General features: G+C 62.4%; 52 protein-coding genes, 1 tRNA gene, 1 pseudogene and 1 riboswitch. Of the genes and pseudogenes, 21 read left to right on the plus strand and 33 right to left on the minus strand.

Features of this window, described 5'->3' with window-relative positions; translation table 11 throughout:
* From BT179_RS21240 to BT179_RS21255, 4 genes are all read right to left on the minus strand, one after another.
* Window positions 1-834: OprD family outer membrane porin (locus tag BT179_RS21240; RefSeq protein WP_072449279.1), on the minus strand; the 834-nt coding region annotated here is incomplete at its 3' end.
* A gap of 420 nt (window positions 835-1,254) precedes the next feature.
* The gene (locus BT179_RS21245; RefSeq protein ID WP_072399252.1) at window positions 1,255-2,712 is read right to left on the minus strand and encodes an AdeC/AdeK/OprM family multidrug efflux complex outer membrane factor; all 1,458 of its coding nucleotides are present in this window, start codon (window positions 2,710-2,712) and stop codon (window positions 1,255-1,257) included.
* Window positions 2,709-5,873, minus strand: coding sequence for an efflux RND transporter permease subunit EmhB (gene emhB / locus BT179_RS21250; RefSeq protein WP_072431897.1), 3,165 nt, complete (start codon window positions 5,871-5,873; stop codon window positions 2,709-2,711). The genes BT179_RS21245 and emhB overlap by 4 nt, the downstream gene beginning before the upstream one ends.
* Window positions 5,874-5,876: 3 nt before the next feature.
* Complete coding sequence (locus tag BT179_RS21255) at window positions 5,877-7,034, minus strand: efflux RND transporter periplasmic adaptor subunit (RefSeq protein WP_072399248.1); 1,158 nt, start codon at window positions 7,032-7,034, stop codon at window positions 5,877-5,879.
* A gap of 260 nt (window positions 7,035-7,294) precedes the next feature.
* Here BT179_RS21255 and BT179_RS21260 point away from each other — a divergent pair, with 260 nt between their 5' ends.
* Window positions 7,295-7,927, plus strand: coding sequence for a TetR family transcriptional regulator (locus BT179_RS21260; RefSeq protein ID WP_072399246.1), 633 nt, complete (start codon window positions 7,295-7,297; stop codon window positions 7,925-7,927).
* Window positions 7,928-8,132: 205 nt separating this feature from the next.
* Here the strand turns inward: BT179_RS21260 and BT179_RS21265 are convergent, their stop codons facing one another.
* The 4 genes from BT179_RS21265 to BT179_RS21280 form a co-directional block, all read right to left on the minus strand.
* Complete coding sequence (locus BT179_RS21265) at window positions 8,133-8,639, minus strand: hypothetical protein (protein WP_072431898.1); 507 nt, start codon at window positions 8,637-8,639, stop codon at window positions 8,133-8,135.
* 334 nt (window positions 8,640-8,973) lie between these two features.
* On the minus strand, window positions 8,974-10,023 hold the full coding sequence (locus BT179_RS21270) for an alkene reductase (protein ID WP_072431899.1): 1,050 nt from the start codon (window positions 10,021-10,023) through the stop codon (window positions 8,974-8,976).
* A gap of 37 nt (window positions 10,024-10,060) precedes the next feature.
* On the minus strand, window positions 10,061-11,227 hold the full coding sequence (locus BT179_RS21275) for an MFS transporter (RefSeq protein ID WP_072431900.1): 1,167 nt from the start codon (window positions 11,225-11,227) through the stop codon (window positions 10,061-10,063).
* Window positions 11,228-11,244: 17 nt separating this feature from the next.
* Entirely contained in the window at window positions 11,245-11,547 is a 303-nt protein-coding gene (locus BT179_RS21280; RefSeq protein ID WP_003198672.1) for an ArsR/SmtB family transcription factor, read from the minus strand.
* A 154-nt stretch (window positions 11,548-11,701) separates the two neighbouring features.
* Between BT179_RS21280 and BT179_RS21285 the strand changes: the two genes are divergently transcribed.
* Window positions 11,702-12,286 (plus strand): acyl carrier protein phosphodiesterase, encoded by a 585-nt coding sequence (locus BT179_RS21285; protein WP_072399238.1) that lies wholly within the window; start codon window positions 11,702-11,704, stop codon window positions 12,284-12,286.
* A gap of 116 nt (window positions 12,287-12,402) precedes the next feature.
* Here the strand turns inward: BT179_RS21285 and BT179_RS21290 are convergent, their stop codons facing one another.
* Together BT179_RS21290 and olsB are read right to left on the minus strand one after the other, a co-directional pair.
* The gene (locus BT179_RS21290) at window positions 12,403-13,197 is read right to left on the minus strand and encodes a lysophospholipid acyltransferase family protein (RefSeq protein WP_072399236.1); all 795 of its coding nucleotides are present in this window, start codon (window positions 13,195-13,197) and stop codon (window positions 12,403-12,405) included.
* Window positions 13,197-13,952, minus strand: coding sequence for an L-ornithine N(alpha)-acyltransferase (gene olsB / locus BT179_RS21295; RefSeq protein ID WP_072399234.1), 756 nt, complete (start codon window positions 13,950-13,952; stop codon window positions 13,197-13,199). The genes BT179_RS21290 and olsB overlap by 1 nt, the downstream gene beginning before the upstream one ends.
* Window positions 13,953-14,096: 144 nt before the next feature.
* Between olsB and BT179_RS21300 the strand changes: the two genes are divergently transcribed.
* From BT179_RS21300 to BT179_RS21320, 5 genes are all read left to right on the plus strand, one after another.
* Window positions 14,097-14,969, plus strand: a complete 873-nt coding sequence (locus tag BT179_RS21300) for an acyl-CoA dehydrogenase middle domain-containing protein (RefSeq protein WP_072431901.1) — start codon at window positions 14,097-14,099, stop codon at window positions 14,967-14,969.
* A gap of 120 nt (window positions 14,970-15,089) precedes the next feature.
* A complete protein-coding gene (locus tag BT179_RS21305; protein ID WP_072431902.1) occupies window positions 15,090-16,184 on the plus strand; it encodes a serine hydrolase domain-containing protein in 1,095 nt (364 codons plus the stop codon).
* Complete coding sequence (locus tag BT179_RS21310) at window positions 16,181-16,489, plus strand: amidase (RefSeq protein ID WP_072399228.1); 309 nt, start codon at window positions 16,181-16,183, stop codon at window positions 16,487-16,489. The genes BT179_RS21305 and BT179_RS21310 overlap by 4 nt, the downstream gene beginning before the upstream one ends.
* A gap of 114 nt (window positions 16,490-16,603) precedes the next feature.
* Entirely contained in the window at window positions 16,604-17,194 is a 591-nt protein-coding gene (locus BT179_RS21315) for a YceI family protein (protein WP_072399226.1), read from the plus strand.
* A gap of 1 nt (window position 17,195) precedes the next feature.
* A complete protein-coding gene (locus tag BT179_RS21320; RefSeq protein WP_072399224.1) occupies window positions 17,196-18,353 on the plus strand; it encodes a phospholipase D-like domain-containing protein in 1,158 nt (385 codons plus the stop codon).
* A 133-nt stretch (window positions 18,354-18,486) separates the two neighbouring features.
* Here the strand turns inward: BT179_RS21320 and bglX are convergent, their stop codons facing one another.
* Window positions 18,487-20,778, minus strand: a complete 2,292-nt coding sequence (bglX, locus tag BT179_RS21325; protein ID WP_072399223.1) for a beta-glucosidase BglX — start codon at window positions 20,776-20,778, stop codon at window positions 18,487-18,489.
* A 252-nt stretch (window positions 20,779-21,030) separates the two neighbouring features.
* Here bglX and BT179_RS21330 point away from each other — a divergent pair, with 252 nt between their 5' ends.
* The 6 genes from BT179_RS21330 (at window position 21,031) to BT179_RS21355 (ending at window position 25,673) form a co-directional block, all read left to right on the plus strand.
* Complete coding sequence (locus BT179_RS21330; protein ID WP_072431903.1) at window positions 21,031-21,639, plus strand: LemA family protein; 609 nt, start codon at window positions 21,031-21,033, stop codon at window positions 21,637-21,639.
* Entirely contained in the window at window positions 21,639-22,457 is an 819-nt protein-coding gene (locus BT179_RS21335; protein WP_083568912.1) for a TPM domain-containing protein, read from the plus strand. Before BT179_RS21330 ends, BT179_RS21335 begins: the two co-directional genes overlap by 1 nt.
* 28 nt (window positions 22,458-22,485) lie before the next feature.
* A complete protein-coding gene (locus tag BT179_RS21340) occupies window positions 22,486-23,103 on the plus strand; it encodes a TPM domain-containing protein (protein ID WP_072399219.1) in 618 nt (205 codons plus the stop codon).
* A gap of 190 nt (window positions 23,104-23,293) precedes the next feature.
* On the plus strand, window positions 23,294-24,511 hold the full coding sequence (locus BT179_RS21345) for a class I SAM-dependent methyltransferase (protein ID WP_072431904.1): 1,218 nt from the start codon (window positions 23,294-23,296) through the stop codon (window positions 24,509-24,511).
* A gap of 150 nt (window positions 24,512-24,661) precedes the next feature.
* Window positions 24,662-25,246, plus strand: coding sequence for a DJ-1/PfpI family protein (locus BT179_RS21350; protein ID WP_172834645.1), 585 nt, complete (start codon window positions 24,662-24,664; stop codon window positions 25,244-25,246).
* Window positions 25,247-25,328: 82 nt separating this feature from the next.
* A complete protein-coding gene (locus BT179_RS21355; RefSeq protein WP_072399214.1) occupies window positions 25,329-25,673 on the plus strand; it encodes a YegP family protein in 345 nt (114 codons plus the stop codon).
* A gap of 204 nt (window positions 25,674-25,877) precedes the next feature.
* Here the strand turns inward: BT179_RS21355 and BT179_RS21360 are convergent, their stop codons facing one another.
* Window positions 25,878-26,897 (minus strand): DUF4917 family protein, encoded by a 1,020-nt coding sequence (locus BT179_RS21360; RefSeq protein ID WP_072431905.1) that lies wholly within the window; start codon window positions 26,895-26,897, stop codon window positions 25,878-25,880.
* A gap of 138 nt (window positions 26,898-27,035) precedes the next feature.
* Here BT179_RS21360 and yiaY point away from each other — a divergent pair, with 138 nt between their 5' ends.
* On the plus strand, window positions 27,036-28,184 hold the full coding sequence (yiaY, locus tag BT179_RS21365; RefSeq protein ID WP_072431906.1) for an L-threonine dehydrogenase: 1,149 nt from the start codon (window positions 27,036-27,038) through the stop codon (window positions 28,182-28,184).
* Window positions 28,185-28,262: 78 nt separating this feature from the next.
* Here yiaY and BT179_RS21370 read toward each other — a convergent pair whose 3' ends face one another.
* Both BT179_RS21370 and BT179_RS21375 read right to left on the minus strand, forming a co-directional pair.
* Complete coding sequence (locus BT179_RS21370) at window positions 28,263-29,435, minus strand: MFS transporter (RefSeq protein WP_072431907.1); 1,173 nt, start codon at window positions 29,433-29,435, stop codon at window positions 28,263-28,265.
* A 60-nt stretch (window positions 29,436-29,495) separates the two neighbouring features.
* Window positions 29,496-30,731 (minus strand): aminotransferase class I/II-fold pyridoxal phosphate-dependent enzyme, encoded by a 1,236-nt coding sequence (locus BT179_RS21375; protein ID WP_072399207.1) that lies wholly within the window; start codon window positions 30,729-30,731, stop codon window positions 29,496-29,498.
* A 285-nt stretch (window positions 30,732-31,016) separates the two neighbouring features.
* Here BT179_RS21375 and fos point away from each other — a divergent pair, with 285 nt between their 5' ends.
* From fos to BT179_RS21400, 4 genes are all read left to right on the plus strand, one after another.
* Window positions 31,017-31,433, plus strand: coding sequence for a fosfomycin resistance glutathione transferase (gene fos, locus BT179_RS21380; RefSeq protein WP_072431908.1), 417 nt, complete (start codon window positions 31,017-31,019; stop codon window positions 31,431-31,433).
* A gap of 141 nt (window positions 31,434-31,574) precedes the next feature.
* A complete protein-coding gene (locus tag BT179_RS21385; protein WP_072431932.1) occupies window positions 31,575-32,924 on the plus strand; it encodes a sensor domain-containing protein in 1,350 nt (449 codons plus the stop codon).
* A gap of 346 nt (window positions 32,925-33,270) precedes the next feature.
* Window positions 33,271-33,774 carry a DUF4142 domain-containing protein gene (locus tag BT179_RS21395; RefSeq protein WP_072431909.1) on the plus strand — a complete coding sequence of 168 codons (504 nt, stop codon included), beginning with the start codon at window positions 33,271-33,273 and terminating at the stop codon, window positions 33,772-33,774.
* A gap of 75 nt (window positions 33,775-33,849) precedes the next feature.
* The gene (locus BT179_RS21400; protein WP_072399199.1) at window positions 33,850-34,758 is read left to right on the plus strand and encodes an SDR family oxidoreductase; all 909 of its coding nucleotides are present in this window, start codon (window positions 33,850-33,852) and stop codon (window positions 34,756-34,758) included.
* 52 nt (window positions 34,759-34,810) lie between these two features.
* Here the strand turns inward: BT179_RS21400 and BT179_RS21405 are convergent, their stop codons facing one another.
* A complete protein-coding gene (locus tag BT179_RS21405) occupies window positions 34,811-35,215 on the minus strand; it encodes a low affinity iron permease family protein (RefSeq protein ID WP_072399197.1) in 405 nt (134 codons plus the stop codon).
* A 174-nt stretch (window positions 35,216-35,389) separates the two neighbouring features.
* On the opposite strand from BT179_RS21405, the gene BT179_RS26810 reads away from it, so the two are divergent.
* On the plus strand, window positions 35,390-35,536 hold the full coding sequence (locus BT179_RS26810; RefSeq protein ID WP_165887740.1) for a hypothetical protein: 147 nt from the start codon (window positions 35,390-35,392) through the stop codon (window positions 35,534-35,536).
* Window positions 35,537-35,650: 114 nt separating this feature from the next.
* On the opposite strand, the gene BT179_RS21410 is transcribed toward BT179_RS26810, so the two are convergent.
* The 12 genes and pseudogenes from BT179_RS21410 to BT179_RS21465 all read right to left on the minus strand — a co-directional run bounded on the left by BT179_RS21410 (window position 35,651) and on the right by BT179_RS21465 (window position 48,598).
* A tRNA-Gly gene (locus BT179_RS21410) sits at window positions 35,651-35,724 on the minus strand.
* Window positions 35,725-35,875: 151 nt separating this feature from the next.
* Window positions 35,876-36,760, minus strand: coding sequence for an alpha/beta fold hydrolase (locus BT179_RS21415; protein WP_072431910.1), 885 nt, complete (start codon window positions 36,758-36,760; stop codon window positions 35,876-35,878).
* 312 nt (window positions 36,761-37,072) lie between these two features.
* A complete protein-coding gene (locus BT179_RS21420) occupies window positions 37,073-37,765 on the minus strand; it encodes a pseudouridine synthase (RefSeq protein WP_072431911.1) in 693 nt (230 codons plus the stop codon).
* Window positions 37,766-37,800: 35 nt separating this feature from the next.
* Window positions 37,801-38,019: a cysteine-rich CWC family protein gene (locus BT179_RS21425; protein WP_072398666.1), complete on the minus strand. Its 219-nt coding sequence runs from the start codon at window positions 38,017-38,019 to the stop codon at window positions 37,801-37,803.
* Window positions 38,012-38,629 (minus strand): annotated as a pseudogene (locus BT179_RS21430) (GGDEF domain-containing protein); the annotation flags it as partial. The gene BT179_RS21425 and the pseudogene BT179_RS21430, both read right to left, overlap by 8 nt.
* Before the next feature lie 237 nt (window positions 38,630-38,866).
* Window positions 38,867-40,645, minus strand: a complete 1,779-nt coding sequence (gene atzF / locus BT179_RS21435; RefSeq protein ID WP_072431912.1) for an allophanate hydrolase — start codon at window positions 40,643-40,645, stop codon at window positions 38,867-38,869.
* 22 nt (window positions 40,646-40,667) lie between these two features.
* Window positions 40,668-44,309 (minus strand): urea carboxylase, encoded by a 3,642-nt coding sequence (gene uca / locus BT179_RS21440; RefSeq protein WP_072431913.1) that lies wholly within the window; start codon window positions 44,307-44,309, stop codon window positions 40,668-40,670.
* Window positions 44,310-44,522: 213 nt separating this feature from the next.
* Complete coding sequence (locus BT179_RS21445) at window positions 44,523-45,164, minus strand: urea amidolyase associated protein UAAP2 (protein WP_072431914.1); 642 nt, start codon at window positions 45,162-45,164, stop codon at window positions 44,523-44,525.
* Between the two features lie 11 nt (window positions 45,165-45,175).
* Complete coding sequence (locus BT179_RS21450) at window positions 45,176-45,901, minus strand: urea amidolyase associated protein UAAP1 (protein ID WP_072398671.1); 726 nt, start codon at window positions 45,899-45,901, stop codon at window positions 45,176-45,178.
* A 14-nt stretch (window positions 45,902-45,915) separates the two neighbouring features.
* The gene (locus BT179_RS21455; protein ID WP_072398672.1) at window positions 45,916-46,704 is read right to left on the minus strand and encodes an ABC transporter ATP-binding protein; all 789 of its coding nucleotides are present in this window, start codon (window positions 46,702-46,704) and stop codon (window positions 45,916-45,918) included.
* Window positions 46,701-47,516 (minus strand): ABC transporter permease, encoded by an 816-nt coding sequence (locus tag BT179_RS21460; protein WP_072398673.1) that lies wholly within the window; start codon window positions 47,514-47,516, stop codon window positions 46,701-46,703. Before BT179_RS21460 ends, BT179_RS21455 begins: the two co-directional genes overlap by 4 nt.
* A 14-nt stretch (window positions 47,517-47,530) precedes the next feature.
* Complete coding sequence (locus tag BT179_RS21465; RefSeq protein ID WP_072431915.1) at window positions 47,531-48,598, minus strand: putative urea ABC transporter substrate-binding protein; 1,068 nt, start codon at window positions 48,596-48,598, stop codon at window positions 47,531-47,533.
* Between the two features lie 60 nt (window positions 48,599-48,658).
* Window positions 48,659-48,760: riboswitch (guanidine-I (ykkC/yxkD leader) on the minus strand.
* 305 nt (window positions 48,761-49,065) lie between these two features.
* Here BT179_RS21465 and BT179_RS21470 point away from each other — a divergent pair.
* The gene (locus tag BT179_RS21470) at window positions 49,066-49,458 is read left to right on the plus strand and encodes a hypothetical protein (RefSeq protein ID WP_072398675.1); all 393 of its coding nucleotides are present in this window, start codon (window positions 49,066-49,068) and stop codon (window positions 49,456-49,458) included.
* A gap of 62 nt (window positions 49,459-49,520) precedes the next feature.
* Here BT179_RS21470 and BT179_RS21475 read toward each other — a convergent pair whose 3' ends face one another.
* Entirely contained in the window at window positions 49,521-50,633 is a 1,113-nt protein-coding gene (locus BT179_RS21475; RefSeq protein WP_072431916.1) for an enoyl-CoA hydratase/isomerase family protein, read from the minus strand.
* A gap of 140 nt (window positions 50,634-50,773) precedes the next feature.
* On the opposite strand from BT179_RS21475, the gene ung reads away from it, so the two are divergent.
* Complete coding sequence (gene ung / locus BT179_RS21480; protein ID WP_165887909.1) at window positions 50,774-51,469, plus strand: uracil-DNA glycosylase; 696 nt, start codon at window positions 50,774-50,776, stop codon at window positions 51,467-51,469.
* 83 nt (window positions 51,470-51,552) lie between these two features.
* Here ung and BT179_RS21485 read toward each other — a convergent pair whose 3' ends face one another.
* From BT179_RS21485 to BT179_RS21505, 5 genes are all read right to left on the minus strand, one after another.
* Window positions 51,553-52,590, minus strand: coding sequence for an AbrB family transcriptional regulator (locus BT179_RS21485; RefSeq protein WP_072431918.1), 1,038 nt, complete (start codon window positions 52,588-52,590; stop codon window positions 51,553-51,555).
* The gene (locus BT179_RS21490) at window positions 52,583-54,097 is read right to left on the minus strand and encodes a tripartite tricarboxylate transporter permease (RefSeq protein WP_072398679.1); all 1,515 of its coding nucleotides are present in this window, start codon (window positions 54,095-54,097) and stop codon (window positions 52,583-52,585) included. Before BT179_RS21490 ends, BT179_RS21485 begins: the two co-directional genes overlap by 8 nt.
* A 1-nt stretch (window position 54,098) precedes the next feature.
* Window positions 54,099-54,560, minus strand: a complete 462-nt coding sequence (locus BT179_RS21495) for a tripartite tricarboxylate transporter TctB family protein (protein ID WP_072398680.1) — start codon at window positions 54,558-54,560, stop codon at window positions 54,099-54,101.
* 55 nt (window positions 54,561-54,615) lie between these two features.
* Complete coding sequence (locus BT179_RS21500; protein ID WP_072398681.1) at window positions 54,616-55,593, minus strand: Bug family tripartite tricarboxylate transporter substrate binding protein; 978 nt, start codon at window positions 55,591-55,593, stop codon at window positions 54,616-54,618.
* Between the two features lie 79 nt (window positions 55,594-55,672).
* Window positions 55,673-55,858, minus strand: a complete 186-nt coding sequence (locus tag BT179_RS21505) for a hypothetical protein (RefSeq protein ID WP_072431919.1) — start codon at window positions 55,856-55,858, stop codon at window positions 55,673-55,675.
* Window positions 55,859-55,959 lie beyond the last annotated feature (101 nt).

A 55,959-nucleotide genomic window follows, 5' to 3' on the forward strand; every position in this document is an offset into this window, starting at 1 on the left:
GAGCATGGCGAAGGCGGTCTTGTTGTCCAGGTCACCGGCCAGGGCGCTGCCGTTTTCCTTGCCGATGAAATAGCCGAGATTGGCGCCCAGGGTCCAGTCGCCCATGGGCTGGCTGTGGGTCAGGTTGAAATATTGCTGCTGGTAGATGTCGGACAGTTCCGCGTACCACACGCCCACCTGGGTGCGTTTTTCGTTGAAGGCGTATTCGCCGCCGCCGAAGTTGAAGCGGTCGGAAGTGGCGGCGGGGCGGCCGTTCATGAACATGTCTTCCATGCTCGCATCGTTGCGCGGGCTGTTGCCGCGGAACTGGCCCCCATAGAGGCTCAGGCCGGCGATCTCGGTGGAAGTGACCTGGCCGCCGCGGAAGGTCTGCGGAAGGGAGCGACCGTCGTCGGAACGCAGGATCGGCAGCACCGGCATCCATTCGCCGACCTTCAGCTCGGTCTTGGAGACCTTGGCCTTGAGCGCGACGCCCAGGCGGCCGAAGTCATCGGCGGGGCGACCGTCGTCGTGCACCGGCAGCAACTGCGTTCCTGCCGTGCCACGGCCACCATCGAGCTTGACCGAGTACAGGCCCAGCACGTCCACGCCGAACCCCACCGTGCCCTGGGTGAAACCGGACTTGGCGTCGAGGATGAAACTCTGGGTCCATTCCTCGGCCTTGCCCTGGGCATTGTTCGGGTTGGTGAAGTTGCGGTTGAAGTAAGCGTTGCGCAGGTTCAGCGCGGCCTTGGCATCCTCGACGAACCCCGACTCTGCGGCCAGGGCGGGCAGGGCGGCACCCGCGAGTGCGACGGCGATGGCGCTGGGAAACAGATGCTGTGTGGGCTTCATGGGCTTATCTCTGGTTTTTATGGACGAAGCGAGTCGATGCCGCAATCGTGCGATTGCAGACGGTACGGTGGAGCGGGTCGGTTGAACGGCTGAGGATCAGCCGGGAGAAGCAGGGCGTGTGGACATGGCGTCGAACCTGTTGTTATTGGTTTTGTGCGAGCGATGGTGAAGCGCGCGCCGGGATCGGTTCAATCGCCGATGACGGGTTTTGGGCGATTATCGAACAGCAAAAAATGCTTTGGCGGATGGGAGTCCTGTGGGTGGTGGCTCACAAAGGCTGCACATCCAGCACTGATGCAGGCTGATCCACCGCCATCGCGAGCAAGCTCGCTCCCACAGGTTGATGTGTTGAGTTCGGAATCGATGAACAAAAAAGCCCACCTTTCGGTGGGCTTCGTGTTTCAGTGGCCAGGCATCAAATCAGAACAGTTTCATCGGCGGCGCTTTCTCTGCCACCGGCTCGTTCTTGCCGGTCTCGGCGTTCCAGCCACCGCCCAGAGCCTTGTACAGGTTGACCTCGCTGGTCAACTGCGCGAGGCGGTCGGTGATCAGCGATTGCTGGGCGCTGAACAGCTGGCGTTGGGCGTCGAGGAAGGTCAGGTTGCTGTCGACCCCAATGCGGTAGCGCCGCTCGGCCAGGCGGTAGTAGTCCTGGTTGGAGGCAACATAGGCCGTCTGGGCCTGCAACTGTTCGTTGTAGGTACGACGCGCGGCCAGGCCGTCGGAGACTTCCTGGAACGCCGTCTGGATCGCCTTCTCGTAGTTGGCGACGTTGATGTCCTTCTGGATCTTGGCGTAATCCAGGCTCGCCCGCAGGCTGCCGGCGTTGAAGATCGGCAGGTTGATCTGTGGCGCGAACGTCCAGGTGCCCGAGCCGCCCTTGAACAACCCGGACAGGTCCGGGCTCAATGTGCCGGCGTTGGCCGTCAGGCTGATGCTGGGGAAGAACGCGGCCCGCGCGGCGCCGATGTTGGCGTTGGCGGCCAGCAGGTTGCGTTCGGCCTGGAGAATATCGGGACGACGTTGCAGCAGGTCCGACGGCAACCCGGCCGGCACTTCACTGAGCAGGTCATCGCTGAGCGGTTGCGTGTTCAGGTTGGCCGGCAGGCTGGTGCCCAGCAGCAGGGTCAGGTTGTTTTCATCCTGGGCTACCTGGCGGGTGTAGCGCGCCAGCTGGACCCGGGCGTTTTCCACTGCCGTGCGCGCCTGGCTCAGGTCGAGTGCCGAGGCTACGCCGACGTCGGCGCTACGGGTGGTCAGCTGGAGGCTTTGCTCGTAGGTCGCCAGGGTGTCCTGGGTCAGCTTGAGCAGTTCCTTGTCGGCTTGCCAGGTCAGGTAGGCGTTGGCCACGTTGGCCACCAGGCTGATCTGGGTGCTGCGGCGCGCTTCCTCGGTGGCGAAGTAGCTTTGCAGCGCTTGTTCGCTCAGGCTGCGGACCCGGCCGAACAGATCCAGCTCATAGGCACTGATGCCCAGGGTGGCCGAGTAGGAACTGCTGATGGCCGCTTCGCCGGTCTGCGAGGCCCGGGCCGGCAGGCGCTGGCGGCTGCCGGAACCGGTGGCCGAGACTGCCGGGAACAGATCCGCCCGCTGGATGCGGTATTGCGCGGCATAGGCGTCGATGTTCAGCGCGGCGACCCGCAGGTCGCGGTTGTTTTCCAGGGCCACCTGGATCAACTGCTGCAGCGCCGGGTCATGGAAGAACTGTTTCCAGCCCTGTTCCGCGGCAGCCTGGCTGGCTGCCTTGGCCGGTTCGTAGGCCGGACCTTGCGGGTATTGCGCCGCGACCGGTGCTTCGGGTCGCTGATAATCGGGAATCAGCGAGCAGCCGCTGAGCACGACGGCGGCGATGGTCAGAGAGAGTAGCGACTTGCTCATTGCCCAGCCTCTTTGGAAGTTTCAGGAGCGTCGTCCTGGTCGGCATTTTTGCGACGGCCTATCGACGACACGGTCACGAAGAACAACGGCACCCAGAAAATCGCCAGGACGGTGGCGGTCAGCATGCCGCCGATCACCACTGTGCCAATGGCGTGTTGGCTACCTGAGCCTGCGCCTGTGGAGATTGCCAGGGGTACAACACCGAGAATGAACGCCAGCGAGGTCATGATGATCGGCCGCAGGCGCATACGGCAAGCTTCAATGGCAGCTTCCTGCAAGCCCTTGCCTTGTTCATGCAGTTCCTTGGCGAATTCGACGATCAGAATCGCGTTTTTGGCTACCAGGCCTATGGTAGTCAACAGCCCTACCAAGAAGTACACGTCGTTGGACAGACCGCGCAAACTGGTCGCCATCAACGCACCGATGATCCCCAGCGGTACCACAAGTACGATCGCTATCGGAATCGACCAGCTTTCATACAACGCCGCCAGACACAGGAATACCATCAGGATCGACAGCGCGAACAGCGCTGGCGCCTGGGACCCCGCGAGTCGTTCTTCATACGACAGACCTGTCCAGGAAATACCAACACCGGCAGGCAGCTTCTTGGCGATGGCCTCGACTTCGGCCATGGCTTCGCCGGTGGAGTAGCCCGGTGCCGGGACGCCCAGGATTTCCATCGCTTCCACCCCGTTGTAGCGGGCCAGTTTCGGCGAACCGTAGATCCATTCGCCCTTGGCGAACGCGCTGAACGGTACCATGGTTCCAGAGCTGTTGCGTACGTACCATTTCTGCAGGTCTTCGGGGCTCATGCGAGCATTCGGTTGCCCCTGTACGTACACCTTCTTCACCCGGCCGCGGTCGATGAAGTCGTTGACGTAGCTACTGCCCAGGGCAATCGACAGGGTGCTGTTGATGTCCGAAATGGTCACGCCCAGGGCGCTGGCTTTTTCGTCATCGATTTCCAACTGGTATTGCGGCTCGTCATTCAGGCCGTTCGGGCGAACCTGGGCCAGGACCTTGCTCTGGGACGCCATGCCCAGGAACTGGTTGCGTGCTTCCATCAGCTTTTCGTGGCCGATGCCGGCACGGTCCTGCAGGAACACGTCGAAACCGGTGGCGTTACCCAGCTCCATCACCGCCGGCGGGGCGAAGGCGAACACCATCGCATCGCGGAAGGTAAAGAAGTGCTGCTGGGCGCGGGCCGAGATCTTGAACACTGTGTTGTCGGCGTTACGCTCTTCCCATGGCTTGAGCATGATGAACGCCATGCCCGAGCTCTGGCCACGACCGGCGAAGTTGAAGCCGGTCACGGTGAACACCGAGGCCACGCCATCGCCTTCGCCGCCGTCCTTGCCCGGGCGCAGCAGGAACTCACGCATCTTGTCCACCACCACCTGGGTGCGCTCGGCGCTGGAGCCGGCCGGTGTCTGCACCTGGGCAAACAGCACGCCCTGGTCTTCTTCCGGGAGGAACGAGGACGGGATACGCATGAACAACCAGATCATACCGACGAAGATAATCAGGTAGGCCAGCAGATACGGCGCTTTATGCCGCAGGATGTTGCCGACTCCCCGTTCGTAGCTTTGCACGCTGCGGTCGAAGTTTCTGTTGAACCACCCGAAGAAGCCGCGTTTGTGCGTGCCATGTTCCCCTTTCGGGATAGCCTTGAGCATGGTGGCGCACAGGGCGGGGGTGAAAATCAGCGCAACCAGCACCGACAGGGCCATGGCCGAGACGATGGTGATGGAGAACTGCTTGTAGATCACCCCGGTGGAGCCGCCGAAGAACGCCATCGGCAACAGCACCGCCGACAGTACCAGGGCGATACCCACCAGGGCCCCCTGGATCTGGCCCATGGATTTCCTGGTGGCTTCCTTGGGGGACAGGCCTTCTTCGCTCATCACCCGCTCGACGTTTTCCACCACGACGATGGCGTCGTCCACCAGCAAGCCGATGGCAAGCACCATGCCGAACATGGTCAGGGTGTTGATACTGAAACCGAACGCCGCGAGGACCCCGAAGGTGCCCAGCAATACCACCGGCACGGTCATCGTGGTGATGATGGTGGCGCGGAAGTTCTGCAGGAACAGGAACATCACCAGGAACACCAGCACGACCGCTTCGACCAGGGTTTCCACCACGCCCTTGATCGACTCGCTCACCACCGGCGTGGTGTCATAGGGGAACACCACTTCCATGCCTGGCGGGAAGAACGGCTTGAGGTCGTCCACGGTCTTGCGCAGGGCCTTGGCCGTGTCGAGGGCGTTGGCACCGGTGGCTAGGCGCACTGCCAGGCCCGAGGCCGGGGCACCGTTGAACTGGGCGTTGATGCTGTAGTTCTCGCCGCCCAGGCCCACCTCGGCGACATCGCCAAGGCGTACTTGCGAGCCATCCGGGTTGACCTTGAGCAGGATCGCCTTGAACTGGTCGGCGGTCTGCAGGCGGGTCTTGCCGATGATGGTGGCGTTCAGTTGCTGGCCGGGTACGGCGGGCAGGCCACCAAGCTGGCCGGACGAGACCTGGACGTTCTGTGCGGAGATGGCGGTACTCACGTCCGACGGTGTCAGGTTGTAATTGTTCAGCTTGGCCGGGTCGAGCCAGATCCGCATCGCGTACTGGGCACCGAAGACCTGGAAGTCGCCGACACCCGAGGTGCGCGAGATCGGGTCCTGCATGTTCGACACGATGTAGTTGGAAAGGTCTTCCCGGGTCATGGTGCCGTCGCGCGACACCACGCCGATCACCATCAGGAAGTTCCTCACCGACTTGGTCACGCGGATACCTTGTTGCTGCACTTCTTGCGGCAGCAGCGGGGTGGCCAGGTTCAGCTTGTTCTGGACCTGGACCTGCGCGGTGTCGGAGTTGGTGCCCTGCTCGAAGGTCGCGGTGATGGTCATGCTGCCGTCGGAGTTACTTTCCGAGGAGACGTAGCGCAGGTTGTCGATACCGTTGAGCTGCTGTTCGATGACCTGCACCACGGTGTCCTGCACGGTCTGCGCGGACGCGCCCGGGTAGGTCACCTGGATCGCGATGGCCGGTGGCGCGATGCTCGGGTACTGGTTGATCGGCAACTTGAGGATCGATAGAGCCCCGACCAGCATGATCACCAGGGCGATCACCCAGGCGAAGATCGGACGGTCGATAAAGAATTTCGACATGGTTTACTCCCCTTTGCCGCCGGCTGCTTTGTCAGCTGCCTGGGCGGGGGCCGGGTTCTTGGTGCCCACATTGGTGGCTTCGGTGGCCTTGACTTCCACCCCTGGCCGTACGTACTGCAACCCTTCGGTAATCACGCGATCGCCGGCCTTGAGCCCGTCTTCGATCAGCCACTGGCTGCCGACGGTGCGGCTGGCCTTGAGCTGACGCAGCTCGACCTTGTTGTCCGGGCCCACCACCAGGGCGGTCGGCATGCCTTTGAGGTCGCGGGTCACGCCTTGTTGTGGAGCGAGGATCGCCGCGCTGTTCACACCCGCCTGCAATTGCGCATGGACGAACATGCCCGGCAGCAGGGTGTGGTCCGGGTTGGGGAACACGGCGCGCAAGGTGACGGAGCCGGTGGTCTGGTCAACCGACACTTCGGAGAATTCCAGCTTGCCCTCGTGGGCGTACTGGCTGCCGTCTTCCAGGATCAGTTTGACCGTGGCGGCATTGTCGCCGGCCTTCTGCAACCGGCCACTTTCCAGCTCGCGGCGCAGTTGCAGCAGTTCCACCGAGCTCTGGGTCACGTCGACATAGATCGGGTCCAGTTGCTGGATGGTTGCCATCGCTTCTGTCTGGCCGTTGCTGACCAGGGCGCCTTCGGTTACCGAGGAGCGCCCGATACGCCCGGAGATCGGCGCGTAGACCTTGGTGTAGCGCACGTTGATCTGGGCGGTTTGCAGGTTGGCTTCCGACTCGAGGCGATTGGCCACGGCGGTGTCGTATTCCTGGCGACTGACGGCCTGTTCATCCACCAGTTGCTTGTAGCGGTCGGCAATGGACTTGGTGGAACGCAGGTTGGCCTCGGCGCTCTTGAGCGTGGCTTCGTATACGGCCGGGTCGATCTGGTACAGCTGCTGGCCGGCCTTGACGTCGGCGCCTTCCTTGAACAGGCGCTTGAGGATGATGCCGTTGACCTGCGGGCGAACCTCCGCCACGCGGAACGCGCTGGTGCGCCCCGGCAATTCGGACGTCAGGGTGAAAGGTTGGGTCTTGAGGGTGACGACGCCGACCTGAGGAGGTGGTGCGGCAGGGGCCGCTTCTTCCTTCTTACATCCGCTGAGCAGCGATGCCAGGGCGATGGCGGTAACCAGAGCGGTAACAGCTGGCTTGAAGTGCATGGAAATCCTCGGGTCAGGCACGCAACGGGCGCACTCGAAAGGTGGAAGGTTAAAAAGGCGCATTTTCAACTAGTAGGTTGCTAAGAAATATACTTACGTACATGGTTGTTTGTAAACAGCCAAATTGCGTACCATCCGGTTTACAAAAGCCTGACAAAGGCTCGTACAGACCGGGAGCGCGTTCCATGGACGATCGCCTCCCATTCGTTCAGCTGACCTTTACGCATTGCTGACGCATCCTGATTGAGGTGGTTACTGCCATGGTCCGTCGTACCAAAGAGGAAGCCCTGGAGACTCGCAGCCAGATACTCGAAGCGGCCGAAAAGGCTTTTTTCGAGCGGGGCGTGGCGCGCACGACGCTGGCTGACATCGCGACGCTGGCCGGTGTGACGCGCGGTGCCATCTACTGGCATTTCAGCAACAAGGCGGACCTGCTCCAGGCCATGCTCGATACCTTGCACGAGCCGCTCGATGACCTGGCGCGCGCCAGTGAAAATGAAGAGGAACTCGACCCCCTGGGGTGTGTGCGCAAGCTGCTGGTTCGCCTGTTCCAACAGGTGGCCCTGGACCCGAAAACCCGACGCATCAATGAGATTCTTTTCCATAAGTGCGAGTTCACCGACGAAATGTGCGATTTGCGCCAGCAGCGGCGCCAGGTCAATCTCGACTGCAACGTGCGGATCGCGCTGTCGCTGCGCAATGCGATGAATCGCGGCCAACTGCCGGATGACCTGGATACCGACAGGGCGGCGATCGCTCTTCACGCCTATATAGACGGCATTCTGTACCAGTGGCTGCTGGCACCCGACAGCTTCGCGCTGGCGGGTGAGGCCGAGCGCTGGGTAGACATCGGGCTGGACATGCTGCACCTGAGCCCCAGCCTGCGCAAATGAAACAAAATGAGTAATTGCATCGGTTTGTGTCAATAGCGGATCGGCAAAACCCGCCGGGCATGGATCCCGGCGGGTCGTTCATGGAGCAGTTGCCAGGTCCGGCGACAACGCGCTATTGCTCGATCATGCCGGATCACCATGGCAGCTTCATGTATGGGGTGGCATAGCGGCGCCTGTGCGGGGCGATCCGCAACTGTCCATTAAATTACTCGACAATAAGGCGGACGGTGTAGCTGAAAGGTGGCTCCAGCATCTTCTGGGAAATTTCCGAGCGGCAGGTATATTCGCCATTGCCGGTGTAGGCGGTCCTGCTTTTCCAGTCGGGTCGATAACGAGGTTCGAGAACACCAAAACCGATAGGGGCTTCGAATCGGGTTTGTACTTGGCAGCCGAAATCGGACCCGTCCATTTGATAAGAGAGCAGAATTTCGATCGGCTTGACTTTTCTCAGGCTGGGTTGCCAGTCGGAAGTGGGGTAAGTGTATTTTCTTTTATTGACGAAATGGATGTTGCGAATGGACTTGGAGGCAACATCATAACCGCTCAGGGAAAAGTCCGTCGGCGGTGCCGGGTCAGTGACCATATTGACCATGTTCAGGGTACGCGGGGTGTTATTGGTGATCTCCACGGTGACCCCGGTATTGGCCAGGCTGCTGGCAACCATCCCCGGTCCGAATAGCAGGGCAAGGGTGAAACTTTTCAGAATGTTCATAGTAAGGTATCTCTTTTTACAGGCTCGCTAAAGCCCACATAGGTATTGATAGTGTGTTGTTTGGTTTTATTCAAAGGTGTTGCGTGATGAACTATTTATCGGGATTTAATTGATTGATGGCTGTGAGCTTATAAGTGGTAATCCATTGGCTGAGTAGTAATTGGTTCGGGCTTTATTATTAGCGTTGTTGAATGCTTGAATCCACAGCAGCTGCTTGTTGTCTTGTTATTTGATATTTCGGTTGTTGCTGGTCAGTCGGGTTCTAAAAACTGCAGGTATAAAAAAGCCCCGGCTCTTTCGAGTCGGGGCTTTGGGTAAGGCCTGGTTTTCTGACTTACATCACCGGGTAGTCGATATAACCCACCGGACCTTTGCCATAGAAGGTTTCCGGGTGCGGTTCGTTCAGCGGTGCATCGGCTTTCAGTCGGGCCGGCAGGTCCGGGTTGGCAATGAACGGCACGCCGAAGGCGACGGCATCGGCTTTGCCTTCGGCCAGCCAGGCATTGGCGCGGTCCTTGGTGAAACGTTCGTTGGCGATGTACGGGCCGCCGAACACTTGCTTGAGTTGCGGGCCAATGCTGTCGTCGCCTTCCTTCTCGCGCGAGCAGATGAAGGCAATGCCGCGCTTGCCCAGTTCCCGGGCCACGTAGCTGAAGGTTTCCAGGCGATTCTCGTCGCCCATGTCATGGGAGTCGGCGCGTGGCGCCAGGTGCACGCCGACCCGGCCGGCTCCCCAGACTTCGATGGCTGCGTCGGTCACTTCCAGTAGCAGGCGGGCTCGGTTTTCCAGGGAGCCGCCGTAATTGTCGGTGCGCTGGTTGGTGCTGCTTTGCAGGAACTGATCGAGCAGGTAGCCGTTGGCACCGTGGATTTCCACACCGTCGAAGCCGGCGGCCTTGGCATTTTCGGCGCCTACGCGGTAGGCATCGACGATGTCGGCGATCTCAGCGGTTTCCAGCGCGCGTGGCGTTGGATAGTCGGCCAGTGGACGAACCAGGCTGACATGGCCCTTGGGTTGGATGGCGCTGGGGGCAACCGGTGTTTCACCGTTCAGGTAGGACGGATGGGAGATGCGGCCCACATGCCACAGCTGCAGGAAAATCTTGCCGCCGGCACCGTGTACCGCCTTGGTGATGTTGGCCCAGCCGCGCACCTGGTCGTTGGACCAGATACCCGGGGTATCCGGATAGCCCACGCCCATCGGCGTGACGGAGGTCGCCTCGCTGAGGATCAGGCCGGCGGAGGCGCGTTGCACGTAGTACTCGGCCATCAGCGCATTCGGCACACGGCCTGCGTCGGCGCGGCAACGGGTGAGCGGTGCCATGATGATGCGGTTTTTCAGTTCGATGTCGCCGAGTTTGATCGGGTCGAAAATGGTGGTCATGAATGACTGCCTCGTCAGTGTCAGGGATTATTGAGAATCAAGGGGTGGCCGGTGCCAGGTCGGCATTGCCGCCCCGGCGGAAAGTGATCAGGGTGACCAGCAGCGCCAGTACCGCGAGGGCGCCGGCGGCCAGGGGCACGGCGGTCAGGCCCAGGCCGTGGTCGATGACGCTGCCGCCGACCCAGGCACCCAGGGCGTTGCCGATATTGAAGGCGCCGATATTCAGGGTGGAAACCAGGTTCGGCGCGGACTTGCCGAAGGTCACCACGTTTACCTGCAGGGCCGGCACGGCGGCAAAGCAGGCGGTGGCCCACAGGAACAGGGTGATTTCGCTGGGGATCAGCGCCACGCTGGTCCAGCTCAGCATGGTGGACACCACGGCCATGGCGATGAACACGCCCATCAGGGTGTTCGACAGGCTCCTGTCCGCCAGCTTGCCGCCGATGATGTTGCCCAGGGTCAGGCCCAGGCCGATCAGCACCAGGGTCCAGGTCACGCCACGGGGCGATACGCCGGTGACCTCGCCCAGCAAGGGAGCGACGTAGGTGAACAGGGCGAATACCGAAGCGGAAAACAGGGCCGTCATGGCCAGGGACAGCCACAGGCCGGCGCCCTTGAGCGCCACCAGTTCCGAGCGCATGTCGAGTTTTTCTTCATCGCGCTTGGCCGGCAGGAAGCGGATCAGGCCAATCAGCGCCACCACGCCGATGACGGTCACGGCCCAGAAGGTCGAGCGCCAGCCGGCTTCCTGGCCCAGTGCGGTGCCCAGCGGCACGCCGAGCACGTTGGCCAGGGTCAGGCCGGTGAACATCAGGGCCACGGCCGAGGCACGCTTGTTGGGCGCCACCAGGCCGGCGGCCACCACCGAGCCGATGCCGAAGAACGCGCCATGGCACAGGGCGGTGACCACCCGGGCGAACATCAGCACGTTGTAGTCGCTGGCGATGGCGCAGAGCAGGTTGCCGACGATGAAGATCCCCATCAGCACCACCAGTGCGGCCTTGCGCGGCAGACTGGCGGTAGCCAGGGCCATGAACGGCGCACCGATGGCCACGCCCAGGGCGTAGCCAGTCACCAGCCAGCCGGCACCCGGGATCGAGACTCCCAGGTCGGCCGCCACATCGGGCAGCAGGCCCATGATGACGAACTCAGTGGTGCCGATGGCGAAGGCGCTCAGGGCCAGGATGAGTAGCGAGAGGGGCATGGCGGGTCCTTGTCGAATCAGAGCTCTTGGCTCATTTGCTTGAGGAACTGCTGGATCACTTCCTCGTTGCGTTTGAAGAAGTGCCATTGACCGACCTTCTGGCTGGTGATCAGCCCCGCCCGTTGCAACACCGCCAGATGAGCCGACACCGTGGACTGCGACAGGCCGCAACGCTGGTCGATCTGTCCGGCGCAGATGCCGAATTCATGGTTGTGCAACTGTTCGGGGAACTGGACCTTGGGGTCCTTGAGCCAGTTGAGGATGTCTCGCCGTACTGGGTGTGCCAGGGCTTTTATTATTTCGTCGAGGTCGAGGGTCATGGAGGCAGCCGTAGTGAGTAAAACGCTATATCGCGATAAGGCGAACCTTAAATCGTTGCTTCGCGATATACCAATATGGATTCGATCTGAGCAGCGAACAAATCGCTATATCGGGTTATAACGATATGAGCCTGGCGATGCTAAGCTGGCCCCCATGAACTATCTCGCGCACCTGCACCTCGGCGGCCCCGGCCGGGAACAACTGCTCGGCAGTCTCTACGGCGACTTCGTCAAGGGACCGCTGCAAGGGCTGTATGACCCGCGGATCGAAGCAGGGATCGCCTTGCATCGACGCATCGACCAATACACCGACCGCCACCCTTTGGTGGACATCGCCCTGTCGCGGTTTTCCACGGTGCGACGGCGCTATGCCGGGATCGTGCTGGATGTGTTTTTCGACCACTGCCTGGCCCGGGACTGGGCGTTGTACGGTGAAGGGCCGCTGGTGGATTTCACGTCCCGTGTCTACCAGGTACTGCGCACCGAACCGCAACTGCCAGGGCGCCTGGCACAGATCGCGCCGTATATGGCGGCGGATGACTGGCTGGGGTCCTATCAGGAATTCGAAGTGCTGGGGCAGGTACTGCGTGGCATTTCCCGCCGCCTGTCCCGGCCTGAGGAACTGGCTGGGGCGATGAAGGAATTGATCGAGCTCTATGAGCCGCTGAGCGAGGACTTCCAGTTGTTTTACCCGCAGTTGCAGGACTTTGTACAAAACCAGGCCGCGCCCCGGATCTGATTGTGAGAGCGAGCTGGCTGGCGATAGCGGTGCATCAGTCAGCTCGTCTGCTGAATATTAAGCCGCTATCGTCAGCCAGCTTGCTCCCACAGGGGGGGGCTGCGCAGAGATCCGGGTCAGGCCGCAATTGCCGCAGGCCGTGTCGGCGCTTGCTGTTTCTCGGGAATCGTTCCGAACAATGCCTTGTGTACCGCCTGTTGCGCCTGGAAAGCCAGGGCCGCGCGTTCCTGGCCTTGGCAGGCGATGGGTTGCAGCAGGTAAATGTGAACGTCGCCCCGATCGTTGGCAAACAAGCGCATCAGGTGCGACAGCAGGTCGTCATCGCCAATGAAAGGGGCCAGGGAATCGGGCTCGCCGTTGCGCAGGTAACGGATCGCCACAGGCTGCAGCGCCACCTCGGCATCGATGGCGGCCGATAACAGGCGACCGTGGAAGGTGCGCAGGGACCGCCCGTCGGTGGTGGTCCCTTCCGGGAACATCAGCAATGGGTGGGTCTGTTGCAGGTGACGGGTCATCTGCTTGCGGATCAACTGGCTGTCGCCCGAGCCACGGCGAATGAACAGGCTACCGGCCTTCGCCGCCAGCCAGCCGGCCACCGGCCAGGTGCGCACTTCAGCCTTGGACAGGAATGACATCGGAGTGAGCATGCCCAGCAGCGGGATGTCGGTCCAGGACACGTGGTTGCTGACCCACAGCATCGGCTGTCGCGGCAATTGCCCATGGACGGTCACGGAAAAGGGCAGGGCATTGCTCAGCCGTGCCATGAAGAACCGCGACCAGCGCTGACGACGTACCATGGAGTGGGCAAGCCCCAGGCGCTCGAAAACACCGAACACGCTGGCCATGCCCAGACCCAGCGCCACCACCAGCAGGACGCGCGCGATCCGCGCGTACACCCTTGAGCGGCTCATCAAACCGCTGCCTTGAAGTGGCGGGCGTAGCGTGGGCAGAGGTCATCGCGCTTGAGCAGGATGAACACATCGGCCACCTGGAATTCCTCGTCCCAGCACGGCTCGCCGCAGATCTTCGCACCCAGGCGCATGTAGGCCTTGAGCAACGGCGGCATTTCGGCGATGACATTGGACGGCACGTCCAGGGTCGGCAACGGTTTTTTCGGTACGGCTTGCAGGTGTTCGTTGCACAGGTAGCGCTCGCGCAGGCGTTGCATGATCGCCTGGGCCTGGATGCCGCCGTCCTGCATCGCAATGCTGGCGCAACCCATCAGGTAGCTGTAGCCGCCCTCGTTCAGGACTTCGGCCAGTTCCCCCCAGAGCACCGCGATGGTGCCGCCGTTACGGTAGGCCGGGTCGACGCAGGTCCGGCCGATCTCCAGGATCGGGCCCTTGAGATGGACCAGGCCGTGGAGGCTGAATTCTTCTTCGCTGTAGAAGCGTCCCAGGCTACTGGCGGCCTGGTGGTCGAGCAGGCGAGTGGTCGCCACGAGGCGGCCGGTGTTCAGGTCGCGTACGCCGATGTGGGCGCAATGAACATCATAGTCATCCATGTCCAGACCCATTTCCGCGCCCTTGAGCTTGGCGTTGAACTCGCCGCTGAAGACGTTGAAGCGCAGGGCCTGGGCTTCTTGCAAGGCCTGGGCGCCGACCAGGCGTTCGGCTTGCAGGCGGCGTTCATTGCCGGTGTCGCTGATGCGGGCGATCTGAGTCATAGCGAATCTCCGTGCGGGCTGTTCAGTTGCAGCCAGTCGACTTTCTTTATGCAGCCATGTTGTGCAAAGTCAGGCTATGTAGCCCCGGTGTCATCACCATGAAGCTTTGGTGATGCTTATATGACAGCCCTCGAGGAACCTCCCATGCTTTGGCAAACTCTGATCGCACGTGGCGAACGGCTGACTGCCCATTCGGACCTGGCCGAGGGGTACGCGGCGTTGTTGCAACGCCTGGGGCCGGTCACGCCGTTCGAGTTGGCGGTGGCCGGCGCGCGATTGATGGCGACACCGGGACTGGCCTTCCTGGTGGGCTACCAGGCAGCGTTGCGCGCGCTCTGGCCCAGCGCGCCCCACAGCCTCGGCGCGTTGTGCGCCACTGAGCAGCGCAGCCTGCGCCCGGCGGACATGCAGACCCGCCTGGCGGATCTGCGCCTGACTGGACGCAAGGATTTCGTCACCGCCGGGGATGCCGCCGAATGGCTGCTGATTGCCGCTCGCTGCGAAGCGCCGGGTGAAACGCCACGACTGAACCTGGCCGTGGTCTATCCCGGCGAGCCTGGCGTAACCCTGGAAAAACTCCCGGCCATTACCTTGATGCCAGACGTCAGCCATGGCCGCGTCCTGCTCGACGACGCGCTGTGCGAATTGTTGGCGGGGGACGGTTGGGACGCGTACGTCAAGCCGTTTCGCACCTTGGAAGATCTTTACGTGCTCAGTGCCATGACCGCCTGGCTGTATGGCGTGGGGCAGGAATGCGCCTGGCCCCAGGCGTTGCAATTGCGCCTGCTCGCGCTGCTGGCCGGTTGCGCGCAGGTGAGCCTTCACAATCCGTCCAGCGCGTCCGGGCACGTGCTGCTGGGCGGGTTGTTCGCGCAGTTCGACGTGCTTGATGGCGAACTGAATACCGCACTGGCCGCCGGGCCTGCGCCGTGGCGCGAGATGTGGACGCGGGATAAAGCGGTGATGGAGATGGCGGCGGGCGCGCGGGCCAAGCGGTTGGCCAAGGCGTTGGGATAGTCCTCCAGACGACCACCCCTTGTGGGAGCGAGCAAGTTCGCTCCCACAAGGGGGCACACACACTCAAATTGTCATCAAGTCTGCATAGGCTCTGAAGGTTCAATCCTGCGAGCCCCAAGCATGTCCAAAGGCTGGTTCCTGATTCCGTTGCTGATACTCAACCTGAGCGTCCAGGCCGAAGACTGGCCCGGCGAGCAATGGCCAAGTGGCCCGACCCCGAGCGGGCCGGCCATCGAAGCCTTGGAACAATACGCCTTCCCACCCCGGGACGATGCAAACCGTGAGGGCATCCGCACCGATGCGCTGCTGGTGATCCAGGACGGTCGGCTGGTCTACGAACGCTACGCCGGACCGAACACTGCCCAGACCCCGCACCTGACCTGGTCCATCAGTAAAAGCCTGCTGGCGACGGTGTTCGGCGTGGCCTACGGTGAAAAACTGTTTGGCCTGCAAGAGCCGGTCGCCCGGTACTACCCGGCGTTGGGCAAGCACCCGGGCGTGACCCTGGCCGATCTTTTTCACTGGGCCTCGGGCCTGGATTGGCAGGAAGACTACGAATACGCGCCACTCAAGTCCTCCGTGGTGGCGATGCTCTACACCCGCGGACGCCACGACATGGCGGCGTTCACTGCGCAGCATGAAAGTTTCAGTCCGCCGGGGCAGGTATTCCGTTATTCCAGCGGCGACAGCAACCTGCTGGCGGCGGCGTTGAAAAACATTGTCGGGCCGACGCGATACGCCGATTACCCCTGGACGGCGCTGTTCGAACCGTTGGGTATCCGCCAGGCAACCTGGGAAACCGATGCCAGCGGCACCTTCGTCGGTTCGTCCTATGCCTACCTCACGGCGCGGGACCTGGCGCGTGTCGGGTTGTTGATGCAACGGGACGGCCGCTGGGGCGAGCGGCAATTGATTCCCAAGGAGTGGGTTGCGTTCAATCGCGAACCTTTCACCCGGTTCCAGGCTGGCCAGGACGAAGCCGTGCCCGGTGGCCACTGGTGGCTCAATCGCGCCGCCGACCGCTCCCTCCATCCCTGGCCCGACGCGCCACCGGACACTTACGCCGCACTGGGGCATTGGGGGCAGGCCTTGTACATCATTCCCAGCGCCCGGCTGGTCATCGTGCGCTATGGCGATGATCGCGATGGCAGCTATCGCCACAACGAATTGCTCAAGCGAGCCATGGCGGCATTCGCCGAAGGGGTGCGGCCATGAGGCGCAAGTGGCTGTTCACGCTGGTGTCGGTGTTTCTGGTTGCCCTGATGGGCTGGATCTGGCTCGAGCGGGTGGCGCTGCGGGCCTTTCCCGACATCATCAGCGCCTACACCGCCAAGCAATACTGCTCATGCCGCTATGTGATGGAGCAACCGGCGGATTACTGCCGTGGCTATGTGAAACAGTCGGTGCCCATCAGCGACTTTCTCGACACGCCCGAGGACAAACGCGTCGTGGTCGCCGGGCTGGGACGCAGCAATAGCGCGCGGTGGATGGGCGCGCGACAGGGGTGCCGCCTGGAGTGACTCGATAAATCCCCTGGATCATCGGTGTTTCTGGCAGTTGTTGAAACAGACTGTTTGCAACGGCCCTTGGCCCGGTTAAGGTTCGCCACAGGTTTATCTGCCCTCCGAGTGTGTATGTTCAAGCGGTCTTTCTCTCACGCTGTCGCGACCTTGCTGCTGGCCTGCGCCGCGCTGCCGGCCCAGGCCGACTGGTACCTGGACGGCGAATCGTCGCGGCTGTCGTTCATCAGCAGCAAGAACGGCAACGTTTCCGAGGTCCAGCGTTTCCTGGTTCTCCACGGTCAGGTCCAGCCCGATGGCCTGGCTCGCCTGGAGGTGGAACTGGAGTCCATCAACAGCGGCATTCCCCTGCGAGACGAACGCATGCGGGCCGAGCTGTTCGAGATCAAGCAATTTGCCGAAGCCACCGTTACGGCGCGGATCGACCTGGTCCCTATCCAGGACCTGGCCAATGGCGCGCAGTTGGAATTGCGCCTGCCGCTGACAGTGGACCTGCATGGCAAGCAGCATGAATACATCGTCGAACTGCTGGCGACGCGCCTGGATGAACGACGTTTCCAGGTGGTGACCCTGGAGCCGCTGGTGCTCAACGCGGCGGACTTCGACTTGGCGCCGGGCCTGGAAAAGCTGCGCAACCTGGCCGGTCTGTCAGCCATCAGCCTGTCGGTGCCGGTGAATGCGGTGCTGATTTTCACGGCGCGTTGACGTGAGCGGCCCGGTATTTCCCTGGCGTGAGGGCAACAGGTTCGAGCTGTTGATCGACGGTCCGCAGTTTTTTCCGCGCATGCTGGTGGAAATCGCCCGGGCCCAGGAACAGGTCGAGCTGGAGTTGTACCTGGTGGAGGCGGGGGCTTGCGCCGAGGCGATGGTCCAGGCCCTTGTCCAGGCAGCCGAGCGGGGCGTGCGCGTGCGGTGCCTGTTCGATGACTATGGCAGCCTGGCGTTTACCCTGGGCCTGCGCAACCGCCTGCTGGAGGCGGGGGTGGAGCTGCGTTTCTACAATCGCCTGAGCTGGCGCCGCTGGGTGCGCAACCTCTATCGCGATCATCGCAAGCTCCTGCTGGTGGACCAGCGTCTGGCGGTGGTGGGCGGCACCGGGGTGACCGATGAATTCTGGAACCCCCTCGACGACCGCAGCCAATGGCACGAAGTCATGGTGGAGATCGTCGGCCCGCTGGTGCTGGACTGGCAGTTGCTGTTCGACCGCCAGTGGCTCGCCAACCGTCACCGTCGTGCCTGGAAGCCGGCCTCCAACTTCGGCCTGCCGCGATTGCCTCGTGTACCGCCGGTGGGCGAGGGCATGGGCCGGGTGGCCTATGCCGACGCCCGCCAGCACCGGGATATCCTGCAGTCCCTGTCCCGGGCGTTGAACAGCGGGCAGAAACGGATCTGGATGGCGACGCCTTATTTCCTGCCGACCTGGAACGTGCGCCGTTCCCTGCGCAAAGCCGCGGCCCGGGGCATCGACGTGCGGCTGTTGCTTACAGGCCCACGCACCGATCATCCCTCGGTGCGTTACGCCGGGCATCGTTATTACCCGCGCCTGCTCAAGGCCGGGGTGAAGATCTTCGAATACCAGCCCTGTTTCCTGCACCTGAAAATGGTGCTGGTGGATGACTGGGTCAGCATCGGTTCCTGCAATTTCGATCACTGGAACCTGCGCTTCAATCTGGAGGCCAACCTCGAGGCCCTCGATTCGCGACTCAGCGCTGCGGTGGCGGCCAGTTTCGAGCGAGACTTCGCCCAGAGCCAGCAGGTCAGCCTGGACGCCTGGCAGCGTCGGCCGTTGTGGAAGCGCTTCAAGCAACGGTTATGGGGGCTGGTGGATCGGTTGGTGGTCAACCTGTTGGATCGACGCGGCTAGCCCGAACACCCAGATACAACTGTGGGAGCGGGCTTGCTCGCGATGACGCAGTGTCAGCCAATGTCGATGCGGCTGATCTGACGCCATGGCGAGCAAGCTCGCTCCCACAGGGAAAATCAAGTTGTTCCGAAGGTCAGAGCAACTCGAAACTCTGCTGCTTCACGTCCTGGGAATCCAGGCCGATCTGCACATTGAACTTGCCCGGCTCCGCCGCGTATTTGAGCTGGGCATTGTAGAACTTCAGGTCGTCTTCGGTGATGGTGAAGTGGATGACCTTTTTCTCACCGGCCTTGAGCATCACCTTCTGGAAGTTCTTCAGTTCCTTCACCGGACGGATGATCGACCCCGTCACGTCCTGGATATACAGCTGCACCACGGTTTCGCCGTCACGCTTGCCGGTGTTCTCCACGGTCACGCTGGCGTCCAGCTTGCCGGTCTTGTTCAGCGTGGTGGAGGACAGGGCCATGTCCGACAGGCTGAATTCGGTGTAACTCAAACCGTAGCCGAAGGGGTACAGCGGACCGGTGGTGTCGTCGAAGTATTGCGAGGTGTAGTTGCCTGGCTTGCCCGGCGTGAACGGCCGGCCGATGCTCAGATGGTTGTAGTAGGTCGGAATCTGGCCTACCGAGCGTGGGAAGGTGATCGGCAGCTTGCCCGACGGGTTGTAGTCGCCGAACAGTACGTCGGCGATGGCGTTGCCGCCTTCGGTGCCGCTGAACCAGGTTTCCAGGATCGCATCGGCCTGTTGCTTCTCTTCCAGCAGCGACAGCGGACGGCCATTCATCAACACCAGTACCAGCGGCTTGCCGGTGGCCTTCAGGGCCTTGATCAGCTCGCGCTGGCTGGCGGGGATGTTCAGTTCGGTACGGCTCGACGATTCGTGGGACATGCCACGGGACTCGCCCACGGCGGCCACCACCACGTCGGCCTGCCTGGCGGCTTTCACCGCTTCGTCGATCAGCACCTGGGCCGGACGCGGGTCGTCCACCACTTCCGGGGCGTCGAAGTTGAGGAAGTTCAGGTAATCGAGGACCTTCTTGTCGCCAGTGATGTTGGCGCCACGGGCATAGATCAACTTCGACTCACCGCCCAAGGCACGGGCCATGCCGTCGAACACCGTGACCGACTGCGCCGGCCGGCCGGCGGCGGCCCAACTGCCCATCATGTCGATCGGCGCCTTGGCCAGCGGGCCGACCAGGGCGATCTTCGCCGTCTTCTTCAGGGGCAAGGTCTGGTTGCGGTTTTCCAGCAGCACCAGGCTGCGGCGCGCCACGTCACGGGCATCGGCGCGGTGCATGCGGCTTTCGGCATAGGTGTCGGCCGGGTCATCCTCAGCCTTGCCGATGCGCAGGTACGGGTCCTTGAACAGGCCCATGTCGTACTTGGCGGCGAGCACTTCGCGCACGGCGTTGTCGATGTCGCTCTGCTCGATCTCGCCGGCCTTGAGCAGCCCCGGCAGTTCCTTGCCATAGAGCGAGTCGTTCATGCTCATGTCGATGCCGGCCTTGATCGCCAGCTTCGCTGCTTCGCGACCGTCCTTGGCGACACCATGCTTGATCAGCTCGAAGATGGCGCCATGGTCACTGACCGCCAGGCCCTTGAACCCCCATTCCTTGCGCAGCAGGTCGTGCATCAGCCAGGTGTTGGCCGTGGCCGGTATGCCGTTGATGGAGTTCAGCGCGACCATCACGCCGCCGGCGCCGGCATCGATGGCGGCGCGGTAGGGAGGCAGATAGTCCTGGTACATCTTCACCGGGCTCATGTCCACGGTGTTGTAGTCACGGCCACCTTCCACCGCGCCGTACAAGGCAAAGTGCTTGACGCTGGCCATGATGGCGTCGGCGGCGTTGGCGCCCTTGCCCTGGAAGGCCTTGACCATCACGGCGGCAATGCGCGACACCAGGTAGGTGTCCTCGCCGAAGCCTTCGGAGGTGCGGCCCCAGCGCGGGTCGCGGGAAATGTCCACCATCGGCGCGAAAGTGATGTCCAGGCTGTCGGCCGCTGCTTCCTTGGCGGCGATGCGGCCGGAGCGGTAGATGGCGTCCATGTCCCAGCTCGAGGCCAGGGCCAGGGGAATCGGGAAAATGGTGCGGTGGCCGTGGATCACGTCGTAGGCGAAGAACATCGGGATCTTCAGCCGGCTGCGCATGGCCGCGTCCTGCATCGGACGGTTCTCATCGCGAGTGATGGAGTTGAACGTGCCGCCGATGTTACCGGCGGCGATTTCCTTGCGGATCATCTCCCGGGGCATTTCCGGGCCGATGCTGATCAGGCGCAATTGGCCGATCTTTTCCTCGAGGGTCATCTGCTTCATCAGGTCGCTGATGAAGGCATCCTTGTTCTCCATGGGGACTGGCAGGTTGTCGGCCCATACGGATTGACTGGCCAGACTGACAAACAGGCCCAGCAAACACAGCTTCTTCATGAATAGTTTTCTCGCAAGCCTAAAGGGCGGATCAGTACACGCCGGTCAGCCAAAATGTGAGGAGCGGCTATTGTTGTTCGGTCAAATGCAGCACACTTTCGAGCCCGGGGGGCTGAACTTAGTTTCGCACCGCGCATCTTTTAGCCCATCGATCCGTTTCAATCCAGTGCGGCGGCAGATTATGCCCCAGCGTCGATGGGATAGGTGGCCGTGTTTTTACCAATGCAATCAAGCAAGGGAGAACTTCATCCGATGAATCCAAGACTGAACCACCGCGGCGGCCTGCAGATGCTCGCCCTGATGCTGTGCAGCCTGCTGCTGGCCGGTTGCGGCATCAACAATATCCCGACCCTGGACGAGCAGGCCAAGGCGGCCTGGGGCCAGGTGCAGAACCAGTACCAGCGCCGTGCGGACCTGATTCCCAATCTGGTGGAGACCGTCAAGGGCTATGCCCAGCATGAGCAGGAAACCCTGACGGCGGTGATCGAGGCGCGCGCCAAGGCCACCTCGATCCAGGTGGACGCCAGCACCCTGGACAACCCGGAAAAACTCAAGCAGTTCCAGCAGGCCCAGGACCAGTTGAGCGGGGCGTTGAGCCGCTTGATGGTGGTCTCCGAACGCTACCCGGACCTCAAGGCCAACCAGAACTTCCTGGCGCTGCAATCGCAACTCGAAGGGACCGAGAACCGCATCGCCGTGGCCCGCCGTGACTTCATCCTGGCGGTGCAGAAGTACAACACCGAGATCCGGACCTTCCCGGGTCGCCTGTGGCACAGCGTGCTGTACAGCGACCTGCCGGTGCGTGAAACCTTCGAAGCCACCAGCCCCGGTGCCGAGAAAGCGCCGCAAGTGAAATTTTAATGAAGCCGCTACAGGCCTCGAGCTGCAAGCTGCAAGCATCGGTCCTGGGCACTGCGCTTGCCCATGGCTTGAAGCTGGCCGCTCGCAGCTGCGCCTTTGTGCTGTTGCTCTGGGTGTTCGCAGTCACGGCCCAGGCCGAATTGAAGTTTCCGCAGTTGACCGGCCGGGTAGTGGATACCGCCGGGCTGCTCGAGCCTGCGGTACGCCAGCAACTGGAGGCGCAGCTCAAGGCGCACGAGCAGGCCACCGGCGAGCAGGTAGTGGTGGTCACGCTGGCGAACCTGCAAGGCGCCAGCATCGAAGACTTCGGCTATCAATTGGGTCGCCACTGGGGCATCGGGCAAAAGGACAAGAATAACGGCGCACTGCTGATCGTCGCCCGGGATGACCGTAAACTGCGGATCGAAGTGGGCTACGGCCTGGAAGATCGGCTGACCGATGCCCAGAGTTCGGTGATCATCAACCAGGTGATCACACCGGCCTTCAAGACCGGCAATTTCAACAAAGGCATCAGTGACGGCGTGGCGGCGATGCTGGTGGTACTGGGCGGCAACCCCTTGGATGAGCCGGCAGCGGCGTATGACGCGGGGGCGCAGGAGGGTGATTTCGTCCAGCGCCATCCCGGGTTGTTCGTGTTGCTGGTGATGCTGTTCATCATCACGGTCATGGTCTGCCAGGTACTGGGTATCCTGCCCGCCAGCGGTGGCGGCTCCAGCGGTTCCAGCCGCGGCGGCGGTGGTTTCGGCGGTGGAGGCGGTGGCGGCTTCAGCGGCGGCGGTGGCAGTTTCGGTGGCGGCGGTTCGTCGGGCGGCTGGTGACAATAAAAATGAGCAGGCATTTCTAACCATGGCATTACTGACTGAACACGAACAACGCAAGGTGGCCGAGGCCATCGCCCGGGTCGAGCGCGATACCGATGCCGAACTGGTCACGGTGCTCGCCGCCCGTGCCGACGACTACGCCTATATCCCGCTGCTGTGGGCCAGTCTGCTGGCGTTGGTGGTGCCTGGGGTGGTGCATTATCTTTCGGGCTGGTTGACCATGCACAGCCTGTTGCTGGTGCAATGGGCCAGCTTCATCGTGCTGTGCCTGCTGTTTCGTATTCCCAGGATCACCACCCACCTGATTCCCCGCTCGGTGCGCCATTGGCGCGCCTCCAACCTGGCTCGCCGGCAGTTTCTCGAACAGAACCTGCACCACACCGTGGGAAGCACGGGGATGCTGATCTTCGTCTGCGAGGCCGAGCGGTACGTGGAGATCCTGGTGGACGAGGGCATTTCCAGCCGTCTCGACAACAAGCACTGGGAGTCGATTGTCGCGGCCTTCACCCAGCAGGTTCGTCAGGGACAAACCCTGCAGGGCTTCATAACCTGCATCCAGGCCTGCGGCGAATTGCTCAAGGAGCACGTGCCGGTGACTCACGAACGCAATGAATTGCCCAACCGCCTAGTGGTCCTGGGCTGAGGCTTTTGGCATCGCCGCTGCGGCGAGCACCCTCGTCGCGGGGAGTTTCCCGGCCATGACGGCTGGCCGGCCAACGCCAAGGGCACCGATGGATTTCGCACCACTGGGGAAATTCCTCGTGCCCTCGCACCCCATCCCCCCCTAAAATACCCGCCATTCCCGATCCGCCCCGCCCCGAGGCCGCTTTTCCATGTCTGTCACCGCAACTCCCGCCCGTCCCGCGGCGGACCACCACGCCCAGTTCATCGAGTTGCTGCAGGCCAGCCTCGAACAGAACGCTTTCATCAAGCTGGTGCTGGCCCGGTATGTCGGCGACGAAGCAGACCTTCAGCGGCTGATCATCAAGCAAACGACCGTCAAGGAGCAGCCTTGCCTGTCGTTCGTCTATCGCTACAAGACCCGTGACATCACCAAGAACTTCCCGCTGGCCGAAGGCGTGGCGACCATCGCCGGGCTGTTGCCGGCGTCGTTCCGCAATGCCCATCTGCTGGCGGTGACCGACGAGGCGCAACTGGAGTACAGCAAAAAGGGCAAGCCTTCGTTGTTCAGGAGCAGGCCCCAGCAATTGCGGGAAGTGCCCTCGGTGGAGCACAACCGCGAGAAGAACCGTTTTCTCGATCTGAGCCGGCCATTCCTGGCTGACCTGGGTGTGACCAACCACAAGCACGAGCTGATTCCGGCGATGTCGCGCAAGTGGAAGCAGATCAACAAGTTCATCGAAGTCTTCAGCCACGCGCTGACGTCCTCGCCGCTGGCCCTGGACAAGCCGGTACGGGTTTCGGACTTCGGTTCGGGCAAGGGCTACCTGACCTTCGCCATTCATGACTACCTGCGCAACACTCTGCAGGCCGAAGGCCTGGTGACCGGAGTCGAGCTGCGCGAGGACATGGTTCGGCTGTGCAACGAAGCTGCCGCGCGCTTGGAGCATCCGGGCCTGACCTTCCAGCACGGCGACGTGCGCAGCGTGGCCCCCAGTGCAGTGGACGTGATGATCGCCTTGCACGCCTGCGACATCGCCACCGATTACGCGATCCACATGGGCATTCGCTCGGGCGCTTCGATCATCATGTGCTCGCCGTGCTGCCACAAGCAGATTCGCTTGCAGATCCAGAGCCCGGCGTTGCTCAAACCGATGCTGCAATATGGCTTGCACCTCGGCCAGCAGGCGGAGATGGTCACCGACAGCTTGCGGGCGCTGCTGCTGGAAGCCTGTGGCTACGAGACCAAGGTGTTCGAGTTCATCTCCCTGGAACATACCAACAAGAACAAGATGATCCTGGCGGTCAAGCGCCCCGGGCCGGTGGAGCCCAAGGAGCTGTTGGCCAAGATCGAAGAACTCAAGGCGTTCTATCGCATCACCGAGCATTGCCTCGAAACCCTGCTGCGGGCCGACGGCTACCTCGCCTGACCGGCCATCGGCTGTTGCTGTGGGGGCGAGCTCCCACAGTGGGTCCGCCTGGCGTGCAACCCGTCAGTCAATGACCCGAGTTTTCCTCCCATTCCGGTACGGCGGACTACCTTTAATGCGTGCCCATCCACGCATTTCCCAAGGAGCCCAATCATGGCCGCGAAGAAAATCCTGATACTGGTCGGCGACTACGTCGAAGATTATGAAGTGATGGTGCCGTTCCAGGCCTTGCAGATGGTCGGCCACACCGTGCACGCGGTGTGTCCGGACAAAACCGCGGGCCAGACCGTGCGCACGGCTATCCATGACTTCGAAGGCGACCAGACCTATAGCGAAAAGCCCGGCCACCGGTTCGCCTTGAACCATGATTTCGCTGGTGTCGAGGCGGCTGACTACGATGCCCTGCTGATCCCTGGCGGTCGCGCGCCGGAATACCTGCGTCTGAACGAGAAAGTCTTGCAGCTGGTGCGAGATTTCGACCTGGCGGGCAAGCCGATCGCGGCGGTCTGCCACGGGGCGCAACTGCTGGCGGCGGCGGGGATCCTCGAAGGGCGGGAATGCAGCGCCTACCCGGCCTGTGCTCCAGAAGTACGCCTGGCGGGAGGGACCTATATCGATATTCCGGTGACGGAAGGTCACGTACAGGGCAATCTCGCCACCGCGCCGGCCTGGCCGGCTCATCCGAACTGGCTGGCGGGATTCCTGACGCTGCTGGGCACGGCCATTACGCTGTAGGGCGTTACGTACCCGGCCTGGCGGAACAAGCGCAGCGGGTCTTTACTGTCTGGGCAATCAACCCAGCCCAAGGGGAACGAACATGTCCGGATGGTACGAAATCAGCAAGACCAGCAGTGGCCAGTTTCGCTTTGTGCTCAAGGCAGCCAACGCCGAGACCATCCTGACCAGCGAGCTGTATGCTTCTCGCAGCGGTGCCGATGGCGGTATCGCCGCGGTGCAGAAAAACAGCCCGCTGGCCGAACGCTATGAGCTCAAGAACACGAAGGACGGTCATCCGTACTTCAATCTCAAGGCTGCCAACCATGAAGTGATCGGCAGCAGCGAGGCTTATTCATCGGACGCCGCCCGGGACAAAGGCATCGCCAGCGTCAAGGCCAACGGCCCCACCACCGTCATCAAGGACAAGACGCTGGCGGCGCTTTGACAGCAAACCCATGGATGCCGGTCCCGTGGCGAGGGGATCTGTCCCCGTTGGGGCGCGCAGCAGCCCTCAAACATGACAACCTGGTCTGTCAGATGAACCGAATGTTTAGCTTTTGGGGGCGCTGCGCACCCAACGGGGACAAATCCCCTCGCCACAGTCCATCGTGTATCCGATCCCAAAAGAGTCCTGTCCAATGCCGACTGCCTAAATCTCCACCGGCACCGACAGTTTCGGATCGCCCAGCGGATGGCTCTTGGCGTCGAAGAACCGCAACGCCACCTCCAGTCCCTGGAACAACTTGGCGTAGTGACGCTTCTGGTGCTGGATGAACGCCTGGCTGCGGGGATAGATCGCAATGGCCATGGTCCTGGGGCTGGCCTGGCGCAAGGCCTGGACGATGTGCCGGTCCTGCTCGCCCAGGGCATGGCCGAACAGGCACAGGTTGTCGCCGTGGTGCAGCAACTGGTCATAGCCGAACGACAGGTAGTCGGAACTGCGGATCGTCCTGAGCTTGTCCTCGCTGGGCCCTTCATTGACGAACAGCGGTACGTCGTCGAGGGTCTTGAGGGTGTTGTTGATGGCGAAGTTGCCCAGCAGCGTGCCCTCGGTGGAGGTGAGCCTGCGCGCGGTGCCGTCCTGGTTGCGCACCAGGTGCAGGCCGCCGTGCAGGTAGAGCAGGCGCGTCTTGTCCGAGCAGGCGTGGTTCAGGTCGAAACGTTGATCGTCGCCGCTGAACAGATCGGTGAGGGTGCCTGGTTCATGCTGCAGCGCCCAGTGGTTGAGCAGGTCATAGTTGGTGGTGAATACCGTGCGGTAGCGACTCAGCTCCCGGTTCAACGTTGCCAGGGTTGCCGGCTGCACCAGTCGCCAGGGAATGTGCACGGCGTGCACGGTGTTGATCAGCGCTTCCTTGATCGCGTAGTAGCGATTGCGCGGGGCGGCGGAGCTGACGGCCAGGGCCTTGTTGATCCGGCTGGTGGTTTTCAGCGCACCGAGCACCTGCTCGAAGCTGCGCGTCTGCATTGCGTCGAACACGCTCAGTTCCGACGGGCTCAGGGGCTTTTCCTCGACCGTGCGGGCGTTCTCGAACAGCGAGTCATAGCCAAAGTCGTCCCATATGGCGCGGCTGGCACCGTTACCCACCAACAGGCCGCTGAAAGCGGTGTTGGCGCGCAAGGCCTCCCAATCTTCGAGCCGGGCGTCATATTCCTGGAAATCGGTCATTGCGAAGCTCATCCAAAACGTGGCAAAGGCAGGGCGCGACTTTATCACGACAGACTCTTGAGCCAGATCAAGGAATGCCGTGACCGCTCGGTCAATCCTGTAGGCACGCCGATCCGGCTTCCCCAGGAGCATGTTCCCATGAGCAGCACTTTCTTCATCCCAGCCGTGAATGTCATGGGGCTGGGCTGCCTCGACGAGGCCATGACCGCCATCCGCAACTATGGTTTTCGCAAGGCGTTGATCGTCACCGATGCCGGGCTTGCCAAGGCCGGCGTTGCCGACAAGCTGGCGGGACTACTGGCCGCACAGGACATCGATTCGGTCGTTTTCGATGGCGCAAAACCCAACCCGAGCATCGCCAACGTCGTGCAGGGGTTGGGCCTGCTGAAAGAAACCCGGTGCGATTTCGTGGTTTCGCTGGGCGGTGGTTCGCCTCACGACTGCGCCAAGGGCATCGCCCTGTGTGCCACCAACGGCGGGCAGATCGGTGACTACGAAGGCGTCGACCGTTCGAGCAAGCCGCAATTGCCGCTGATCGCCATCAATACCACTGCCGGCACCGCCAGTGAGATGACGCGCTTCTGCATCATTACGGACGAATCGCGCCATGTGAAAATGGCGATTGTCGATCGCAACGTGACACCGCTCATGTCGGTCAACGACCCGGCGTTGATGGTGGCGATGCCCAAGGGCCTGACTGCCGCCACGGGCATGGATGCGTTGACCCATGCCGTGGAGGCCTACGTGTCCACCGCCGCGACCCCGATTACCGATGCCTGCGCCCTGAAAGCCGTCACCCTGATCAGCAACAACCTGCGCCTGGCGGTGCGCGACGGCAATGACCTGGCGGCACGGGAGAACATGGCTTACGCACAGTTCCTCGCCGGGATGGCCTTCAACAATGCATCGCTGGGGTTCGTGCATGCGATGGCGCATCAGTTGGGCGGCTTCTATGACTTGCCGCACGGGGTATGCAACGCCGTGCTGTTGCCACACGTGCAGGCATTCAACGCCTCGGTGTGCGCCGACAGGCTGGCCGATGTGGGCCGCGCCATGGGCGTCGATCTGCCTGGATCCAGCCCGGAGGAGGGCGCGCAGGCCGCCATTGCGGCGATTCGTGCCTTGGCCAGCGACGTGGACATTCCCGCAGGCCTGCGGGAGTTGGGTGTACGCCTCAATGATGTGCCGGTGCTGGCCGCCAACGCCCTGAAGGACGCCTGCGGCTTGACCAATCCGCGAGCAGCGGACCAGCGGCAAATCGAGGAAATTTTCCGCACCGCGTTCTAGGCTGTGTCTGAAAAGTCTTGAGACGAAGGTCAGGCGAGGCCGTTTTCAACGCAGCATGAACGAGTATCAAGGCTTTTCTTACAGGGCCTGACGGGGTTGGGGCGGCAAGGATCTGGCACACAGCATTGCCGCCATCGCCAGCAACGTACACAACGCTGCCAACGGCCAGGCCTGCTCGCTCAACAGCAGGCTGGCCATGGCGCCGATCAACGATGCCATCCATTGATGCAGAAAGCCGCTCAACGCCATGGCATAGGCGCCCGGTATCGGTGAACCCTCATTGGCCAGGGACAGGCTGATGGGGTAGTTCAGCGACTGGCCGAACACGGCGAAGCAGTACGGCAGCCAGAAGAGCACCGCCACGCTGCCCAGGCTGAGGCTGGCCGCCAGCATGGTCGCGCTGCCGCCCAGTACCAGGGCGATACCCCAGCCCATCAGCCGTCGCTGGCCGATGCGCAATACGCAGGCATTGACCACCAATGCGCCGAGCAAGTACGCCGCGCTGATGGGCCAGCCCAGCAGGCCGTACTCGATCGCCGACCAGTGAAAGCTGTCACGCAGGATCAGCGGCGCGGCAGTGTTGAAGGCAATGATCACACCGTAACCCAACCCACCCGCCAGGGCGGGCAGGAGAAAGCCAGGGTGCTTCAGGATCTGCCCATACACGCGCCACGCCGGTTGAGCGTTTTTCTCCTCCGTCAGCCTCGGGAACCTGGCCCGGGACACGGCTGCGGCCATTACCAGGCTGGCAGCGCCGAGCCCCTGGAAGATCGCCGCCCAGCCGAAAGCGGCCTGGATCAGGGAGCCGAGGTATTGGCCGATACCGAGGGCGATCACAAAGGCGATGGACAACCACGCCAGGGACTTGGCCAGCAGGTCGCCGCTGAAGCTGTCCCGGATCAACACCCTCGCCATCACCGAAATGCCGCTGGCCCCGATGCCCTGGATCAGCCTGAAGGCCAGGAACGCTTCCACGCCGGTTCCCAGGGGCAGGGCCAGGTTGGCCAGCCCGTATAGCGCCAACGCCGCCAGCAACACCGGCTTGCGCCCCAACCCCTGGCTCAGGCTGCCCCAGGCCAGCATGGGCAGTGCCATGCCGATCAGGTACACCGGCAGTCCCCAGGACACCCGTGAAGCATCGTCGCCCAGGTCCCGGGCCATGTCAGGCAAGGCCGGCAAGTAGATGCTCATGCCCAGTTGGGCCAGGAAAACCGTGGTGCAGGTGACGATCAGGGTTGTACGGTTCTTCATCAGTGGCCTGTACGGTTGATTTGAGTGCACGAATGAGCCGCACAGGCTACCCGTTTTCGTTCAGGGGCGGATTTCACGCCCGTGAGCTTTCAGCAGGTCGGTCATCTGTTCGCAGAACGACCGGATCACCCCTGGTTCCATGTCGGCCCGCAGGGTGATACGTATCGCGGCCTTGTTCTGCGGCACGACAGGGAAGAACACCGCCGAGGTGAAATACCCAAGCTCGGCCAGTTCCACCGCCAGCCGATTGGCCAGGGCTGCTTCGCCGCACGGTATCAGGCGGATCGCCATGGGATTGCCGTACTGTTCGGTGCGGATAAGGCTGTCGAACAGTCGGATATTAGCCTGCAAGCGCTCCTGCAAGGAGCCCAGCTCTCGGCTGCGATGCAGGCGGATCGAGGCCATGCCGGCGCCGATGGCCGCTGCGTTCAGGCTCTGCGACCAGTTGCTGGGGCCACCGTAGCGCTGCACCAGCGCCTTGTGCCTTTCACTGCCGAACATCGCCAGGCCCCCGCTGGCCCCGAAGGATTTGGCCAGGGAAGCGACGATCAGGGTGCGTTCGTCCACGGTGGGAAGGCGCGAGCGGACCAGGCCGGCGCCGCATTGGCCCACGGTGGACAGCGCGTGGGAGTCGTCCAGGTACAGGAACAGGCCGTAGCGCTGCTTGAGATATAACAGGCTATCGAGGTCCGCCATCCCGCCCATGCTGTAGGCACCATCGGTCACATAGGCCACGTTGCGTTGACGCTTGCACAGGTCCTCGATGAAATCCATGTCGTTATGGGGGCAGGTGAGGACCTGGGTTTCATCGGCGCAAGCAGTCTTGAAGTGGTTCATCGAATAGTGGGCATGCTTGTCGAATATCATGACCGGCGGCCTGTTGTCGGTGAGCACGCCACTGGCCAGCAATGGCAGGATTCCCGCACTGGCCGCGCTGCAGGACAGGGCACTCAGGCAACTGGCACCGAACAGCTCCGACAACTGGGCCTCGTATCGGGCCAGGATCGCCAGCTTGCAGCGGTTCTTCGAGTTGGCGACCCGCAGGGTGCCGGTTTCCCACAACGCGGTCATGGCGCCGTCAAGCAATGCGGGGTGGTAATCCAGGCCCAGGTAGGAGGTCGTGCAGAAATGATGAAAGGTGCGACCGTACTGGTCGACCAGGACGTTGGGTGTCTTGACCTCGACGTTGAGTCCCGAGATCTTCCCGATTTCGGCGTTCTGCCAATCCTGGTCCGCCAGGGCAATGACCTTGCGGTAGTTGGTGAAACGATGGGTCGGCTGCGTGGTCTGGTTCATGGCGCGATTACATTCCTTGGTTGAGGGGTTCTGTCCGTGTGGTGTTTCGATATCTGTGTGTTTCCGGACTTTACAGACCACTGCCCAAGGCTTTGAATCGGCCGTTTCCGGCGTCTTTGAGGGGGGCTGGAGAGTTCTGTGTAGGACGTTGCCTATGAACGTGGACGAGGAATTCCCTGGTGGAGTGGGAGCTCGTTACAATGTTTGTCGATGCCCCGGAGCCGCTGCGTTGGGGGGGGTGTACAGCGTCCTCTCTTGTCCATTTCTTTCGCAAGGTTCCTGTCGATGCTTTCAGGCCTCAACCATCTGACCCTCGCGGTCACCGAGCTGGACCGAAGCGTGGGCTTTTATCGCGACCTGTTGCAGTTTCGTCTCGAGGCGCGCTGGGACAGCGGGGCCTATCTGTCTTTGCCGGGCTTGTGGTTGTGCCTGTCCCTCGACCCATTACGCACGACCGGGCCGGCGGCGGATTACACCCATTACGCGTTCAGCCTGGCGGCCGAGGGTTTCCCGCGTCTGGTGGCGCGGCTCAAGGCGGCCGGGGTCGTATCGTGGCGGGACAATCGCAGCGAAGGCGATTCGTTCTATTTCCTGGACCCGGACGGGCACAAGCTCGAACTTCATGTGGGCGACCTGGCGTCGCGTCTGAAGGCCTGTCGGCAGGCGCCTTACGCCGGCATGGAGTTCTTCACGGTGCCGTGACAAGGCCTTCTGTCGGGGAAAGATGGCTTAACGCAATCATTTTTCCGGAGGGCCTGAATGACTGCGCTATCCTCATCATATATTGCGCGCCGGATCATCGGATTCGCACATGACTGCATTCTCCGGATGGCGTTCAGCTCCATGGATACCCCTAATGCCACGCCGCTGGCCAGTTACCTCGACCTCCTGCTGGACGCTGTGTGCGCCGTAGACGCCCATGGTCGGTTCGTGTTCGTCAGTGCCGCCTGTGAGCGCATTTTCGGCTATACACCCCGGGAACTGATCGGTCGGTCCATGATCGAGCTGGTACACCCCGACGACCGCCAGCGAACCCTCGACGCCGCGCGGGAAATCATGGGGGGAGACCCCAAGTTCAACTTCGAGAACCGTTACCTGCGCAAGGACGGTCGGGTGGCGCACATTCTCTGGTCGGCACGCTGGTCGTCACAGGACCAACTGCGGATCGCCGTGGCGCGGGACATCACCGAGCGCAAGCAGGCCGAGTCCCGGCAGGCGGCGCTGTATGCGATCTCCGAAGCGGCCCATGCCGCGGCGGATCTGCTGGGGTTGTTCAAGCGCATTCACCTGATCATCGGTGAGTGGCTGCCGGCGCTGAATTTCTCGGTAGCGCTGTACGACGAGCAATGTGCCCAGCTGGATTTCGCTTATCACGTCGACGGCCGGGAAGGGCAGCCCGAGTTGCCGGATACGGTGACCGGGCGGTTGTGCGCAGAAGTGATTCGCAGCGGCCAGCCGATCCTGCTGACCTCTGATCGCGACTCGCTGCCATCGGGTTTGCGTGACCTGGCGACACAGCCGGGCGCACCCTGTTGGCTGGGGGTGCCGCTCAATGCCCAGAACGGCACGATCGGGGCGCTGATCGTCAAGAGCGCCCAGGACGACGAGCGCTATACCGAGCAGGACAAGGAGCTGCTGCAATATGTCTGTGCGCAGCTCACCATCGCCATCGAACGCCAGCGCCTGCATGCCCGCTTGCAGCGCATGGCGCAATACGATCAGTTGACCCAGATACCCAACCGCGAATTGCTGCGTGAGCGGTTCAAGGCTGCGCTGGCCAGCGCCCGTGCGGTGTCGGGACGCATGGCCTTGCTGTATATCGACCTGGATCGGTTCAAGCAGGTCAATGACACTTTCGGCCACGGTGTGGGCGATCTGCTGCTGCAAGCGGTGGCCAGCCGACTGCAGGGCTGCATCCGTGAGAGCGATACCGTGGCGCGCATTGGCGGCGACGAGTTCGTGGTGCTGCTCCATAGCATCCAGGCCCTGGACGATGCGCGCCGTGTCCAGGAAAAGATCCGTCATGCACTGAGCCAGCCGCTGCGCCTGGACGGACACAGCCTGAGCATCGAGCCCAGTATCGGCGTGGCCTGTTTTCCAGACCATGGCAGTGAAGACGTGGCCCTGTTCCGCCACGCCGACGAGGCGATGTACGCTGCCAAGCGCCACAATCACAAGGCCCTCGGCCTCTGACCCGGTGTCACCGTTCGTCGTGACGCCGTCGGCTTCGGCAAAACCTTCCAGCCCGTTTTCCTTTCGAATGTCAGGCGAGCAGTGCTCGTGACATCCATGTATCTGGAGGGCCGGACCATGCCAGGTTCACGAAGCAATTATCCGGGAAACATCGTTCACGATCGAACGAAGGTGTCTGAAGCGGGTCGCAAAAGTGGGAGAACCACCATCATGAGCGTCGATAAGCACCCGTCAAAAGTCGAAATCGGCCGCAAGCCGGGTCAGACGTCTCGCTGAATGTCACCGGTGGTTCTGATTCAGAGGCAGGAAAACCTGCCGGGACTTTTACTTCGAGGAGGGCGCGACCATGAGCCGGATGGCCACCTTTTTACGCACCAGCAGCCTTGTCGTGCTGATGGGCCTGGGTGCCAACAGTGCCTGGGCCCAATCGCCGACCGAATTCATCAACGATGCCTCAGCCAAAGGCATGGCCGACATCGAGGCCAGCCGCATGGCCCACGGGAAAGCCGAATCCAGGGAGGTCAAGGATTACACCATCATGGTGATCAACGACCGCACCACGGCCAACCAGCACCTGGCCAAGATTGCGAAAAAACTTGACCTGCCCGTCGAGCCCAGGGAAGCGGTGGCCGAGAAGGCCAAGACCCTGATACCGCAAGTCCAGGAAGGCGAATCGTTCGAGGCGGCCTACGCCGCCAGCCAGGTCAAGGCCACCGAGGAAGCCATCGCGCAGATCCAACAGGAGGCCCAGACCACCAACGTGCCGGAGATCAAGGCGTTCGCCGACGAGACCTTGCCCAAGTTGCAGACCCATCTGGAAATGGCCAGGGCGCTCCAGGCCAGCCGCTGATCCAAGGCTTGACTCATATTCAAGGCCGGGGCGATTACGTCCCGGTTCACCTTGCCCGCAGAAAGGAGAACCTCGATGTCCACACGCCGAGAACCCAATCAATATGCGATGCAGAACCCGTTGACCCAGTATCCTCGCCCGCCTTTCCCTGACCAGCCCCAATCACCGCCAGGTATCGACCAGGACATGGTGCCCAAGCCGGATCATGGTGAGAAAAGCTATCAAGGATTCGGCCGCCTGGAGGGCCGCAAAGCCCTGGTTACCGGCGCCGATTCAGGTATCGGTCGTGCGGCGGCCATCGCCTATGCACGGGAAGGTGCCGACGTCGCGATCAATTACCTGCCCAGTGAAGAGCGTGATGCCCGGCAAGTCATCGAACTGATCGAAGCCGAGGGCCGCAAGGCCATTGCGATTCCTGGCGATCTCAAGGACGAGGCATTCTGCGTCCAACTGGTGAAAAGCGCCCATGAGCAACTGGGAGGACTGGACATCCTGGTCAATGTGGCCGGCAAACAGGAAGCGCAGAAAGACATCGCCGACATCACCACCGCCCAGTTCGACGACACCATGAAAACCAACATTTATGCGATGTTCTGGCTCTGCAAGAGCGCGGTGCCGCTGATGCCGGCCGGGGCGACCATCATCAATACCGCGTCGATCCAATCCTACGATCCGTCGGCGACCTTACTGGATTACGCCACCACCAAGGCGGCCATCGTGGCGTTCACCAAGGCGCTGGCTGGCCAGGTTATCGGCAAGGGCATCCGAGTCAACGCCGTGGCACCGGGGCCGATCTGGACCGTGTTGCAGCCCAGTGGCGGGCAGCCCCGGGAGAAAATACCGACCTTCGGTTCCCAGGTCCCGATGAAGCGTCCCGGCCAGCCGGCTGAATGCGCGCCGCTCTACGTGTTGCTGGCTTCCCAGGAGTCGAGCTATATCACCGGCGAAGTGTTCGGTGTGACAGGCGGTAATCCGCTGCCCTGAGGCACGATAGGCTGCGCGGGTGAGAGGTAGTCTCGCTCGCGCAGTCACGCCTTCAGCATTGATTCAGGTCTACCTTGTTCTGCTCCTCAAGACCCTCCAGGTTTTTCGCCTCGCCCTGGCCCATGGCCTGGTAGTGCTTGCGCAATGCCTCCAGTTGCTTGAGGTCCAGCGATTCGAGGCCAAGCATCGCGTTCTGCGCCTCTTTGGTCGCCCGCAGTAACTCGTCGACCTTCAGGTGCAGGATGTCGGTATCGCGGTTCTGCGTATTCTGGATGAGGAATACCATCAGGAAGGTAATGATCGTCGTCGATGTATTGATGATCAGTTGCCACGTATCGTTGAACTTGAAGAAAGGCCCGCTGATAGCCCAGAGCGCCAACAAAACGAGGGCTCCCAGGAATGTCTTTGGGCTCCCCGCCCACAGGGACAGTTTCTGAGCGATTTTTGCGAAGGTCATTGCTGTGTTCCTTGTAGGATTCACCTGTCTGGTGTGACAGCAACGAAACGGTGAAAATTCTACTTACATTCTTCCCCGTGACGGCCTGTGGACGTTCATCGCTCAGCGCGAAAAATGGCGCAACCATCGCGATGTCCAAGGGTCATTGTTTAAACCCATCCCCTGGAGTAAGCCATGAACCTCGCACGCACTTTCTGCCTCGCCTGCTGCCTGCTTGCCTTGCAAGGCTGCTTCGACAATTCGGACAACGAGACCAAGGACAACACCGACGGCTCCAAATCTTCGGTGCAGATGCAGGAGTCCGGTTCCGAGAAGAAATAACGAATGTGCTCGCAGACATGATCGATGTACAAATATCGAACAAAAAAAACCGGCCCTGGGAGGCCGGTTTTTTTGTATCTCCAGTCATTGAATGACGTGAGATCGGAATCTGATTGGAGCGGGTGAAGGGAATCGAACCCTCGTTATCAGCTTGGGAAGCTGGAGTAATGCCATTATACGACACCCGCTCAGAGCGGCTGACTTTGTACCAGAAGTGGGCGTGGATTTGAAGTTTTTCTTTACCAGCGGTGACGTCGCTTGCCTGCGCAGGCCTTCGGCCAGTGCGGTCGTTGGCGAGCAGGCCCCGCTATCGAGGGGCTTGCCCGCCAAGACTCGGTTTCAGATGGCCAGCGCATGGTGGTCCTGCACGTAGTTGTAGCGCGACCGGATTTCATAGCGGCTGGGCTGGAGGAAGTTCAGCAAGGCGTCGCGGCTGTCGCGGCAGGCGGCCTTGTGTTCCATGTCCAGGAAGTGCCCCGTGGCTTGTACCGTGCTGAAGGTGCTGTCCTGCACATGTCGAGCGAACAGCCTCGCGTCGTTGGCGGTGGTGTATTCGTCCCATTCGCCATTGAGAAACAGCACCGGCACGTTGATTTTCTTCGCCGCATCGACGTAGCACGCCAGATCGCTGTGGAGCACTTCGTTGATATGAAAATGCATCTGGGTGTATTCATGCTCGGCCAGGCTGCTGACATGGCGATAGTTGAAGCGCTTGAACAATGGCGGTAGATGCTTGCCGATGGTGTTGTTCACCAGATGGCCCACACGGTCGCCGTCCAGGTGGCTGAGGTAGTCGACGCCACGTTCCAGGTAATCGCGCATCGGTGCGTTGAGCACGGGGGAGAACGAGCTGATCACGGCCTTTTCGATGCGCCGTGGGCGCTGGGCCAAGGCGTTCAGCGCGGCGGTTCCTCCCCAGGAAAACGACAGCACATGCTCGGCGGCGAAGTGGTCGATCAGTTCCAGGAGAATCTGCCCTTCATCCTCCTTCGTCAGCATTTTTTCGTGCCGGTTGTGGGGTTTGGACTTGCCTGCGTAGGGCTGGTCGTACAGGACGACGTTGAATTGCGGATGCAGGTTCTTGACGGTCTGGGCAAATGACGCGGTGGTGGCCAGCGAGCCGTTGACCAGGATGATGGTCTTTTGCGCGGCGTCTGCGCGATAGAACTCCGTGTAAACCCGATACTGACCTTGTATATCCAGCACAGCGATTTCTGGCCTCATGTCATCAGACTCCTGGCAAGCGGGTATGCGCGCAATGAGATTGCACGGGCAATGTGACAGGTAGGCATACGCCTGGAAGATAAGGCCCATGTCGATCCGGCAGGACTGGTCGACGGGTGTTGTTATAGGCGGGCAGATTGCCGGTGGATAACGCGAGGGCTGGGGGACCCCGGCCGGCAAAAAGTTTCTTGGAAGTATGATATGACTCGTCGGTCACATTTCGGCCGACGGTTTGATTCAAGCAGGGGGGCGACCGTTGCGCAAGTACCCTTCGAAAAATTGTTCGACACTTTCTGCCCGACGGTCATCGGTTCAGATCAGGCGGATCTCGTCAGGGCGCAGTGCGCGGTATCGGCCCGGCTCCAGGTCGGCGTCCAGCACCAATGGACCCATGCGTTCCCGGTGCAGGCGCAACACTTTGTTGTCGAAGTGGCCGAACATGCGTTTGACCTGATGGTAGCGGCCTTCCACGATGCTCAGCCGCGCGGAATTAGGCCCCAGCAACGTCAGCTCCGCCGGTTGGGTGGTGAGGCCTTCGAAGGCGAAGTACAGGCCACGGGCGAAGGTGGTGGCGTACTCGTCCGTGATGGTTCGCTCGGTCTCGACGTAATAGACCTTGGGCAACCGGGTCTGCGGTTGGGTCAGGCGCCGCGACCAGTTGCCGTCATTGGTGATCAGCATCAGCCCGGTGGTATTGAAGTCCAGGCGTCCGGCGATGTGCAGGTCGTCCTTGTCCGGTTCGTCCAGCCAGTCCAGCACGGTGGGGTGTTGCGGATCACGGGTGGCGCTGACGCAACCGGTGGGCTTGTGCAGCATGAAATAGCGCGCCGGTCGACCGGCCTGCAACAGTTCGTCGTCCACCTCGACGCGGCTGAACTCACGAACCTGGGCATGAGGGTCATTGACCACCTGGCCATCGATCCGCACCCGGCGTTCGACCAGCAACAGTCGGGCCTGTTGGCGATTGAAACGTGGCAGGTTGCTGAGGAAACGGTCGACGCGCATGGGCAGTTCAGGCAAGGAGGCGGAGGGCGGGCATCTTACGCGATCGGTCGGGCATTGGCGCGCAACTGGTCGTCCACCCGGGCGCATCGCGGGCACAGGCAGGACTTGTCGCGCAGCTCGGCGGGCAAGGCTTCGAGCACGGACGGATCGATACTCACGCCGTAGCACCAGCAGGCCCGGTCGGCGGTCTTCGGGTCGGCGAGGGTGCAGTCATTGGTGGCGCCGCAGGCGGGGCAGAGGTCAGGTTTATTCATAGCTCGAATGGGGCATTTCCACGCAGGTTCGGTTGCTTCCGGTCTGTCGGGCGCGTTGCAGCGCATGATCGGCCCGGGACAGCAGGCTATGCAAGGTGTCTTCGTCCTGCACGGTGGTCAGGCCGATGCTGATGGTGGCCTGCAATTGCTTTCCGCTGCAGAAATAGCGCTGCTGCTGGATGTGCTGGCGGGTTTTCTCCGCGATCCTCAAAGCGTTCTGCCCATCGGTGTCCTTGAGCAACAGGACGAAAGCGTCGGCGCTCCAGCGGCATACGATGTCCGAGTGCCGCAGTGAGTCGGTCAGGTCGCGGGCCAGGGCGGTCAGCAACTGATCGCTGGCGATGTGGCCATGGGTGCTGTCGAGTTGCCTGAAGTTGTCCACTTCCAGCAACAACGCGCTCAAGGGCTTGGGCTCGCGTTGGGCTTCATGCAGGGCCTGCACCGCCAACAGGTCGAAGCCTCGGCGATTGGGCAGCTCTGTCAGGCCGTCAAGGATGGACTGAGCGTCGATCCTTTGTTGATAACTGGCGATCAACCGATAGAGCACCACAACCACGGCCACTGTGACCAGCAGACCGATCAGCAGGTTGATGTACAGCGCCTTGAGGACGTTGTCTCGCAGCGATGTACCGGCCGCGTAATACCCCAGCAGCGAGGTCACCAGGAAGCCGGCACCGACCAGGATGGCCAACATCAGCACCGGCGAGCGCTGGGAATACAACGACGGACGAAGCGACATGGCGATTCCCTTGGCGTGACCCGATGGAATCAGTTTAGTGGCCTTGCAGGAAAAGGTGTCCGGATTTGCAGAACCGTGGCGAGGTTGCAGCCTCGCCACGACTGACCGCTATCGCAGGCTTCGAAGGTAAGCCCGCCATCCACCCAGTTCGCTGATGTCCCGCGCGCCTTCCAGGCCATAGGGCTCGCAAATGAACCCGCTTTCCCAACGGCCGTCGGCGAGCTGCACCTTGCCCAGCCCCAGCGGCGCGGGAATACCGGTCAGGAACGAGCCCAGTTCGCTGCTGGGCAACTCCCAGACCTCCACTTCGATCGCCACGCCGCCCTCACTGACGCGCAGCATGCCAGGGCGCAGCGGCGGGCCGCCGGCCAGGGCGTAGAGGCGGTAATCCGGCGAGCTGTGGGTGGCTTCGACCAGGCGGGCGCCGCGTCGCTGGAGCTGCCAGTTCAAGGCCAGCCCATCGAGATGCGCGCCACAGACCACCAGCCGTGCCCGATCATGACGCGCCGGGTTGACAGGAACTGGCAGTGCCGGCATCTGCTGGCGCTGCAAGGCGTCGGCGACGCTCAGCAGGTATTGATCGGTGAAGGCCCGACCGAACAACGTCACGCCCCAGGGCAGACCATTGGCCATGAATGCGCTGGGGACGGCCACGGCGGCGTAGTCCAGCAGGTTCATGAAGTTGGTGTAGTAACCCAGCTCCGAATTGCGCAGTACCGGTTCGGCGGCGAGCTCGGCGAGGGTCACCGGGCGTCCGATGGTGGGGGTGAGTACGCAGTCGAGGCTTTGCAGGGCACGGTCGCATCGGGCCTTGAGTGCTTGCAGGCGATACTGGGCGCGGAAGGTCTGCACGCCATCCACGCCGGGCGCTTTCGCCAGTACTGCGCGGATGACCGGCAGGACCGCATCGGGCTGACGCTCCATCAACTCACCGACCACGCTGTAGCGCTCGGCCACCCAGGGGCCTTCATAAAGCAGGCGCGCAGCTTCGAGGAAGGGCGACAGGTCCAGCTCCACCGCCTCGCCGCCCAGGCGTTCGAGGCGCTCGATGGCCTCCTGAAACAAGCTGGGTCCTTCATCGCAGCCGAAAAACTCCAGGTCCTGCTGGCGCGCAACGCCGAAGCGAAAGCGTTGCGGTACGCCGAAAGCCGAGTTGTCGTTCCATTGCCGATTGCAACGGCTGTATTCGTCCCTCGGGTCGAGACGGGCCGTCAGCGCCAGCAGCTGGCTGGCTTCCCGGGCCGTTGCGGTGAATGTCGTCACGCAGTCCAGCGTACGGCAGGCAGGGATCACGCCTGCCGTGGAAATCAAACCCTTGGTGGCTTTCAACCCCACCAGGTTGTTCAACGCTGCGGGTACTCGGCCGGAGCCCGCAGTGTCGGTGCCCAAGGCGAAGCTGGCGACTCCCAGTGCCACCGCCAGCGGCGATCCGGCGCTGGAGCCACCCGCCGGATAATCGGGCAGGACACTGTTGCGGCAAGCACCATAGGGCGTGCGGGTGCCGTTGAGCCCGGTGGCGAACTGGTCGAGGTTGGTCTTGCCAAGGGGAATCGCGCCCAGCGCCAGCAACTGTTCGACGATGCTCGCTGAACGGTGCGGCACGTAGGCGAACGCCGGGCAGGCGGCGGTGGTGGGAATGCCGGCCAGGTCGATGTTGTCCTTGATGGCGAACGGTACGCCATACAAGGGCAGGTTTTCCAGGTCTTGGCTTTCCAGGGCCGCCAGGTAGGGTTCCAGTTCTTCGGGCGACAACAGGTGGATGAACAGGTGGTAGTCCGAGTTGAGCGCGGCGGCTTTTTCCCGCAGGGCCAGTATCAGTTGGCGAGGCGTCAGTTCGCCGCTGCGGTAGGCGTTACGCAGGTCGTCCAGCTGTAGGGATGGGCTCATGGCATTGATCCTTCGATTGAGTTCAGTCACGTTGCAGCACCACGACGCGCTGTCCGGCACGCACCGCCGAGCCTGGCTGGACATGCACCTGGCGCACCACGCCGGCCACCGGAGCCAGTACCGGGATCTCCATTTTCATCGACTCCAGGATCACCAGCACGTCTCCGGCGGCGACCCGTGCGCCGGCGGCCACCTGGACCTGCCAGAGGTTGCCGGCGATATGGCTGTCGACGCTCACTTGATCCGCGTCCAGCCTTGCGTCTTCAGTGGGCGCGGGCGTCGGTTCCTCGCTGTCGAAGTGGGCCTGGCCGCTGGCGATCCAGCGCTCGCGTTCGGCATTGAACGCGTGTTGTTGCTGCTGGCGAAACGCGGCGATGCTGTCGGCTTCCCGCGCCAGGAAACGCTGGTAGTCGGCCAGGTTGAGCTGGCTGTGTTCGATGGCCAGGTCGAAGCGGTCCAGGGGGAAATCCCGACGGATGCGCAACAGCTCATCGGCACTGACCGGGTAGAAACGGATCTGGTCGAAAAAGCGCAGCAGCCAGGGCTTTCCTTCGAACGCGGCGACATCCCGATAGCGATTCCACATCTGCAACGTGCGGCCGACGAACTGATAGCCGCCAGGCCCTTCCATGCCGTACACGCACAGATAGGCACCGCCGATGCCCACCGAGTTTTCCGCGGTCCACGTGCGGGCCGGGTTGTATTTCGTGGTCACCAGCCGATGGCGCGGGTCCAGCGGGGTAGCGACCGGCGCGCCGAGGTAGACATCGCCCAGCCCCATCACCAGGTAGCTGGCCTCGAACACCGTGCGTTGCACTTCGTCCAGGTTGGGCAGGTCGTTGATCCGGCGGATGAACTCCAGGTTGCTCGGGCACCAGGGTGCGTCCTTGCGCACTGTGGTCATGTATTTTTCAATCGCCAGCTGGCAGGCCGGGTCGTCCCAGGACAGCGGCAGATGGACGATGCGCGACGGCACCTGCAGGTCTTGCGCGGCGCATACCGCATCCCATTCTCCGGCGACGATGGCCAGCAGATCGGCCAGGGGCAATCGCTCGGGCTGGTAGTGCACCTGGAGCGAGCGGATGCCGGGCGTCAGGTCGACCACGCCATCCAGTCGTTTCTGTTCCAGGGCCTGCATCAGGGCATGGGCGCGAAAGCGCAGCACCAGGTCCAGTTCGGGCGCGCCGATTTCCAGCAGCAGGTGGGTATCGCCGGACAATCTTGCCACCAGGTGGGTATCGTCCTGGCCGATATCCAACACCACAGGCGACGCGATCCCCTGTGGGAGCGAGCTTGCTCGCGACAGCGGCGGGACATCCAACATCGAGGGGACTGACAGATCGCTATCGCGAGCAAGCTCGCTTCCACAGCAAGCCCATTTCAGGGCCAGTGAGCGGGCGGTCTTCAGGTCCACCGGCACGAAGCGCACCTGGTCCCCTGCCTTGAGCTGCCCCAGTTGCCAGAGGTCCGCCTCGATCACGGTCACCGGGCAAACGAAGCCGCCCAGGCTCGGTCCGTCGGGGCCGAGGATAACCGGCATGTCGCCGGTAAAATCCACGGCGCCGATGGCGTAGGGGTTGTCGTGGATATTGGAGGGGTGAAGTCCGGCCTCGCCGCCATCGGCGCGTGCCCATTCGGGTTTCGGCCCGATCAGTCGGATGCCGGTTCGGCTGGAGTTGAAATGCACTTCCCATGAGGTATCGAAGAAGGTCTGGATGTAGCGCTCGGTGAAATATTCGGGCGCGCCGTGCGGACCGTAGATCACACGGATCTGCCGCACGGGCGGCAACTCGATGGGCGTTTCGCTGATCGACGGCAACTCGAGGCGCCCGTCCAGCGCAGCCAGGTGCAGTACATCGCCGGTGCACAATGCGCGCCCGGCGTGGCCGCCGAACTGGCCGAGGGTGAACGTACTTTTGCTGCCCAGGTAGTCCGGTACCTGCAGGCCGCCCTGCAGGCACAGATAGCTGCGCGCCCCGGCGCCGCAAAGGGTTCCGATGGCGAGGGTGGAGCCGGCGGCGATGGCCAATGGGGTGTTCATCGGCACGGGTTCATCGTTGAGGCTCAAGGCGATCGTCGCGCCCGTCACGGCAACCCGGGCATCGCAGTTGAAGCGCAGCAGCGGGCCACTCATGGTGATTTCCAGTGCAGCCGCGCCTTCTTCATTCCCCAGCAGGCGATTGCCTAGGCGCAGCGAGCGGCTGTCCATCGGTCCCGATGGCGGCACCCCCACCGCCCAATAGCCGAGGCGACCTGGATAATCCTGGACGCTGGTCAGGGTGCCTGGGCTGAGCACTTCGAACGTGTTGGCGCGATAGACCAGGGTTTCCAGGCAGCGGGTCCAGGGCTGGCCGTTGGCGAAGGGCGCGTCGAGAAGAATCTGTTGCAGGTATTCGCGGTTGGTTTCGACGCCGTACAGCAGGCTGTCTCCCAGCGCCTGGTGCAGGCCCAGGCGCGCCTGTTCACGTGTGGGCGCCCAATGAATGACCTTGGCGATCATCGGGTCGAAGTAGGGCGGGACCTGGCAACCGGCCTCGACCCAGGTGTCGATGCGCAGGCGTTTGCCATCGGTTGGCGGGAATTGCACGGACGTCAGCAAACCGGGGCTTGGCTGGAAATCCCGGCCTGGATCTTCGGCATACAGGCGTGCCTGGATCGCATGCCCCTCGGCTTTCAAGCCCCGGCTCAGTTCGCTCAAGGGCGGCAGCTCGCCGGCGGCCAGTTCCACCATCCAGCGCACCAGGTCCACGCCCCATACTTGCTCGGTGACGCCGTGCTCCACTTGCAGACGGGTATTGACCTCCAGGAAATAAAAGCGCCCCGCGTCACTGTCGAACACGAACTCCACAGTGCCGACGCTGCGGTAGTTCACCGCCCGGGCCAGCTTGATCGCCGCCGCGCAGAGTTCTTCGGCCATTCCCTCGGGCAGGTTGGGCGCCGGGGTTTCTTCGATGACCTTCTGGTTGCGCCGTTGTACCGAGCAGTCGCGCACCCCCAGGGCGAGCACCTGGCCCTGGCCGTCGCCGAACACTTGAACCTCAAGGTGCCGGGCCCGTTCGATGTACTTCTCGATGAACACACCGGCGTCGCTGAAATTGTTCTGCCCGAGGCGCTTGACCGCTTCGAAGGATTCGCTCAACTCGGTGGCGCTGCGGCACACCCGCATGCCGATGCCGCCGCCGCCCGCCGTGCTTTTCAGCATCACCGGATAGCCGACTTGGGCGCCGGCCAGCAGTGCCGCCTCGACACTGTCGAGCAGCTCGGTGCCTTCGAGCAACGGCACGTCGTGCTGTCGGGCCAGGGCGCGAGCGGTGTGCTTGAGGCCGAATACCCGCAGTTGCTCCGGCGTCGGGCCGATGAAGGCAATGCCGGCGGCCTCGCAGGCTTCGGCGAAAGCGGCGTTCTCCGAGAGAAAACCGTAGCCGGGATGAATCGCCGTCGCACCGCTGCTTCGGGCGACTTCCAGGAGTTTGTCCAGCGCCAGGTAGGTGCCGGCCGCGGCGCCGTCGCCCAGGCAATGGGCTTCATCGGCCTGGAGGATGTGCAGGCTGGCGGCGTCGGCTTGGGAGTACACCGCGACGCCCTTGACCTGCATCTGGTGCAAGGTACGCAGGATGCGGCAGGCGATGGCGCCACGGTTGGCGATGAGGATTTTTTCGAACATGGCATTGCCCCCTCAGGCATGGGTGCTGCCTGAACCGGGATGCGGGCCGTCCCGCAGTTGTCGATGGCCTACGGGGTCGTCCCCGTGAGCGAAACCAAAGCCCAGATTCCCCCAGGGGATGGGTGGTGTTTCATAAATATCCTGTTTATTTGATGCACTGCCCCGCACGGCTCTGGCACAGCATGAACAGCCAACGGCGCAGGCGCGCGAATTTCAGTTCCATATCAAAAGCTCCGCAGGCGTGGGGTTGTAGGCGTTGCACGGGTTGTTCAGTTGCGGGCAGTTGGAAATCAGTACGATCACGTCCATTTCCGCCCGCAGGTCGACGTATTTGCCCGGTGCCGAAATGCCATCTTCGAAGCTCAGGCCGCCGTCGGCGGTGACCGGCACGTTCATGAAAAAGTTGATGTTAGGGCCGATGTCGCCCTTGCCCAGACGACCGTCGTGGGCACAGGCCCGCAGATAGTTGTCCCGGCAGCTGTGCATGTAGCGCTTCTCCAGGGCGTAGCGCACGGTGTTGCTTTCCTGGGCACAAGCGCCGCCGAGGGTGTCGTGGCGCCCGCAGGTGTCTTCGATGATGGTCAGCATCGGACGGCCGAGGTTGGAATACAGCACGCTGCCGGTACTCAGGTAGACATTGTTCTGCCGGCGCAGGGTGCGTTGCACGTCATAGCGTTCCTTGGGGTTGGCCAGGCTGTAGAACAGCGTGTCGACTGCCTGGTTGCCTTCCAGGTCGAGAATGCGCAGGGTCTGGCCCGCCTTGACCTCTGTCAGCCAGGGTTCGCCGGCGGGAATCGTGGCGCGATAGAGGGCGGTGTCGGGTTGCTTGTGTGCGGTGCTGATGGCGAATGACATGGCTGCGATCCTCAGGCGAACAGGCGGTCGGTGTTGATGAAGCCGCGCTGGTTTTCCGGGCGCGAATGACGGCAGTGCTCGGCGACGCTGGCATTGGCATTCATCCAGCTGAGCTTGACCGGTTGCGGGGCGTATTGCGGATTCGGGTCCATCGGGTGTTGCAACGCGGTCAGCACCACCAGGGTGTCCATCGGGGCGTACAGCTCGATGAAATCGCCAGCCCTGGAGTTGCCCTCGACGAAATGAAACTGCCCGGCCTCGTCGACATCGACACGGCTGAACAGGTTGAGGGTCATCAGCAGGTCGGACAGGCCCAGCCCCCATTTGCCCAGTTCCACCAGCAGGTTGTCGGTGCCGTTGCGAAAGAAGCCGTTGCGCAGTTCCTGGTACCGACCCTGGCCGTATTTCTCGGCGACTTCCTCGGCGCAGAGCACGCCTCCCAGGCTGTCGCTCCAGCCGCAGGTGTCAGCGGTGATCGCCGCCAGCACCCGACCCATGTCCGAGTACAGGCAATGACCGGCGGTGAGCTTGGCGGTGTGCTGGCACTTGAGGCTGTCCGGCAGGTTCAGGCGTTCGGTTTTCTCGTTGGCATTGAGCAGCGTCATGCTCACGTTGGCCCCGCCGCGCAAATCGGTCAGGCGCAGCAACTGGCCACGCTTGAGCACGAACGAGCGATGGCCGCCGCCGGGCAGCAGTTCTTCGGCGAAGGGTGGAAACAGTTGGATCGAATCGGTCATGTAAAAGCTCCTTTTCAAGCGATACGCAACGCACCGGCCAGGCCGGCGGACGCTGCCTCGACGGCGGCATGGGCAGTGCGTCGATCGCTGTTCAATGGGATGTCGTAGGTGATGCGCGCGCCGTAGGCGCCCGGGGCGTGGGGGTCGACTCGCACCTTGTCGAATACCAGCAGGCGCGTACCGAGGCTGAAACCTTCGGACAGGTCGTGGGTGACCATGAACACGGTCAGGCGGGTCTCGCGCCAAAGCGCCAGCAGCAGGGCATGCATGTCTTTGCGAATGCCGGGGTCGAGGGCGCCGAAGGGTTCATCCAGGAGCAGGACGCGCGGTCGCATGATCAACGCCTGGGCAATCGCCAGCCGTTGCTGCATGCCGCCGGAGAGCTGCGCCGGGTATTTATCCAGGGCCTGGCCGAGGCCGACTTTGTCCAGCAATCGCGCGGCTTCTTCCCGGGCCTGGCGCTTGGCGCTACCGAACAGACGCCCCAGCACCGGCGAGCGTGGCAGCTCCAGGCCCAGGGCCACATTGTCCAGCGCCGTCAGGTGCGGGAATACCGAATAGCGCTGGAACACCACGCCCCGGCTGGCATCCGGCTCGCCCGCCAAGGGCTCGCCATCCAGCAGGATCTGTCCGCGACTGGCCTGTTCCTGGCCCAGCAATAACCTGAGGAAGGTCGATTTGCCGCAACCCGACGCGCCCACCAGGGTGCAGAACTCGCCCTCGGCGACACTCAGGTTCAAGCGTTCGAGCACCACCTGATCGGCATACTGTTGCCAGACATTGTTCACCGTGATGAAGCTCATGCCTTCGCCCCTTCATACCAGGGGAACGCTTGGCGAGTCAGGCGCTTGAGACCCCAGTCCATCAGCCAGGCGAGCAGGGTGATCCACACCACGTATGGCAGGATCACGTCCATTGCCAGGTAACGACGCACGAGGAAAATCCGATAGCCCAGGCCATCGGTGGAGGCGATGGCTTCGGCGGCGATCAGGAACAGCCAGGCCGAACCCAGCATAAGCCGCAGGGAAATCAACAGCCGCGGCAATAGCTGTGGCAGGACCACGCGCAGGATCAGGGTCCAGGTGGACGCACCGAGGGTCTGGGCCTTGATCAGCAGTTCACGGGGAATTTCCCGGGCGCGCTGTTCCAGGTCCCGGGCCAGGCATGGTGTGACGCCGATGACAATGAGCATCACCTTCGACAACTCCCCAAGGCCGAAGACAATGAACAGGATCGGCAGGATGGCCAACGGCGGCACCATCGAGACCACGGTGAGCAAGGGCGACAGCGGCGCGCCCAGCAGTGGCAGCGTGCCGGCGGCGATCCCCAGGCAGAGCCCGGCCAGGGCACTGATGCCCAGGCCGATGGCCAGCCGGCGCAGGCTCGACGCGGTGTCCTGCCAGAGCAGGTAATCGCCGCTGCGAGCATCGGCGGTGAAAGCCAGGCGTTTCACCGCGTCGCTCATCTGTGTCGCGCTGGGGAGCAGCTTGTCGTTGGGGTTGTCCGTCAACCGTTCGGCCGAGCCAGTGAAATAGGCGAACAACACCAGCGCGAAGGGCAGGATCACCAGCAACAAGCGGCTGGGGCGGTCCGGGTAGCGGTTGATCAGGCGCATGCCAGGTCCTCCGGTTACAGCTTGGCGTCGGCGGCCAGCTGTACGTAGGTGGGATCGAAGCGCAGCTTGAGGTTGGCCTTGTCGCCAAGGATCACGCCGTTGGCGAATGCCATGCCGACCGCGTCGGCGTTCTTGGCGCCTTCGCCCAGCAGACCGTGGCGGAACGAGAAGTCCGCCACCTTGCGCTGCGTGTCGGGCAGTTGCCCGCTGGTGGCGAAGCCGAGCGCTTCCTGGGGCGTGGCGAACAGCCTGGTGGTGTCCAGCTGCGCCTGGAAACCCGCCAGGTCGGTGCCCGAGGCTTTCGCCATGTGCTCCAGCGCCGCCTTGCTGGCTGCGTTTTTCGCATTCATCAGCGCCACCACCTCGAACCAGGCGCCGGTCAATGCCTTGCCCAGGGCCGGGTTGTCCTGGAGGGTCTGGGTGTTGACCACCATCATGTCCATGATCTCGCCGGGGATCTGGCTGGAGTTGAACACTTCGCTCACCCCAGGCTGGGCCTTGATGTCCGAGAGCATCGGGTTCCAGGTAGTGATGGCCTTGACCTGCTCGGTGTTGAACGCGGCGGAGATGTCGGCGTCGGAGGTGTTGACGACCTTCAGGTCTTTTTCGGTCAGGCCAACCGAGTCCAGGGCCCGGGCCAACAGGTAGTGCGAGACCGACAGCTCCACCAGGTTCACGTCCATGCCCTTGAGGTCCGTCACTTTCTTGCCTTCGCCCTTGATGACGACGCCGTCGTTGCCGTTGGAGAAGTCACTGACGATCAGGGCGGTGCTGTCCACGCCACCGGCCGCGGGAATGGTCAGGGCATCCATGTTCGTCATGGTGCAGCCATCGAACTGACCGGCGGTGTACTGGTTGATGGATTCGACGTAGTCGTTGAGCTGCACGACATCGATCTTGATGCCGTACTTCTTCGCCCATTTGTCGACGATGCCCTGGCTACCGGCATATTCCCAAGGCATCCAGCCGGCATAGATGGTCCAGCAAACGCTGAAGTGGTCTTTCTGCGCGGCGGTGGACGAAAGGCTGGCGAGGGCCGCGAAGGCGGCGAGAAGCAGAGAGGACAGACGAAGCTTGAACATGGGGGTTCTCCAGTTGATCAAGGGCGGACAGGAGCAACGCGGCACCGTGAACGGTGGCTTGTCTCCCGGGCTTTTTTCCCGCCGTGTAACCTCAACTGGAGGTCGCCAACTCTCGGACCAGCCACTCGCCAGAGGCGAGCCGGAACCCTAGTCAGCCATTGCAAATTGTGGTGCCGCGAACCTGTGATGACTCCTGCACGGTGATTGTTTAAGCGAGAGCCGTGCCAAGTCGGCAAAAGGCCCGAGCCAGAGAGATCGGACTTGGAAAGATGCTGTGAAGCGCTTGATGAGTGCTTGGTTGTGGTGCCGGGGCGCACCGCAATGAGGCAAAAAGCTACATGTTTCGAGTTGTTGCGGCGTCGCACCAGATTCCGATTTCACTGTCTGATTTATCGTCAGTCACCCAATAGTTGACTGCCGCCCATCAGCGTCGCTGATGCGGCCCATTCGCGGTCCAGGAGGCCGCCATGTATCGACGACTGCTGCTCACTGCGTTTCTCGGATTGACTCTCTCGGCCTGCGCGCCTTACTACGACGCAGACTCCAGCTATTACCGCTCCGAGGTCTACACCTCACCGGCGCCGGCTTATTACAGCGGCGGAAGTTATTACTATTCGGCTCCGCGTGGCTACTACGCCCCGCGGTATTACCAACCGGCGCCACGCTACTATTCGGCACCGCGCTACTATCAACACGGCCCTCGCTATTATTCGCCACCGCGGGCGGCCTATCGGCCTTATCCGCATCGGGGCGGCTGGGATGGCCGCGATCGGGGCGGTTGGGATGACAACCGTCGTCACCGAGACGGACGTGATCATCGAGGACGGCGCGATCATGATGGACGAGGCTACCATCGCTGATCGGCAGACCATGAAAAGCGGCGCATCGAGCGCCGCTTTTTTTGTGCCTGGCAGAAACCATTCTATTCGTTGGGCAAGTCCGCCAACGGGTGTCGGCCTTCCCAGGCCTTGTGGAAATGTGCCTCCACCGCGGCCTCGGGTACGTGGTTGATGTCCGGCCAGTGCCAGCGGGGCTTGTGGTCCTTGTCGATCAGCCGCGCACGCACGCCCTCGCTGAATTCCGGATGCCGGCAGCAATTGAGGCTCATGGTGTATTCCATGCGGAACACACCGGCCAGGGACAGATGCCGGGCCCGGGCGATCTGCTCCCATACCAGGCAGGCGGTCAGGGGTGAGCCTTCGGTCATGGTCCGGGCGGCCCGGGCAATCAATGGGTCCTGGTCTTCCACCAGCAGGCTCAAGGCTTTCCAGGCACAACGCACGTCGCTGACATCCAGCCATTCGTCGATTTTCTGCCGACGCGGCAGCCATTGGGCTTCGGGTAGTCGATCGATGGCCTCTTGCTGCAGGGCCTTGAGCAGGCTGTTGAGCTGCATGTCGGTCTGTTCCTGCCAGTTGAGCTGCAAGAGGCCTTCGATCAGGTCGTCCTGTTGTTCGTCGAGCAGGAAACGGTCGGCCAGGCCCAGGTCGATGGCGTCCCTGGCATTCATGTGGGCGCCGGTCAGGCCGAGGAACAGGCCAAGCTTGCCCGGCAGGCGAGACAGGAACCAACTGGCGCCGACGTCCGGGTACAGGCCGATGCTGATTTCCGGCATGGCCAGGCGACTGCTGGGCGTGACGATCCGCGTGCTTGCACCTTGCAGCAGGCCCATCCCGCCACCGAGTACATAGCCGTGGCCCCAGCAGATCAAGGGTTTGGGATAGGTATGCAGGTTGAAGTCCAGTCGGTATTCAGCCGCGAAAAACTGTGCTGCCAATGGCGGTACTTCACCAGGGTGGGCACGGCAGGCTTCCACCAGGCTGCGTACTTCACCTCCGGCACAGAATGCCTTGGCGCCGTTGCCACGCAGCAATACACAAACCACTTGCGGTTCCCTGGCCCAGGCATCGAGACGATCACGCAGGGCGTTGATCATGGGCAGGGACAAGGCGTTCAGGGATTTTTCGGCATCCAGGGTGGCGATGCCGATACGGGCGCCGTCGATGCCAATGAGCTCTTCGAAGTGCAGGTTCATCGTGACCTCGATCAGAAATTTGAATGATCAGTATGACTGCTGCGTGGGAAAATGCCGGATCAAACGCCGAAGCCATGTCGGATCAATTGACAAGCCTTGTGGGCTTTCCTAGGGTGCGCCCATTGTTTTTATCGGGTGCAATCATGACTGCCGACGACCGTATCAAACTCGAGCCGAGCTGGAAGCAGGCACTGCGTGCCGAGTTCGACCAACCCTACATGGCGCAGTTGCGCGAATTCCTGCGCCAGGAATACGCAGCCGGCAAGCAGATCTATCCACCGGCTTCGCTGATTTTCAATGCCCTCAATTCCACGCCCCTGGACAAGGTCAAGGTGGTGATCCTCGGCCAGGACCCGTATCACGGCCCGGGCCAGGCCCATGGCCTGTGTTTTTCGGTACAGCCGGGCGTGCCGGCGCCGCCATCGCTGGTGAACATCTTCAAGGAATTGAAACGCGACCTGAACATCGATATCCCCAACCATGGCTACCTGCAAAGCTGGGCCGATCAGGGGGTGTTGCTGCTCAACACCACCATGACCGTGGAACGTGCCAACGCCAACTCCCACGCGGGCAAGGGCTGGCAACATTTTACTGATCGGGTCATCGAGGTGGTCAGCGAGCATCAGCCGCATCTGGTCTTCCTGCTATGGGGCGCTCATGCGCAGAGCAAGCAGAAGCTGATCGACGCCACCAAGCACCTGGTGCTGACTTCGGTCCATCCATCGCCGTTGTCGGCTTACCGGGGTTTCCTGGGGTGCGGGCATTTCAGCCGGGCCAACAAGTTCCTCGAACAGCATGGTGATACGCCGATCGATTGGCGATTGCCGCCGCTTTGATGCGCAACCCCATCGCGAGCAGGCCCGCTCTCACCTGTGCGGCTTGTGAGAGCGAGCCTGCTCGCGATGGGGGCAAACGGTCATCAACTTGAGGCCGGCTTGCGCATCCAGTACCTGAACAACGGTTCCGCCAGGAACAGCACGAACAACAAACGCATCACCTGCAATGCCGTCACCAGCGGCACCGACAGCTGCAGGGTCTCTGCCGTCAGGCTCATCTCCGCGATACCGCCGGGCATCATGCCCAGTGTCAGCGAGCGCAGGTCCAGATGCGTCAACGTGCTCAGGCCCAGGGCCGCCAGGGTGGCGATCAGCATCGTCAACACGGTGCCCACCAGCGTGCGTCCCATGAAGGATGGCGCCCGGCGGAAAAACTGCCGGTTGAAGTGGCAGCCCAGGCCACTGCCGATCAGCCATTGGCCGATCTGGCTGCCGCCATGGGGCAGGCTGATGTGCAGGTCCCAGGCGACACTCACCACCGCGCTCACCAGCAGAGGGCCGAACAACCATGGGTTGGGTTGACGCAGGCGCTCCCAGATCCAGGCGAGCAGGGCGCCGGCGGGGAACAGGATGGCCAGCCACAGCCAGTCCACGGTGGTGGCGTGCTGCACCGGGGCGCCTTGGCCCAGCAAATACTTGAACGCGGCCGGTACGCACAGCACCACCACCAGAACCCGCAGGCTCTGGCCCGCAGCGACACGACTCAGGTCCGCGCCATTGCGCGCGCCGAGGTTGACCATCTCGCCGGAGCCGCCCGGCATGCTGGAAAAAAAGGCGGTGGCGCGGTCTTCGCCGGTGCGGCGCATCAGCCAGACACTCACCACGCTGGACACGCTGGTGATCAGCGCGCCGAAAAAAATCAGGCCGAAATGACTCAGGACCTGTTCCATCACCACCGGCGTGAAGTGCAGGCCGATGCCGATGCCCACCACCCATTGGCCGCATTTGCGGCCGCCGGGAATTTCCGCCAATTGCCATGGGGTCAGGCAACGCACCAGGATGATCGCCAGCAACGAACCGACCATCCACGGCAGGGGCCAGCCGATCAGGCTGGCCAGGTAACCGCCGGCCAGGCCGACCAGCGGTGTTCCCCACCATTGTCTGAAAGTCGCTTCAGACATTGGCCAGGGCGCGACGTTGTGCGGCGCGACGGCGCCAGATCCGTAGCAGTGGCATGAACAGCATGATAGCCGTCAGTACCCAGCAGCCGAAGGCGATCGGGCTCGACCAGAGGATTTCCAGCCCGCCGTTGGAGATCGACAACGCACGACGCAGGTTCTGTTCCATCAGGCCGCCGAGGATGAAGCCCAGCAGCACTGGCGACAGTGGGAAGTCCAGCTTGCGCAGGATGTAGCCGAAGATGCCGATGCCAATCATCAGGAACAGGTCGAACGTGGTGGCGTGCACCGCGTAGACGCCGATGCCGGTGATGATTGCGATCACCGGTACCAGGGCCCAGTTCGGCACGGCCAGGATGCGGGTGAAGACACGGATCATCGGGATGTTGAGGATCACCAGCATGATGTTGGCGATGAACAGCGACGCGATCAGGCCCCAGACAATGTCCGGCTGCTGCTGGAACAACAGTGGACCCGGGGTGATGTTGTACAGCGACAACGCGCCGATCATCACTGCCGTGGTACCCGAACCAGGCACGCCAAGGGTCAGCATCGGCACCAGTGCACCGCAGGCGGCACCGCCGATGGCCGTTTCCGGGGCGGCGAGACCGCGCTTGTCTCCTTGGCCGAACGTACCACTGGCGCCAGCGATGCGTTTTTCAGTCATGTAGGCCACGGCGCTGGCCAGGGTTGCACCGGCTCCTGGCAGCACGCCCATGATGAAGCCGAGCACGCCGCAACGCAGGTTCACGATGAAGACCGATGCCGCTTCCTTGAAGTTGAACATCATCCGCCCGGTGGCTTTCACCGCTTCCTGGCCGTGATGAGTCTTTTCCAGCATCAACAGGATTTCACTGATGGAGAACAGGCCCAGGACCAGTACGACGAACTGAATGCCGTCGGCCAGATGAACGTTGTCACCGGTGAAACGGTACACACCACTGTTGGCATCGATCCCGACTGCCGACAGGAACAGGCCGATCAACGCTGCAATGAACGTCTTGAGCGGCCGGTCGCCCGCCATGCCTCCGAGGCAGACAATGGCGAAGACCATCAGGACAAAATATTCCGCCGGTCCGAAGGCAATCGCCCATTTGGCCAGCAAGGGCGCAAAGAGCACCATGCCGCAGGTGGCGATGAAGGCGCCGATGAACGAACTCCATGCCGACAGGGACAATGCCACCCCGGCCAGGCCCTGGCGTGCCATCGGATAGCCGTCGAGGGTAGTCATCACGGTGGACGCTTCACCGGGAATATTGAGCAGGATCGAGCTGATGCGCCCGCCGTATTCGCAACCCAGATACACCGCGGCCAGCAGGATCAGTGCCGATTCAGGCGGCAGGCCCAGGGCGAAGGCGATGGGGATCAGCAGCGCCACGCCATTGATCGGGCCCAGGCCCGGCAACAGGCCAACCACGGTGCCGATCAGGGTACCGGTCAGTGCGGTGACGAGGTTATAGGGCGTCATGGCAACGCCGAAACCCTGGCCAAGATAATTCAGGGTATCCATATCAGTTCTCCAGGACGTCGAGCAGGCCCAGGGGCAGGGGAACGTCCATCAACTTGTCGAACAATAGATAAAGACCAATGGCCATCAGGCTGATGATCACCACGCTCGGGATCCAGCGACCGCCATACAGGCGGGCCATTGGTACGCCGGTCAGGACACTGGCGAGGATGAAGCCCAGGGGCTCGAAAGTGCCGGCGAATATCAGCAGCAGCGCCACGCAGATGCCGATCTTCTTCAGGGTTTCACGGTCCAGCTGCCGGTCTTCATCGCTGTGCACGATGGGGGCCGGACGGAACACCATGTACAGCAATGCCGCGCCCATCAGCCCCAGCATCAGCAGGGGAAAGGCGCGCGGGCCGACAGGCTCGTAGGAAAACGCTGCCTGATACGGCCAGGCCATCAGCGCGAGGCCGATGCAGACCAGCAGTAGCACCGCAGCAAAAATTCGTTGGATGGTGAGCATGACTAACTCCTGAGCGGCGCCGGTGATGCCGGCGCCGCCACGTGAACAGAGACGGTTACTGGATCAGGCCGAACTCTTTGGCCAGCACCTTGTAATCAGCCACTTGTTTCTTCACGTAGGTGTCCAGCTCCGGACCGGTCATGGCAAACGGGAACAGCTCGCGCTGGTCACGCAGCTTGGCGAACTCTTGCGAAGCCAGCAGCTTGTCGAACGCCTCTTTCCACCAGGCGTAGTCTTCGTCGCTGACCTTTGGCCCGAGGTAGAAGCCGCGAACCACTGGCCAGACGATGTCGTAGCCCTGTTCGCGAGCGGTGGGGATTTCCTTCATTTCTGGCTCATCGATGCGCTTCTCGGCGAACACCGCCAGCAGACGCATGTCACCGCTCTGGATGTGCGGCATGGAGTCGGAAATGTCGGTACTGCCGACCTGGATGTGTCCGCCCAGCAGGGCCGTGGCGATCTCGCCGCCGCCTTCGAGTGCCACGTAGCGCAGGTCGCGAGGGTTGATGCCGGCGGCCTTGGCGATCAGGGCCGTCTGCATCCAGTCCTGGCTGCCCACGGTGCCGCCGGAACCGATGACCACCGAGCCCGGATCTTTCTTCAGGGCCTGGACCAGATCGTCCAGGGTCTTGTAGGGCGAATCGCTTTTCACCGCGATGGCGCCATAGCTGGTGCCGACAGCGGCCAGCCAGCGCACGGCGCTTTCATCGAAGCGACCGAATTTGCCCTGGGCCAGGTTCAGCAGCGAACCGCTGGACCAGGCCACCAGCGTACCGGCATCGGCGGGGCGCTGGGCGACTACTGCGTTGTAGGCCACCGCGCCAACACCGCCCGGCATGTAGGTGACGCGCATCGGCTTGGTCAGCAATTTCTCATTGACCAGCGCACTCTGCGCCAGCTTGCAGGTCAGGTCGAAGCCACCGCCAGGGGAGGCCGGGGCGATGCATTCGGGGCGCTTGGGTTCGGCGAGCAGTTGCCCGGCGAATACCAGGCAACCGGCGGCGAGAGCGATTTTACGCAGTGATGGGCTCATTACGGTCTCCACAGGAGTTGTTGTTGTGTGTGCAAATCTGGCGTTGCCGGATCCGGAGCGGAGCCGGTCAGCGGGTTCGTTACATGCAGTCGTTCATGACGCTCGGCCTTGCCATCCCCGATCCATCGAAGTCATGGGACATGGTGAGTTGGCCATAGATGTACGCCGGCTTCGGCAGAGTCATGGACTCGACGCCGGCCAGGGCAATCGGATTGGAACGGGAAGGGCGGGCAGGCACTGGGGCCTGGAGCTGCATGGAGAGCATGGTGAATACTCCGCTTTATTGTTCTTATTCGGGCGAAAACGCTTCGAGGCGTTTTTCGTTCATCGTGTTGGCTGCGGACAGCCGAAACTATCCTTGCAAGA

Source organism: Pseudomonas sp. NFACC43, from assembly GCF_900119645.1.
Lineage (GTDB): Bacteria > Pseudomonadota > Gammaproteobacteria > Pseudomonadales > Pseudomonadaceae > Aquipseudomonas.

What these genes read in the sequence shown, in the direction of transcription:
- BT179_RS21290 (WP_072399236.1), bottom strand. Translation starts at nt 13,197, where the DNA reads ATGAGCCGCTCAAGGGTGTACGCGCGGATCGCGCGCGTCCTGCTGGTG.
- BT179_RS21330 (WP_072431903.1), top strand. Translation starts at nt 21,031, where the DNA reads ATGAATCCAAGACTGAACCACCGCGGCGGCCTGCAGATGCTCGCCCTG.
- BT179_RS21275 (WP_072431900.1), bottom strand. Translation starts at nt 11,227, where the DNA reads ATGCCCCTCTCGCTACTCATCCTGGCCCTGAGCGCCTTCGCCATCGGC.
- BT179_RS21500 (WP_072398681.1), bottom strand. Translation starts at nt 55,593, where the DNA reads ATGAGCCCATCACTGCGTAAAATCGCTCTCGCCGCCGGTTGCCTGGTA.
- BT179_RS21395 (WP_072431909.1), top strand. Translation starts at nt 33,271, where the DNA reads ATGAGCCGGATGGCCACCTTTTTACGCACCAGCAGCCTTGTCGTGCTG.
- bglX (WP_072399223.1), bottom strand. Translation starts at nt 20,778, where the DNA reads ATGAAGAAGCTGTGTTTGCTGGGCCTGTTTGTCAGTCTGGCCAGTCAA.
- BT179_RS21260 (WP_072399246.1), top strand. Translation starts at nt 7,295, where the DNA reads ATGGTCCGTCGTACCAAAGAGGAAGCCCTGGAGACTCGCAGCCAGATA.
- fos (WP_072431908.1), top strand. Translation starts at nt 31,017, where the DNA reads ATGCTTTCAGGCCTCAACCATCTGACCCTCGCGGTCACCGAGCTGGAC.
- BT179_RS21340 (WP_072399219.1), top strand. Translation starts at nt 22,486, where the DNA reads ATGGCATTACTGACTGAACACGAACAACGCAAGGTGGCCGAGGCCATC.
- BT179_RS21245 (WP_072399252.1), bottom strand. Translation starts at nt 2,712, where the DNA reads ATGAGCAAGTCGCTACTCTCTCTGACCATCGCCGCCGTCGTGCTCAGC.
- BT179_RS21270 (WP_072431899.1), bottom strand. Translation starts at nt 10,023, where the DNA reads ATGACCACCATTTTCGACCCGATCAAACTCGGCGACATCGAACTGAAA.
- emhB (WP_072431897.1), bottom strand. Translation starts at nt 5,873, where the DNA reads ATGTCGAAATTCTTTATCGACCGTCCGATCTTCGCCTGGGTGATCGCC.
- BT179_RS21470 (WP_072398675.1), top strand. Translation starts at nt 49,066, where the DNA reads ATGTATCGACGACTGCTGCTCACTGCGTTTCTCGGATTGACTCTCTCG.
- BT179_RS21370 (WP_072431907.1), bottom strand. Translation starts at nt 29,435, where the DNA reads ATGAAGAACCGTACAACCCTGATCGTCACCTGCACCACGGTTTTCCTG.
- BT179_RS21450 (WP_072398671.1), bottom strand. Translation starts at nt 45,901, where the DNA reads ATGACCGATTCGATCCAACTGTTTCCACCCTTCGCCGAAGAACTGCTG.
- yiaY (WP_072431906.1), top strand. Translation starts at nt 27,036, where the DNA reads ATGAGCAGCACTTTCTTCATCCCAGCCGTGAATGTCATGGGGCTGGGC.
- BT179_RS21420 (WP_072431911.1), bottom strand. Translation starts at nt 37,765, where the DNA reads ATGCGCGTCGACCGTTTCCTCAGCAACCTGCCACGTTTCAATCGCCAA.
- BT179_RS21445 (WP_072431914.1), bottom strand. Translation starts at nt 45,164, where the DNA reads ATGTCATTCGCCATCAGCACCGCACACAAGCAACCCGACACCGCCCTC.
- BT179_RS21265 (WP_072431898.1), bottom strand. Translation starts at nt 8,639, where the DNA reads ATGAACATTCTGAAAAGTTTCACCCTTGCCCTGCTATTCGGACCGGGG.
- BT179_RS21415 (WP_072431910.1), bottom strand. Translation starts at nt 36,760, where the DNA reads ATGAGGCCAGAAATCGCTGTGCTGGATATACAAGGTCAGTATCGGGTT.
- BT179_RS21255 (WP_072399248.1), bottom strand. Translation starts at nt 7,034, where the DNA reads ATGCACTTCAAGCCAGCTGTTACCGCTCTGGTTACCGCCATCGCCCTG.
- BT179_RS21425 (WP_072398666.1), bottom strand. Translation starts at nt 38,019, where the DNA reads ATGAATAAACCTGACCTCTGCCCCGCCTGCGGCGCCACCAATGACTGC.
- olsB (WP_072399234.1), bottom strand. Translation starts at nt 13,952, where the DNA reads ATGACTCAGATCGCCCGCATCAGCGACACCGGCAATGAACGCCGCCTG.
- BT179_RS21375 (WP_072399207.1), bottom strand. Translation starts at nt 30,731, where the DNA reads ATGAACCAGACCACGCAGCCGACCCATCGTTTCACCAACTACCGCAAG.
- BT179_RS21495 (WP_072398680.1), bottom strand. Translation starts at nt 54,560, where the DNA reads ATGCTCACCATCCAACGAATTTTTGCTGCGGTGCTACTGCTGGTCTGC.
- BT179_RS21400 (WP_072399199.1), top strand. Translation starts at nt 33,850, where the DNA reads ATGTCCACACGCCGAGAACCCAATCAATATGCGATGCAGAACCCGTTG.
- BT179_RS26810 (WP_165887740.1), top strand. Translation starts at nt 35,390, where the DNA reads ATGAACCTCGCACGCACTTTCTGCCTCGCCTGCTGCCTGCTTGCCTTG.
- BT179_RS21280 (WP_003198672.1), bottom strand. Translation starts at nt 11,547, where the DNA reads ATGACCCTCGACCTCGACGAAATAATAAAAGCCCTGGCACACCCAGTA.
- BT179_RS21345 (WP_072431904.1), top strand. Translation starts at nt 23,294, where the DNA reads ATGTCTGTCACCGCAACTCCCGCCCGTCCCGCGGCGGACCACCACGCC.
- BT179_RS21465 (WP_072431915.1), bottom strand. Translation starts at nt 48,598, where the DNA reads ATGTTCAAGCTTCGTCTGTCCTCTCTGCTTCTCGCCGCCTTCGCGGCC.
- BT179_RS21335 (WP_083568912.1), top strand. Translation starts at nt 21,639, where the DNA reads ATGAAGCCGCTACAGGCCTCGAGCTGCAAGCTGCAAGCATCGGTCCTG.
- BT179_RS21455 (WP_072398672.1), bottom strand. Translation starts at nt 46,704, where the DNA reads ATGAGCTTCATCACGGTGAACAATGTCTGGCAACAGTATGCCGATCAG.
- BT179_RS21505 (WP_072431919.1), bottom strand. Translation starts at nt 55,858, where the DNA reads ATGCTCTCCATGCAGCTCCAGGCCCCAGTGCCTGCCCGCCCTTCCCGT.
- BT179_RS21490 (WP_072398679.1), bottom strand. Translation starts at nt 54,097, where the DNA reads ATGGATACCCTGAATTATCTTGGCCAGGGTTTCGGCGTTGCCATGACG.
- BT179_RS21360 (WP_072431905.1), bottom strand. Translation starts at nt 26,897, where the DNA reads ATGACCGATTTCCAGGAATATGACGCCCGGCTCGAAGATTGGGAGGCC.
- BT179_RS21310 (WP_072399228.1), top strand. Translation starts at nt 16,181, where the DNA reads ATGAGGCGCAAGTGGCTGTTCACGCTGGTGTCGGTGTTTCTGGTTGCC.
- BT179_RS21475 (WP_072431916.1), bottom strand. Translation starts at nt 50,633, where the DNA reads ATGAACCTGCACTTCGAAGAGCTCATTGGCATCGACGGCGCCCGTATC.
- BT179_RS21405 (WP_072399197.1), bottom strand. Translation starts at nt 35,215, where the DNA reads ATGACCTTCGCAAAAATCGCTCAGAAACTGTCCCTGTGGGCGGGGAGC.
- BT179_RS21385 (WP_072431932.1), top strand. Translation starts at nt 31,575, where the DNA reads ATGGATACCCCTAATGCCACGCCGCTGGCCAGTTACCTCGACCTCCTG.
- BT179_RS21285 (WP_072399238.1), top strand. Translation starts at nt 11,702, where the DNA reads ATGAACTATCTCGCGCACCTGCACCTCGGCGGCCCCGGCCGGGAACAA.
- BT179_RS21355 (WP_072399214.1), top strand. Translation starts at nt 25,329, where the DNA reads ATGTCCGGATGGTACGAAATCAGCAAGACCAGCAGTGGCCAGTTTCGC.
- BT179_RS21460 (WP_072398673.1), bottom strand. Translation starts at nt 47,516, where the DNA reads ATGCGCCTGATCAACCGCTACCCGGACCGCCCCAGCCGCTTGTTGCTG.
- BT179_RS21305 (WP_072431902.1), top strand. Translation starts at nt 15,090, where the DNA reads ATGTCCAAAGGCTGGTTCCTGATTCCGTTGCTGATACTCAACCTGAGC.
- BT179_RS21300 (WP_072431901.1), top strand. Translation starts at nt 14,097, where the DNA reads ATGCTTTGGCAAACTCTGATCGCACGTGGCGAACGGCTGACTGCCCAT.
- BT179_RS21485 (WP_072431918.1), bottom strand. Translation starts at nt 52,590, where the DNA reads ATGTCTGAAGCGACTTTCAGACAATGGTGGGGAACACCGCTGGTCGGC.
- BT179_RS21315 (WP_072399226.1), top strand. Translation starts at nt 16,604, where the DNA reads ATGTTCAAGCGGTCTTTCTCTCACGCTGTCGCGACCTTGCTGCTGGCC.
- uca (WP_072431913.1), bottom strand. Translation starts at nt 44,309, where the DNA reads ATGTTCGAAAAAATCCTCATCGCCAACCGTGGCGCCATCGCCTGCCGC.
- atzF (WP_072431912.1), bottom strand. Translation starts at nt 40,645, where the DNA reads ATGAGCCCATCCCTACAGCTGGACGACCTGCGTAACGCCTACCGCAGC.